Origin of the sequence: Candidatus Hydrogenedens sp., assembly GCA_035361075.1 — a bacterium.
Classification (GTDB): Bacteria; Hydrogenedentota; Hydrogenedentia; order Hydrogenedentales; family Hydrogenedentaceae; genus Hydrogenedens.
In genome coordinates this window covers 62,424-118,938 of record DAOSBX010000005.1, presented here as the reverse complement: position 1 = coordinate 118,938, position 56,515 = coordinate 62,424, and the positions used below count along the sequence as shown (strand labels likewise).

Annotated in this window: 52 protein-coding genes and 3 tRNA genes (1 of these 55 running past the window's edge); 36 read left to right on the top strand and 19 right to left on the bottom strand. The window is 35.6% G+C overall.

What is annotated here, in order from left to right; translation table 11 throughout:
• On the bottom strand, positions 1-1,290 hold a 1,290-nt coding region (locus PLJ10_02900), incomplete at its 3' end, for a PASTA domain-containing protein (protein ID HOK08589.1).
• A gap of 377 nt (positions 1,291-1,667) precedes the next feature.
• Here PLJ10_02900 and PLJ10_02895 point away from each other — a divergent pair.
• Both PLJ10_02895 and PLJ10_02890 read left to right on the top strand, forming a co-directional pair.
• Entirely contained in the window at positions 1,668-2,621 is a 954-nt protein-coding gene (locus tag PLJ10_02895) for a site-specific DNA-methyltransferase (protein HOK08588.1), read from the top strand.
• Between the two features lie 117 nt (positions 2,622-2,738).
• Positions 2,739-3,416 carry a peroxiredoxin gene (locus tag PLJ10_02890; GenBank protein ID HOK08587.1) on the top strand — a complete coding sequence of 226 codons (678 nt, stop codon included), beginning with the start codon at positions 2,739-2,741 and terminating at the stop codon, positions 3,414-3,416.
• 84 nt (positions 3,417-3,500) lie between these two features.
• Here the strand turns inward: PLJ10_02890 and PLJ10_02885 are convergent, their stop codons facing one another.
• Positions 3,501-4,601: a saccharopine dehydrogenase NADP-binding domain-containing protein gene (locus PLJ10_02885; GenBank protein HOK08586.1), complete on the bottom strand. Its 1,101-nt coding sequence runs from the start codon at positions 4,599-4,601 to the stop codon at positions 3,501-3,503.
• A 279-nt stretch (positions 4,602-4,880) separates the two neighbouring features.
• Between PLJ10_02885 and PLJ10_02880 the strand changes: the two genes are divergently transcribed.
• Positions 4,881-5,057, top strand: a complete 177-nt coding sequence (locus PLJ10_02880; GenBank protein ID HOK08585.1) for a hypothetical protein — start codon at positions 4,881-4,883, stop codon at positions 5,055-5,057.
• Positions 5,058-5,117: 60 nt separating this feature from the next.
• Here the strand turns inward: PLJ10_02880 and clpA are convergent, their stop codons facing one another.
• Both clpA and PLJ10_02870 read right to left on the bottom strand, forming a co-directional pair.
• Entirely contained in the window at positions 5,118-7,397 is a 2,280-nt protein-coding gene (gene clpA / locus PLJ10_02875; protein ID HOK08584.1) for an ATP-dependent Clp protease ATP-binding subunit ClpA, read from the bottom strand.
• Between the two features lie 65 nt (positions 7,398-7,462).
• A complete protein-coding gene (locus tag PLJ10_02870) occupies positions 7,463-7,771 on the bottom strand; it encodes an ATP-dependent Clp protease adaptor ClpS (protein ID HOK08583.1) in 309 nt (102 codons plus the stop codon).
• A gap of 137 nt (positions 7,772-7,908) precedes the next feature.
• Here PLJ10_02870 and PLJ10_02865 point away from each other — a divergent pair, with 137 nt between their 5' ends.
• Entirely contained in the window at positions 7,909-8,211 is a 303-nt protein-coding gene (locus PLJ10_02865; protein HOK08582.1) for a hypothetical protein, read from the top strand.
• Positions 8,212-8,307: 96 nt separating this feature from the next.
• Positions 8,308-9,666, top strand: a complete 1,359-nt coding sequence (locus PLJ10_02860; GenBank protein HOK08581.1) for a sigma-54 dependent transcriptional regulator — start codon at positions 8,308-8,310, stop codon at positions 9,664-9,666.
• A 56-nt stretch (positions 9,667-9,722) separates the two neighbouring features.
• On the opposite strand, the gene purD is transcribed toward PLJ10_02860, so the two are convergent.
• The 3 genes from purD to PLJ10_02845 form a co-directional block, all read right to left on the bottom strand.
• Entirely contained in the window at positions 9,723-11,012 is a 1,290-nt protein-coding gene (gene purD, locus PLJ10_02855; GenBank protein ID HOK08580.1) for a phosphoribosylamine--glycine ligase, read from the bottom strand.
• Positions 11,013-11,072: 60 nt separating this feature from the next.
• Positions 11,073-11,714 (bottom strand): IMP cyclohydrolase, encoded by a 642-nt coding sequence (locus tag PLJ10_02850; GenBank protein HOK08579.1) that lies wholly within the window; start codon positions 11,712-11,714, stop codon positions 11,073-11,075.
• 101 nt (positions 11,715-11,815) lie between these two features.
• Positions 11,816-12,688: a uracil-DNA glycosylase gene (locus tag PLJ10_02845; GenBank protein HOK08578.1), complete on the bottom strand. Its 873-nt coding sequence runs from the start codon at positions 12,686-12,688 to the stop codon at positions 11,816-11,818.
• A 128-nt stretch (positions 12,689-12,816) separates the two neighbouring features.
• Between PLJ10_02845 and PLJ10_02840 the strand changes: the two genes are divergently transcribed.
• Both PLJ10_02840 and dnaE read left to right on the top strand, forming a co-directional pair.
• Positions 12,817-13,302: a CinA family protein gene (locus PLJ10_02840; GenBank protein HOK08577.1), complete on the top strand. Its 486-nt coding sequence runs from the start codon at positions 12,817-12,819 to the stop codon at positions 13,300-13,302.
• Between the two features lie 11 nt (positions 13,303-13,313).
• Positions 13,314-16,862 carry a DNA polymerase III subunit alpha gene (gene dnaE / locus PLJ10_02835; GenBank protein ID HOK08576.1) on the top strand — a complete coding sequence of 1,183 codons (3,549 nt, stop codon included), beginning with the start codon at positions 13,314-13,316 and terminating at the stop codon, positions 16,860-16,862.
• A gap of 147 nt (positions 16,863-17,009) precedes the next feature.
• On the opposite strand, the gene PLJ10_02830 is transcribed toward dnaE, so the two are convergent.
• Complete coding sequence (locus PLJ10_02830) at positions 17,010-18,278, bottom strand: PAS domain-containing protein (GenBank protein ID HOK08575.1); 1,269 nt, start codon at positions 18,276-18,278, stop codon at positions 17,010-17,012.
• A 168-nt stretch (positions 18,279-18,446) separates the two neighbouring features.
• On the opposite strand from PLJ10_02830, the gene melA reads away from it, so the two are divergent.
• From melA to PLJ10_02800, 6 genes are all read left to right on the top strand, one after another.
• Positions 18,447-19,880 (top strand): alpha-galactosidase, encoded by a 1,434-nt coding sequence (gene melA / locus PLJ10_02825; GenBank protein HOK08574.1) that lies wholly within the window; start codon positions 18,447-18,449, stop codon positions 19,878-19,880.
• A 30-nt stretch (positions 19,881-19,910) separates the two neighbouring features.
• Entirely contained in the window at positions 19,911-21,218 is a 1,308-nt protein-coding gene (locus PLJ10_02820) for a Gfo/Idh/MocA family oxidoreductase (GenBank protein ID HOK08573.1), read from the top strand.
• A gap of 23 nt (positions 21,219-21,241) precedes the next feature.
• On the top strand, positions 21,242-23,359 hold the full coding sequence (locus PLJ10_02815; GenBank protein HOK08572.1) for a hypothetical protein: 2,118 nt from the start codon (positions 21,242-21,244) through the stop codon (positions 23,357-23,359).
• Between the two features lie 17 nt (positions 23,360-23,376).
• Complete coding sequence (locus tag PLJ10_02810; GenBank protein HOK08571.1) at positions 23,377-24,534, top strand: VCBS repeat-containing protein; 1,158 nt, start codon at positions 23,377-23,379, stop codon at positions 24,532-24,534.
• Positions 24,531-24,965, top strand: coding sequence for a hypothetical protein (locus tag PLJ10_02805; GenBank protein HOK08570.1), 435 nt, complete (start codon positions 24,531-24,533; stop codon positions 24,963-24,965). Before PLJ10_02810 ends, PLJ10_02805 begins: the two co-directional genes overlap by 4 nt.
• 211 nt (positions 24,966-25,176) lie before the next feature.
• On the top strand, positions 25,177-26,739 hold the full coding sequence (locus tag PLJ10_02800) for an alginate export family protein (protein ID HOK08569.1): 1,563 nt from the start codon (positions 25,177-25,179) through the stop codon (positions 26,737-26,739).
• On the opposite strand, the gene PLJ10_02795 is transcribed toward PLJ10_02800, so the two are convergent.
• From PLJ10_02795 to PLJ10_02780, 4 genes are all read right to left on the bottom strand, one after another.
• Positions 26,740-27,348: a nitroreductase family protein gene (locus tag PLJ10_02795; GenBank protein HOK08568.1), complete on the bottom strand. Its 609-nt coding sequence runs from the start codon at positions 27,346-27,348 to the stop codon at positions 26,740-26,742.
• Between the two features lie 189 nt (positions 27,349-27,537).
• Positions 27,538-27,621, bottom strand: a tRNA-Leu gene (locus PLJ10_02790).
• 100 nt (positions 27,622-27,721) lie between these two features.
• Positions 27,722-27,973: a C2H2-type zinc finger protein gene (locus tag PLJ10_02785; GenBank protein ID HOK08567.1), complete on the bottom strand. Its 252-nt coding sequence runs from the start codon at positions 27,971-27,973 to the stop codon at positions 27,722-27,724.
• Positions 27,974-27,999: 26 nt separating this feature from the next.
• A complete protein-coding gene (locus PLJ10_02780; protein HOK08566.1) occupies positions 28,000-28,728 on the bottom strand; it encodes a sugar phosphate nucleotidyltransferase in 729 nt (242 codons plus the stop codon).
• Between the two features lie 136 nt (positions 28,729-28,864).
• Here PLJ10_02780 and PLJ10_02775 point away from each other — a divergent pair, with 136 nt between their 5' ends.
• The 5 genes from PLJ10_02775 to PLJ10_02755 are packed head-to-tail and all read left to right on the top strand — an operon-like array spanning position 28,865 to position 33,714.
• Positions 28,865-29,611, top strand: coding sequence for a DUF1080 domain-containing protein (locus PLJ10_02775; GenBank protein ID HOK08565.1), 747 nt, complete (start codon positions 28,865-28,867; stop codon positions 29,609-29,611).
• A gap of 14 nt (positions 29,612-29,625) precedes the next feature.
• Positions 29,626-30,837: a DNA-processing protein DprA gene (gene dprA / locus PLJ10_02770; GenBank protein HOK08564.1), complete on the top strand. Its 1,212-nt coding sequence runs from the start codon at positions 29,626-29,628 to the stop codon at positions 30,835-30,837.
• 15 nt (positions 30,838-30,852) lie between these two features.
• Positions 30,853-31,587, top strand: coding sequence for an ABC transporter ATP-binding protein (locus PLJ10_02765; protein ID HOK08563.1), 735 nt, complete (start codon positions 30,853-30,855; stop codon positions 31,585-31,587).
• 23 nt (positions 31,588-31,610) lie between these two features.
• Positions 31,611-33,305, top strand: coding sequence for a hypothetical protein (locus tag PLJ10_02760; GenBank protein ID HOK08562.1), 1,695 nt, complete (start codon positions 31,611-31,613; stop codon positions 33,303-33,305).
• Between the two features lie 4 nt (positions 33,306-33,309).
• Positions 33,310-33,714: a secondary thiamine-phosphate synthase enzyme YjbQ gene (locus tag PLJ10_02755; protein HOK08561.1), complete on the top strand. Its 405-nt coding sequence runs from the start codon at positions 33,310-33,312 to the stop codon at positions 33,712-33,714.
• 2 nt (positions 33,715-33,716) lie between these two features.
• On the opposite strand, the gene PLJ10_02750 is transcribed toward PLJ10_02755, so the two are convergent.
• Positions 33,717-34,262, bottom strand: a complete 546-nt coding sequence (locus PLJ10_02750; GenBank protein HOK08560.1) for a hypothetical protein — start codon at positions 34,260-34,262, stop codon at positions 33,717-33,719.
• 109 nt (positions 34,263-34,371) lie between these two features.
• Between PLJ10_02750 and PLJ10_02745 the strand changes: the two genes are divergently transcribed.
• From PLJ10_02745 to PLJ10_02720, 6 genes are all read left to right on the top strand, one after another.
• Positions 34,372-34,446: transfer RNA gene (locus PLJ10_02745), tRNA-Cys, on the top strand.
• 13 nt (positions 34,447-34,459) lie between these two features.
• Positions 34,460-34,543, top strand: a tRNA-Leu gene (locus PLJ10_02740).
• 251 nt (positions 34,544-34,794) lie between these two features.
• Positions 34,795-36,195: a cysteine--tRNA ligase gene (cysS, locus tag PLJ10_02735; protein ID HOK08559.1), complete on the top strand. Its 1,401-nt coding sequence runs from the start codon at positions 34,795-34,797 to the stop codon at positions 36,193-36,195.
• A 74-nt stretch (positions 36,196-36,269) separates the two neighbouring features.
• Complete coding sequence (locus PLJ10_02730) at positions 36,270-36,845, top strand: sigma-70 family RNA polymerase sigma factor (GenBank protein HOK08558.1); 576 nt, start codon at positions 36,270-36,272, stop codon at positions 36,843-36,845.
• Positions 36,842-37,426, top strand: a complete 585-nt coding sequence (locus PLJ10_02725) for a hypothetical protein (protein ID HOK08557.1) — start codon at positions 36,842-36,844, stop codon at positions 37,424-37,426. Before PLJ10_02730 ends, PLJ10_02725 begins: the two co-directional genes overlap by 4 nt.
• 34 nt (positions 37,427-37,460) lie before the next feature.
• A complete protein-coding gene (locus tag PLJ10_02720; protein HOK08556.1) occupies positions 37,461-38,111 on the top strand; it encodes a hypothetical protein in 651 nt (216 codons plus the stop codon).
• A gap of 21 nt (positions 38,112-38,132) precedes the next feature.
• On the opposite strand, the gene purF is transcribed toward PLJ10_02720, so the two are convergent.
• Genes purF through PLJ10_02705 form a run of 3 tightly spaced genes read right to left on the bottom strand, consistent with a single transcriptional unit; the run spans position 38,133 to position 41,826 of the window.
• A complete protein-coding gene (purF, locus tag PLJ10_02715) occupies positions 38,133-39,596 on the bottom strand; it encodes an amidophosphoribosyltransferase (GenBank protein ID HOK08555.1) in 1,464 nt (487 codons plus the stop codon).
• A gap of 30 nt (positions 39,597-39,626) precedes the next feature.
• Positions 39,627-40,514 carry a phosphoribosylaminoimidazolesuccinocarboxamide synthase gene (locus PLJ10_02710; protein ID HOK08554.1) on the bottom strand — a complete coding sequence of 296 codons (888 nt, stop codon included), beginning with the start codon at positions 40,512-40,514 and terminating at the stop codon, positions 39,627-39,629.
• A 25-nt stretch (positions 40,515-40,539) separates the two neighbouring features.
• On the bottom strand, positions 40,540-41,826 hold the full coding sequence (locus PLJ10_02705; GenBank protein HOK08553.1) for a 6-phospho-beta-glucosidase: 1,287 nt from the start codon (positions 41,824-41,826) through the stop codon (positions 40,540-40,542).
• Positions 41,827-41,979: 153 nt separating this feature from the next.
• Here PLJ10_02705 and PLJ10_02700 point away from each other — a divergent pair, with 153 nt between their 5' ends.
• Positions 41,980-42,915, top strand: coding sequence for a hypothetical protein (locus PLJ10_02700; GenBank protein HOK08552.1), 936 nt, complete (start codon positions 41,980-41,982; stop codon positions 42,913-42,915).
• 32 nt (positions 42,916-42,947) lie between these two features.
• Here PLJ10_02700 and PLJ10_02695 read toward each other — a convergent pair whose 3' ends face one another.
• The gene (locus PLJ10_02695) at positions 42,948-43,409 is read right to left on the bottom strand and encodes a biopolymer transporter ExbD (protein HOK08551.1); all 462 of its coding nucleotides are present in this window, start codon (positions 43,407-43,409) and stop codon (positions 42,948-42,950) included.
• 190 nt (positions 43,410-43,599) lie between these two features.
• Between PLJ10_02695 and PLJ10_02690 the strand changes: the two genes are divergently transcribed.
• Both PLJ10_02690 and PLJ10_02685 read left to right on the top strand, forming a co-directional pair.
• Positions 43,600-44,547 (top strand): response regulator, encoded by a 948-nt coding sequence (locus PLJ10_02690; GenBank protein HOK08550.1) that lies wholly within the window; start codon positions 43,600-43,602, stop codon positions 44,545-44,547.
• 199 nt (positions 44,548-44,746) lie between these two features.
• Complete coding sequence (locus PLJ10_02685; GenBank protein ID HOK08549.1) at positions 44,747-45,592, top strand: SGNH/GDSL hydrolase family protein; 846 nt, start codon at positions 44,747-44,749, stop codon at positions 45,590-45,592.
• A 104-nt stretch (positions 45,593-45,696) separates the two neighbouring features.
• Here PLJ10_02685 and PLJ10_02680 read toward each other — a convergent pair whose 3' ends face one another.
• On the bottom strand, positions 45,697-46,473 hold the full coding sequence (locus PLJ10_02680; protein ID HOK08548.1) for a cohesin domain-containing protein: 777 nt from the start codon (positions 46,471-46,473) through the stop codon (positions 45,697-45,699).
• A gap of 94 nt (positions 46,474-46,567) precedes the next feature.
• Between PLJ10_02680 and PLJ10_02675 the strand changes: the two genes are divergently transcribed.
• The 8 genes from PLJ10_02675 (at position 46,568) to PLJ10_02640 (ending at position 54,998) form a co-directional block, all read left to right on the top strand.
• Positions 46,568-47,320 (top strand): TlyA family RNA methyltransferase, encoded by a 753-nt coding sequence (locus PLJ10_02675; protein ID HOK08547.1) that lies wholly within the window; start codon positions 46,568-46,570, stop codon positions 47,318-47,320.
• A gap of 3 nt (positions 47,321-47,323) precedes the next feature.
• Positions 47,324-49,009 (top strand): DNA repair protein RecN, encoded by a 1,686-nt coding sequence (gene recN, locus PLJ10_02670; GenBank protein ID HOK08546.1) that lies wholly within the window; start codon positions 47,324-47,326, stop codon positions 49,007-49,009.
• Positions 49,002-49,580 carry a hypothetical protein gene (locus tag PLJ10_02665; protein ID HOK08545.1) on the top strand — a complete coding sequence of 193 codons (579 nt, stop codon included), beginning with the start codon at positions 49,002-49,004 and terminating at the stop codon, positions 49,578-49,580. The genes recN and PLJ10_02665 overlap by 8 nt, the downstream gene beginning before the upstream one ends.
• Positions 49,577-50,956, top strand: coding sequence for an MBL fold metallo-hydrolase (locus tag PLJ10_02660; GenBank protein ID HOK08544.1), 1,380 nt, complete (start codon positions 49,577-49,579; stop codon positions 50,954-50,956). The genes PLJ10_02665 and PLJ10_02660 overlap by 4 nt, the downstream gene beginning before the upstream one ends.
• 346 nt (positions 50,957-51,302) lie before the next feature.
• Complete coding sequence (locus PLJ10_02655; protein ID HOK08543.1) at positions 51,303-52,529, top strand: 6-phosphofructokinase; 1,227 nt, start codon at positions 51,303-51,305, stop codon at positions 52,527-52,529.
• Between the two features lie 101 nt (positions 52,530-52,630).
• On the top strand, positions 52,631-53,101 hold the full coding sequence (locus PLJ10_02650; protein ID HOK08542.1) for a hotdog fold domain-containing protein: 471 nt from the start codon (positions 52,631-52,633) through the stop codon (positions 53,099-53,101).
• A 33-nt stretch (positions 53,102-53,134) separates the two neighbouring features.
• Positions 53,135-53,947, top strand: coding sequence for a phosphatidylinositol-specific phospholipase C/glycerophosphodiester phosphodiesterase family protein (locus PLJ10_02645; protein ID HOK08541.1), 813 nt, complete (start codon positions 53,135-53,137; stop codon positions 53,945-53,947).
• Between the two features lie 22 nt (positions 53,948-53,969).
• Positions 53,970-54,998 (top strand): Gfo/Idh/MocA family oxidoreductase, encoded by a 1,029-nt coding sequence (locus PLJ10_02640; GenBank protein ID HOK08540.1) that lies wholly within the window; start codon positions 53,970-53,972, stop codon positions 54,996-54,998.
• 11 nt (positions 54,999-55,009) lie between these two features.
• Here the strand turns inward: PLJ10_02640 and PLJ10_02635 are convergent, their stop codons facing one another.
• Entirely contained in the window at positions 55,010-55,993 is a 984-nt protein-coding gene (locus PLJ10_02635) for a hypothetical protein (protein ID HOK08539.1), read from the bottom strand.
• Between the two features lie 168 nt (positions 55,994-56,161).
• Here PLJ10_02635 and galK point away from each other — a divergent pair, with 168 nt between their 5' ends.
• A protein-coding gene (gene galK, locus PLJ10_02630; GenBank protein HOK08538.1) for a galactokinase crosses the window boundary here: on the top strand, positions 56,162-56,515 show its 5' end (the start). Its footprint extends 1,005 nt past the window's final position; only the first 354 of its 1,359 coding nucleotides appear in the window; the start codon lies at positions 56,162-56,164; its stop codon lies off the right edge, out of view.

The window sequence follows — 56,515 nt, the reverse complement described above, 5'->3', positions numbered from 1 at the left end:
AAACAACCCTTCTCCTTCTATTACCCCCTCGCCTTCCAATATTCCCTCTGTCGTTCCTTCTGTTATTCCTTCACCTTCTTGGGCACCTTCTCCCTCCGATATGCCCTCTAGAACGCCTTCCAGCACTCCCTCGCCTTCCGATGTGCCTTCTAAAACCCCTTCCAATACTCCTTCACCTTCTATTATACCCTCACCTTCCGAACATGGACCCGTAGATACTAAAAGTGACACGGTATTTCCCTGAAATATTACCTCACCAAATCCAGGGGAACTACTAATTACTTTATTTTGAGGAATATCGTTACTACATTGTTGAGTAATCTCTGCTATGACTAAATATTGATTGTTCAGCAGAGTTATTGATTCATCTTTATCTTTTTGTTCTAAATTTGGGATGAATACGTTCTGGTTTACGAAATATGGATATGTTACATTTTCCTTTATCTGCCAGCAATTCACAAAATCCCAATCTACAAAAGTAGACATCTTCCTCATCTCGCTTGAATTTTTTCCTATACCATGGGCGGAAGTGGTTTGTCCTGATACATCTATATCCCAATAACTTGTATTTTCCATTGTTCTATTACCATTTGCTCCGATTAAACCACCTATATACGTGCCAGAAGCGTTTATGTATCCAGCCGAATAGCAGTATACAATACTCCCCATCTGATTATTGTAACCAATTAATCCGCCAATGTTACTACTATTGTTTTTTGAACCTATAATTTTTACTATTGAATAGCATTCATAAACTTGTCCATAATTATCTCCAACAATACCACCTACACTTGATTCTCCAGAAATAGAACCACCTACAACAAAACAATTTTCAATTTTTCCTCCATAATTTTGAGCGGTAATACCTCCTACATAATATCTACCTGATATATTAACATCTTGTAATCCTAAATTACTTATAACTGCAGTGTTACCGATACTGCCGAACAAACCCTTATAATTAAGTTTTGGTGAATTTATATATAAACCCCAAATAACATGGTTATTACCATTCAACTTACCCATAAAACGATTATTTTCACTTCCAATAGATTCAAATCCTGTATTAAGATTCCAAGTTAATGTTTCTCTCGCATCAATGTCTTGAGTAATTTCGTACTCCCCATCCATGGGGTAGTCAGGGTCTTTACCAATCTTGCTTAACTTTTCGATTGTATCAATTGATATAACACTAAAAGCGTTGTTCATTAAAAAGACAAGTGATAACAAGACATAGCAGTAAATAATATTTGACTTTTTTGTTTTTACTTGAAGTAATACTTTTTTCATATCCTTTTGCCTCACTAAATTTTTGATATTTATTTTTTATAGTTTGTAGAAATTATACCATATAAAGGTTAAAAATGAATATCGTATTTATTGTTTTTGATACTCTTTATAAGGTTTAAACGATTATTATTCTCTCTATAACAATCAATTCCTCTTATTAAATACGATAAGTTATAATAAAGCAGTATTTAGATTATTTTTACAGTCAGTCTTTTTATTCTGTTATTAATAACACTTAAAGTATATTGATTAAAAAAGTAGCTAATTTATTTGTAAGGTGTTGAAATCAAGATAGGAAAGAGATTCTTTATTTTATAATGCAATTACATTTTCAATACTATGTCTAAACTAAAAGAATAAAGTAACGAGATGGAAATATGTCTGTAAAAAGTAATCGTAGAGCAGAACGAAATAGAACAATAACGCTAACAAAACGGGAGATACAAAATTATAAAAAACGGTTTTTATATATTAGCCATCCTGTCTCGGTAGGTAAGATAACAAACAAAATAATTCATCAAGACCTATTTAAAATTATCGATTTTTTACCAACATTATTTGTAGATTTGTTGTTTATAGATCCACCATATAATTTACGTAAGCAGTTTAATGCCAATCAATTCCGTGAAATGTCTGAAGAAGCGTATGAGGACTGGATAGAATCATGGTTAAATCCATTAAGAAGAATACTAAAACCAACTGCTTCCATTTATATTTGCGGTGATTGGAAATCTTCCTCAGCAATTTATCGTGTGATGTCTAAATACTTTAAGGTTCAAAACCGAATTACATGGGAACGGGAAAAAGGTCGAGGTGCTCTAAGTAACTGGAAAAACTGCTCAGAGGATATCTGGTTCGGTACTGTGTCCAATAAGTTCTATTTCAATAGTAAAGCAGTTATGCTGAAACGGAAAGTAGTTGCACCTTACAGGGACGAGGCAGGTAAACCTAAAGATTGGAAAAGTGAACAAGATGGCAATTATCGGCTAACATATCCATCGAATCTATGGACAGATATAACTGTTCCATTTTGGTCTATGCCTGAGAATACTGACCATCCGACACAGAAACCAGAAAAACTTGTGGCTAAAATTATCCTTGCCAGTTCTAAAGAAGGGGATTTTGTTTTTGACCCGTTTTCGGGTGTAGGGACTACTTGTGTTGTAGCAAAGAAATTAGGTCGACACTACTGCGGTGTCGAAATAGATGAGACTTATTGCTGTTTAGCAGAAAAACGTTTAGAATTAGCAGAGGAAGACAAAACAATCCAAGGTTATGTTGGTGGAGTATTTTGGGAACGGAATACAATGAAAGACCAGAAAAGAATTTAAAATGTAAGAGGAGCAGTATTAATTACTTGTAATTTATACGTTTTATATTTTGAATATTTTTATGTTAACATAAACTATATAACATAACCGTCTAACCAGAAAGAAAGGAGAGTGTTTATGAGTAATCCAGACGTTTCAAAACAAGGGATTCCGCTATTAGGAGATGATTTTCCTACAATGAATGTAATGACGACACATGGCAAGATAGAATTACCTAAAGTGTTTGCAGGAAAATGGTTTGTCTTGTTCAGCCATCCAGCGGATTTTACACCTGTATGCACTACAGAGTTTGTAGCATTTCAAAATCGGTATGAAAAGTTTAAGGCGTTGAATTGTGAGTTGATAGGTCTTAGTATGGACCAGGTGTTCTCGCATATAAAGTGGGAAGAATGGATACGGGAAAAGTTAGGAATTGATATTCAATTTCCCATTATAGCGGACAATGGTGCAGTAGCAAATACTCTGGGGCTGGTCCATCCGGGAAAAGGAACAAATACAGTTCGGGCAGTATTTGTCGTTGATGACAAGTCAAAAATACGGTTGATTATTTATTATCCTCAAGAGGTAGGTAGAAACATTGACGAAGTCGTTCGAATTGTAGAGGCGTTACAAATTGCCGATAAATATAAGGTTGCAATGCCTGAGAATTGGCCTCATAATGAATTAATTAAGGACCGTGTAATTATACCACCACCTACTGATACGAATAGTGCCAGAGAACGTTTGGCTAAAGCTAAAGAAGGTGGTTATGAATGCTATGATTGGTGGTTTTCTCACAAAAAATTAGAAAAATAAAAATATTCGGTGAATAATTTCAGATTTTCAGACATGTCAGACTTTTCAGATAATTAGGACAAGTTGGACATATAAACTTGTATATTATTCCTCATAGTAGAAGAGCTTTACATTGCGATTTTTCAAACGATTTAGGAATGCATCAACATCGTCGATAGCGGATTCGGCGGAGTGTACCCCAGGTTTATTTAATTCGCCACGCGCTATCATTAGTGCCCCTTCAACTGCGGGGATACTCGTTATCTCAGCGATGTGCCCTACACCAGAATAATAATGATGTGTTGGTTTTCCATTCTTCTCACCATACACATCTATACGGAATACGGACTGGTCGATACCTCCTTTTGAGAAGATGCCCATATTAACCAGTGGCAAAAGAATTTTGGTTAATATTTCCCGTTTTCGCGAGGTATTCGTTAATCCGAGGGAGCCTAAAAATGTGGCTAAACGTGCAATATATGGTGGGTGAATACCCCCATGTAGTGATACATACGTCAAACCTGGCAAATTGCGTGGGACAGACACGGATTCCGCATGACCCGTAATATAGACAGGTAATTTGCCCATAGGTTCAGGAAACTCCACTATTTTTCGTTCTGTACCAGTTTTAATTTTTACTTCTTTTCCATCTCGCCACTGCAGGGTATAACCGCTAAAAATATGCAATACGTGTTTTACATTTGCTGGTCCGATATCTTCATCTGAACCCCCAGCCCAATTGATTTCTATTCGTTCTGGTTTGTCTAAGGATACATAACCTTTCTTTGCTAATAAATTAGTTATTCCTGGTGAGTTTCCCAATCCTGCAATTACTGTAATTCCTGCATCTTTTGCCTTTTCATTTAGAGTTATCGCAGAGAGATAGGCATCATAATCATCGCAAATACTCACATAAGGCACTTTTGCATCGAGACATGCATCAATAATGTCATGTTCAAACATATAAAATGGACCGATAAACCCCAATGCTACATTATGCCCTCTAACAGCGTCAATTAGAGATGCTCTATCTTTTGCATTGACAAATTTAGCTGAAAACTTAAAACCGAGATTTTTTGCAATTTGTTGCGCCTTATCTACATTAATATCGGCAATGGTAATGGAAGTTACATCATCTTCCTTTGCAAGTAATTCGAGCGCAACTTTTGCCATATCCCCACATCCACCTAAAACACATATTTGCATAACGGTCTCCTTTCCTTTTAATCATACATAATCTTACATATTCTTAATGGTATGACGCACACTTATTTTTAGTCAAACACACAGTAAGAGACATTTTTAATAACGAATTTGTGTCGTTTTGTAATGGTAAAGTAAAAAAAGGTGAAGAGAAATCATAGTGTTCAAATATATTGTTCATTACAGATTTAAGGAATTACACATTTAATAGTGATTGTGGTAAAATAATATTGTAGTAATCAAGGGTAAAAGATAACTAAAAAACAATTTGAGGAGAATACTATGACAGAAAATAAAGATTTTGCTCTTGCTCTAATGGTTCCCGCAATTTGGATTGGTAATATACTGTTTCTAGTACTTTATACAATTGCATCACCTGTTTTATTTTTCTGGGCATTGTTTAAACCAGAGTCACCACAGGAGTTTATAGTTAATTTGTTTGGCGGTAGTGAGAGATGAAAAGAACAATTAGGACGAGTAGAAAAGGTCGGACACGTCAAAAAGTATAAGACATGGTTTTTAAGAGGTAGATAATGTTGAGACGTTTGTTTCGCGATTTTTTTGGTTAAAGTCGAAGTTTATAGTATCGTCTTTAGATACGTCAATATAGACATATCCACCATTTTCAAGTTTGCCGAAAAGTATTTCATCTGCTAAGGGTGTTTCTATCTCTGTCTGTATCAGACGGGCTAAGGGTCTTGCACCTAATCGTGTATCATAACCTTTCTCTGCAAGGTAGATGCGTGCGGATGGGCTTAATTCGATTGCCACTTCTTTTTCTATAAGTTGTGCCTTTATTCTATTTATAAACTTATCAACGATTAGCTTCATTATTTCTATGTTAAGCGGATTAAATGAGACGATAGCATCTAATCGGTTTCGGAATTCTGGGGACATGGTTTGTTCAATGGCTTTTATACTTTTTCGTTCAGCATCGTTTTGAGACATGGTAAATCCAATAGATTGGGAATACAGTTCTCTTGCACCTGCGTTAGAAGTCATAATGAGTATAACATTACGGAAATCTGCCTTTTTGCCCATATTATCAGTCAATGTTGCTTCATCCATCACCTGAAGCAGGATATTAAACAGGTCGGGATGTGCCTTTTCTATTTCATCGAGTAAAAGGACTGTATATGGATAACGACGTATTTCGTCTACAAGAATTCCACCTTGCTCAAAACCTACATACCCTGGCGGGGCACCAATAAGTCTTGCGACTGCATGTTTTTCCATATATTCACTCATATCATATCTTGCGAAATGATTCCCGAGAATGGTGGCGAGTTGTCTTGCCACTTCTGTTTTACCAACACCAGTAGGTCCAGTAAATAAGAAACAACCAATAGGTCGGTTAGGTTTTCCCAATCCTGCTCGTGAACGACGGATAGCTTTGACTACTGTATCAATTGCTTCATCCTGTCCGAAAACGACGGACTTTAGTTCTTTTTCGAGATTTTTTAATTTCTCTTTATCAGCGGAATTAACCGTTCTGAGTGGAATTTGTGCCATATCTGCAATTGTGCGTTCAATATCTTTCACATCAACTGTAATTTGTTCTTGATTGGATTCGATACGTACCATTGCGGCGGATTCATCTAAAACATCAATTGCTTTGTCAGGTAAAAATCTGTCGTTTAGGTATTTTGCGGACAAATCAACAGAGGCAATAAGTGCCTCTTCTGTAAAGGTAACATTATGATGTTTCTCATAACTCTCTTTTAATCCACGAACAATCTCTATACATTCGTCAATAGATGGCTCATGCACATCTATCTTTTGAAACCTTCTTGAAAGGGCTCTATCTTTTTCGAAATGATTTTTAAATTCTTCGTATGTTGTAGCACCGATACAGTGAATCTCTCCACTTGCTAAAAATGGTTTAAGTATTGAGGCGGCATCAATACTTGATTCCGTAGTGCTACCTGCTCCTACAAGGGTATGAATTTCGTCAAAATATAGAATTACATTTTTTTTCTTTAATACTTCCTGAATAAGGGATTTGATTCTTTGTTCAAAATCACCCCGATATTTAGTTCCAGCAATCATTCCAGGCAGGTCAACCATTAGTATTTCCACTTTTTTAAGGGCTTCAGGTACTTTAGCATCGGCTATTCTCTGAGCTAATCCTTCTACAATGGCTGTTTTCCCGACACCAGGTTCACCCACAAAAATAGGATTATTTTTTCTTCTACGGCAGAGAACACGGATTGCTCGTTGAATCTCGAGTTCACGTCCAATAACGGGGTCTATCTTACCTTTACGTGCTTTTTGGACTAAATTGATAGTGAAATTTTCCAAAACAAGAGATGTTTTTTTGGTACGTGCTTGTTGTTCTTCTTCTATGTTCAACTCTTGTTCATCAGAAGGATAAGCTTCATTTTTTGTAATATATTCCAGTATTTCCAGTCTGGTAATGCCTTCTTGATAAAGGAAATAAGCAGCATGGGAGTCTTCTTCTTCGAAAAATGCTGCGAGGATGTCACCCGCATCGACTTCGGACTTGCTTGAGTTTTGAACATGATATACTGCACGTTGAATTAACCTGTCAAACGCTGGCGTTTGTTGTAAGTTTAAATCAACACTTCTTGGAACCTTTGCAATATACTCATCAAAGAAGTTGTTTAATTTTTTGCGAAGTCTCTCTATATCACACCCACAATTTGTAAGGATTTCTTTTCCATAAGGGTCATCTAATAAGACATAAAGCAAATGTTCAGGACATAGATACTCATGTCTCCGTTTTCTTGCTTCTTTTAGGGCATTACCTATGGCACGTTGTATTTGTTTACTTAACATAATTTATATCACCTTGTATGTTTGATTCTCTATAATAAACATTATAAATAACAAAAATATTCATTTTATTCAGGCTTAATTGAACACCGCAAAGGAAAGCCATTTTGTCGTGCTAATTTATGGACTGTTTCTACTTTTGCCTCGGCAACAGAACGAATATATATACCTGCAACACCGATACCTTCACGGTGAACTTTTAACATAATACGCATGGCATCCTCATAAGGTTTATTAAAAATCTTTTGAAGAATAAACACAACAAACTCCATCGTCGTGTAATGGTCGTTATGAAGTAGGACTTGATACAACTTAGGGAGGTTTACTATATTCTTATCTTTTACATGACTCTCGTATTGTGTCCCTGTCGATGACATATATGTTCCCTCATTTAACTCTACAATATATTATACTAAATTTCTACTTTAATTTTTTATCTATTGATTTATCAGAGTTGACAATATATGCTAAAAGTTATTATTGTAATATAAAGTACTAACACAAAGGTGTGATTATGAAAAGTTGTTATCGTTGTGGAACACCGTGGGAAAGTTTTACCAAAAAACAGCCTGGTGTGAAAGAGACGTGTACCAAATGTAATGCTTATCTTCATTGTTGCATGAATTGTCGTTGGTACCTACCCGGGAAACCCAACGACTGTTTAATACCGAATACAGATAAAGTGGCAAACAGAGAAGGACCCAATTTTTGTGATTTCTTTGAGATAAAGGATAGGGTTGAAAATCTTGACTCTTCATGGGAACAGCAGAAGGAAAAAGCTAAGAAGGATTTTGAACAACTATTTGGAACTCCATAATAAAATTGTTTGGAATACATAAGTCAAATTTTTTGTTATTTATACAATTTTTAAATTTGGCAGAGGAAAAGGAATAGAATTACGACACACTTATTAATTGTAGATGATAAAGAAAGCATGTTAAACCTGCTATCGCAGGCTTTTAAAGATTTGGGATTTCATGTAACTATTGCATCATCTGGAGAATCGGCGATAGATTTACTGAGTAAGCACTCTTTCGATATAGTCCTTTCAGATTTGAGCATGCCTGGCAAATCGGGGTTGGATGTATTAAGGTTTGCAAAAAGTATATCCCCTGAGATAGAGGTTATTATCATAACCGCCTATGGAACAATAGACACAGCTGTTGAAGCGATGCGATTGGGAGCCCATGATTATATTACAAAACCGTTTCAATTGGCAGTATTGAAAAATAAGGTTACAAAATTAGCCAAACAAATAGAAATGAAGAGTAGCAATCGAGTGCGAACATGGATACATCCTTCTGTCCAACATCTCATAGGTGAAAGTTCACAAACACGTCAATTACGACAAATGATTGCACGAATTGCACCCACCAGAAGTTCTGTTTTAATTACAGGACCCAGTGGTGTAGGGAAGGAATTGGTCGCACGGGCTTTACATGAAGCGAGTCCACGTAGGGATGAGCCTTTCATTGCTTTAAATTGTGCTGCTTTAGCACCTACACTTTTAGAAAGTGAGTTGTTTGGACATGAGAAAGGTGCATTTACTGGAGCAACATCACGATATATAGGGCGATTTGAACGGGCACATAAAGGAACGTTGTTTTTAGATGAAGTAGGTGATATAGACCCAGGCGTACAGGTGAAACTGTTGAGGGTTTTACAGGATGGTGAATTTGAAAGGGTTGGAGGGACAGAAACAATAAAAGTAGATGTGCGAATTTTAGCAGCAACAAATCATGATTTACGTAAATCTATTACTCAAGGAAAATTTCGGGAGGATTTCTATTATCGTCTTAATGTCTTTTCAATATATGTACCCCCACTGAGAGAGCGTCCTGAAGATATCCCCTATTTAGTTGACCATTTTCTAAATCGTTTTAGCATGGAATTTGGCAAGGAATTATATGAGGTTGACGATGAAGTTATTAAAATATTTTTGCGGTATCCATGGCCTGGAAACATTCGGGAATTAGAAAATGTAATGGAACGAGCCGTTGTCTTAGCTACAGGACCTCAAATAACCATAAATGAATTACCTTACGAAATTCTAAGTTATGCTGACATAAAAGGTATTCCAGAACAAGGGGTAGAAGAGAAGGAAACACGAATCGACATGTTTTCCTTAGACCAATATACAGACCAAATTGAAAAAGAACTCATTCTCAAAACGCTTGAGGAATTTCACTGGAATAAGACCAAAACTGCAAAAAAATTAGGTATTAAAAGGACAACGCTTCAATATAAAATAAAAAAATTGGGACTCGAATAATTGCCTACCTCTTTGTCAATGCCAATAGTAACAACAAAATATTTTTACTGGTTGAATTAACTTTGTTGTAATCTTATTATGCCTTTTTTGGCAATATCTTTACGGTAGTGCATTCCCTCAAAGTGTATTTTATCCACTGCATTATAGGCCTTTTTGACAGCAGATGGTAAATCTTTGTCCCAAGCAGTAACATTAAGCACCCGTCCACCATTTGTATAAAATTTTCCATCTTCTTCAGCCGTTCCTGCATGGAAAACCACCACATTAGGGTCCTTTTCCGCTTCGTCAATTCCAGTGATTAATTTTCCTTTTTCGTAAGTTCCTGGATATCCCTTGCTGGTAAGTGCAACAGTCACACAGGCATAGGGATTATATTTGATAGAAAGTTTATCTAATGTTCCTTCAATAGTTGCCCAGAAGAAAGGCACGATATCTGATTCCATTCGCGGTAGAATTGCTTGCGTCTCAGGGTCACCAAAACGGACATTAAACTCCACGACATAGGGTCCCTGTTCGTTAATCATTAAACCTGCATATAGAATTCCCTTGAAGGGCATCCCTTTTTGGGACATGGTTTCTATTGTGGGTTGTAGTATCCTTTCAAATATTTGTTTTTCAACATGATTAGTTACAATAGGGGCTGGTGAATAAGCACCCATTCCACCTGTATTAGGACCTTTATCATCGTCGAACACAGGTTTATGGTCTTGACTACTGGTTAATGGAATAATGTGTCTGCCATCTGAAAAAGCGAGAATACTGGCTTCTTCCCCTGTTAAGTATTGCTCAATCACAATTGTTTCACCAGCAGAACCAAACGTTTTTTTCTGCATTGCGTCATTAATTGCATTTATTGCGTTATTTTCATCAAAAGCAACTGTTACCCCTTTACCTGCGGCTAATCCATCAGCCTTGATAACGATAGGGGTGCCATGTTTTCTAACATATTCAATTGCCGAGTCCGAATCTTTGAAGATAGCATAATGGGCTGTGGGTATTCCCGCTTCTTTCATTATGTTTTTAGCGAAGGATTTGCTGGCTTCCAATTGTGCGGACTGTGTTGTCGGACCGAAAACAGGGATATCATACTGAGATAAAAAATCGGTTATACCTAAAGCAAGGGGTTCTTCAGGACCGACAACAACAATTTGTATTTTTTCGTTCTGAATAAATTCTTTAATTGCTCCAAAATCTTTTATATTTAGAGGAGCACAAGAAGACTTTTCCATTTTTTTAATTCCGGGATTACCGGGGATAGCATAAACTTTTTCCACTTCTGGGCTTTGCTGAATTTTCCAACAAAGGGCATGTTCTCTGCCACCACTTCCGAGAACTAATATTCTCATAAATAACCTCCTTATAACCATGAAGTTTATATAGGTTTACTAATTTTTTACATAGAGGAATTAAAGATGTTCCTCTTGAGAACATAAAGGGGCAGATTCCGATGGAGGTGATGCATGATGGTCTAAAAATTCAGCAATATTCTTATCATAACGGGAGGTACAGAAGAAAGCCTCCTGAGCTAAACGGTACCTTGTAATAAAGGATACTGCTCCTTCATGGGCTCGCATTTCATGCATCACTAAAGGATAATAAATTCTGTCAACAACTACAGTTACATATCTAAAGTTTTTAGCGGCTGAGCGTATCATTGTAATACCGCCAATATCAATTTGATTAAATAATTCATCTACGGAACCACCCGACTGCTCAATGATTCGCGATACTGGTTTGGGGTTTGCCACTACAAGGTCGATTTGTGGAAAATTATATTGTTGCATTTGTTCTATATGTAATTTATTATCCCGTAAAGCAAGTAATCCCGCATGAATTTTTGGATGAAGTGTTTTTAACCTTCCTCCGAGAATTTCAGGAATGCCTGTAAATTCGCCGATATATATTGAAGGAATGCCATTGGCTCGAAGATAATCATTTGTTCCGACGGTTGCGATAATTTCGACATGATATTCATGTAGAAATTGTGCGAATTCAACTAAACCACTTTTATCATAGCAACTAATAACTGCCCTTTTAATTCTTTCCATGAGATTCTCCTGAATTATTATTTTTTTTGATTTGATATATTATATTAATATACATTATTGATATAGAAAAATTCTCAAAATGGAACCAAAACATGTACAATTTATAAGAGGTCTTTTTGTCCTTCATCAAGTTCAATCACGATTTCGTCATTGAGGAGTTTAATAATTTCCTGTATATCTGCCCATGTCTTAACTTTATCCTTAGGGTTACGTAATAAATAAGCAGGGTGATAAGTCACCCTCAATGGTATTCCATGATAATTATGCCATTTACCCCTTAACTCATTTGTCGGTGCATCGGTTTTTAATAGTGTTTGTGCAGCAATCCTACCTAAAGCACAAATAACCTTAGGCTTTATAAGACGCAATTGTTCAAGCAAATAAGGTTCGCAGTGGAACACTTCCATAGGATTAGGATCTCGATTTTCAGGTGGTCGGCATTTCAGCACATTACAGATATATACATCCTCGCGTCTCATCTTCATACCTTTGACGATAATATCCGTAAGTAATTGTCCTGCCCTCCCCACAAATGGCAATCCTTGTCGGTCTTCTTCTGCCCCAGGGGCTTCTCCGACAAAAACCAATTTAGCTTGTGGGTTACCTGTACCGAAAACCGTCTGAGTTCGTTCTGTATGAAGTGGACATTTAACACATTTTTTTACTTCTTCTTTTAGTAAATTTAGTTGATGCTGAATATGTTCCAATGAATTTTCTTCTTCTCTCTGCTCTAACTCTTGTTGTTCGGTTTCACTTTGGTGGTCACTGTTTTCATTACTGATTTCCGATTTCCCTTTATCGGCAAAAGCAAGGCTGTAACGTTTTATATGTTTAGCAAAAGAATGAGGGTCGAGAGCATCCCATCTCTGGGCACACTCTTGAGAAATATTTACTGTTTTTTTAGAGGTATATTCCTGATTTATAAAGGCAATGAGGTCTTCTAATAGGCTCTGCAACTCTTCATTTACATTCATTTCAATATTTCCTATGTCATCAAAGAAAATTCATATATTTTTTTTGTATATAATATATAACAATTTGTTTTTTAAGTAAACAAATTGAATAATTTTATAGGCTGGGAAAATAGCTAATAAGGTAGCAAATGACAACTGAGGAATTAATAATACATCAACTTACAGAAAGAAATATAAGCCTTGCAACAGCCGAATCTTGCACAGGTGGTCTTATTGCTCACCGTCTTACAAATGTACCAGGCTCCTCTGCTGTTTTTTTAGGGGGTATTGTAGCATATAGTAATGAATTAAAAAAGAAATTATTAGGTGTTCCTGAGCATTTGTTAGTGGAATATGGTGCAGTAAGTGAGCCTGTTGCAAAAGAAATGGCTTTGGGAGTTTGCAAACATTTAGGAAGTATGCTTGGAATTGGTGTTACAGGTATTGCAGGACCTGGTGGAGGCACTTTGACAAAACCAGTGGGATTGGTTTATATAGGGATTGCGTCTTACGAGTTAGGACAGTGTCATGTTTATGAATTCCGATTTTCTGGTAGCCGATTGGAAATCAAACAACAAACAGCGGATAATGCCCTAAACCTGATTATTAACACTTTAAAACTTTTGAAAAAATGAGGATTCATTCCATGGTGAATAAAGATTTTGTACACTTACATACCCATTCTGAATACAGTATCTTAGATGGTATGTCACGGATTAAAGATTTGGTTGAACTCTGTCATAAATATAAAATGCCAGCTTTAGCATTAACAGAACATGGTAATTTGTTTAGTGCGGTTCCTTTTTACCGTGCTGTAAATAATTATAATGAGAAAAATGGGACTCAAATAAAGCCGATTCTTGGTGCTGAAGTTTATGTTGCACCGAAGGAAAGAACAAATAAAAATGAAAAGGAATTTGACCGAAGTTATTATCATCTACTACTACTATGTGAAAATGAAACAGGTTACAATAATTTGTGTAAATTAATATCGGCAGGGTATCTCGAAGGATATTATAAGAAACCTCGAATTGATATGAAACTTTTAGCAAATCACCATGAAGGGCTTATTGCTGGTAGTGGATGTATTAGTGGGCGAATTCCGAAAGCATTATCATATGATAAAGTTGAGATTGCAGAGAATACAATTGGTACCCTTGTTGATATTTTTGGTAAGGAACGATTTTTTCTGGAAATAATGTATCACTCGCTTCCTGAAGAAGATAAAGTGAATCCGAAGATTGTGGAATTATCAAAAAAATATAAGATTTCGCTCATCGCAACTCAAGATTCGCACTATACTTATCCAGACGACGCAGACGCCCATGAAATTCTGTTGTGTATCCAGTCGCAGGATACCTTATTAAATGAGAAACATTGGAAATTTGGTAGCAATGAATTTTACTTCCGCAGTCCGGATGAAATGTATCGAATTTTTAAAGATTTTCCGGAGGCATGTAGAAACACACTACGAATTGCAGAGATGTGTAGTGGTGATATTATCAAAAAGCGTAAGCTCATACCAAAATATATTCCAGAAGACCATTCAGACCCAAAAACCTACTTAAGGAAATTAGTCAATGAAGGTTTAAAAAAGAAATTTGAAGGGAATGTTCCTGACATTTACAAGGAAAGAGCAGAATATGAATTAAGGATTATAGAAAAACTCAATTTTGTAGATTATTTCCTTGTTGTCTGGGATATCGTACATTATGCAAAGACACACAGCATTCCTGTAGGGCCTGGTAGAGGTTCTGCGGCGGGGAGTATTGTAGCATATGTATTAGGTATAACTGACGTAGACCCGATACGTTATCAGTTATTGTTTGAACGTTTTTTAAATCCTGAACGAGTAAGCGACCCCGATATTGATATTGATTTTGCAGATACACAACGTTCTGAAATTATCCGCTATGCGATTTCAAAATATGGAGCGGAGAATGTAGCACAAATAGCCACATTTCAACGTTCACTTGCCCGCAACGTCGTTAGGGATGTAGGTCGTGTTCTTGGGATGGAATACAATGAAGTAGACCAAATTGCTAAGATGATACCCGCAGGGAAAATAACTTTAAACGAAGCATTGGAAAAAGAACCTGACTTGAAACAACTGGTCGAAACAGACTCAAATGTAAAAAAGTTATGGAACTTTGCTATTAAGTTAGAGGGGATTATAAGGAATTGTGGAACTCATGCTGCGGGGATAGTTATCTGTGACAAACCAATCGTTAATTTCGTAGCCCTGTTCAGGGAACAAAATTCAGAATTTGTTGCAACACAAGCGGAAAAAGAATGTGTTGAATATCTCGGTTTATTAAAGATGGATATACTTGGACTAAAGACCTTAACAGTTATTGACAACACGTTAAAATTAATTAAAAAACATAAAGGCATAACTATTAATCTGGGAAACATTCCATTAGATGACAAGAAGACATTTAAGATATTACGGGAAGGGAAGACATTAGGGGTTTTTCAATTAGAAAGTTCTGGGATGCGTGACGTTGCAATTCGACTTAAGGTAAGCACTTTCGAGGAAATTTCTGCTCTGGTTGCGTTATATCGCCCAGGACCCATGAAATTTATTGATACATTCATCCAAAACAAATTTAATCCTGAAAAAATTCAATATTGGCATCCATCCTTAGAACCGATAGTAAAAGAGACCTATGGAATTCCAATTTACCAAGAACAAGTCATGCAGATAGCTCAAACATGTGCAGGATTTTCCCTACCCCAATCAGATACGTTACGTTCAGGAATGGCAAAGAAAAAAATAGAAATTGTTAAGAAAATGGAAGAACCATTCATCAATGGATGTAAAAAAAATGGAATTGATGGGCAACTGGCATCTCAAATTTACTCAAATATTCAGGAATTTTCTAATTATGGATTCAATAAATCCCATTCTGTGGCATATGCACTTTTGTCGTATCAAACAGCATACTTAAAGGCAAATTTTCCTGAAGAGTATATGTGTGCTTTGCTAACAAGTGAAACCGATAATCTGGACAAAATCTCTTTATATGTTCAGGAAGCAAAACGTATGGGAATCTCAATATTTCCACCTGATATTAATAAAAGTGATGTTGGCTTTACTATTGAGGACAAATCAATTCGGTTTGGTCTTGGCGTCATAAAAAATGTGGGAATCGGTGTTTGTCAATCTATTGTAGAAGAGCGAGAACTCAATGGACCATATAAGAATATTTTCGATTTTTGTCAACGGTTAAATCCACGTCAAATTAATAAACGTGTTTTAGAGAATTTAATAAAGGCAGGGGCATTTGATAGCTTTGGTGTGAAACGTAAAGAAATGTTTGATTTGATTGATATATCTCTGGCGGAAGGGCAACGAGCCATACGTGACCGTGAATTAGGACAAATCAGTTTATTTGATGAATCAGAAGGAGTAACAACGAGAGCGACCTCTCGGGATAAAACCCAAAAAGATGATTGGGCGTTGTTAGAAAAGTTAACATATGAAAAAGAGGTGGTTGGTTTATACCTTACTGGACATCCATTAGAACAGTATAAGGACTTACTTTCTATATGGGTAGCTCCACATTATATGATTGAAGAGGGCAAGGAAGGTGACGAAGTTATTGTTGGTGGAATTGTTTCTTCTATAAAATATCACACAAATGAAAAAGGGAAAATGGCATTTGTCAGTTTGGAAGGCATTGGGAAACAATACGAAGTTACTTTTTTTTCAGATGTTTATGAGGAATCAAAAGATATTCTCTCCAAAGGAAGTGTTATTTTTGTTCTCAGTAAAATAAATTTCCGCAAAGGACAACTTGGTTTGATTGCTCGCACAGCGGTCAAACCCACAGAATTATTTACACTTGCAAAGGCTCTTCATATTCGTGTGAATTCGTTCCAATTAAAAGAAGATTACGATAAATTTTCTGATATTATTGTTCATCATACTGGAGAATGTGATGTATTTTTTCATTTTGAGGATATAATAAACCAACTTACGGATTCCGAGAATGATGATGATAAAGTTGAGTTAGTGGATACTGTACCGAAGAAAGTGGAAATAATTATTCAGGCTCATCCAGACTATAATGTTACCCCTACACCTCAGCTATTAATGGAACTTGAAAACATATTCGGTGAAGGAAATGCCTGGTTTAGTCCAGGCTATGCTCTACCATTACACATTAATGGTAAAATCAAAATTTTCTAATTTAGATTAGATGTTTGTGTAGTTTCACTGCCTTGTAGTCTGAATATATAAATCACTCTACTTTACATATAACGACTACAATTACAATATGTTCTTATACGGAAGTTACATAAAACAATCAAAAAGAAGGAAAGCAAATTAAGTTGTTTACTGTTCAGTTGATGAATAAGGTTGTTCCATCGAGCCTTTACTTACCAGTTCCATTTCTTTGTTTATTTCTCTTTCTAATTCATCAATTGCTCGATATGCAATTTCGAGGGCATTTTTCTGTCGCTCAGAGAGCGAGCCAAGTTGTTCTTTTGTAGCAAGATATAGAATGTTTTTAATTATAGTTAAATAGTTATAAATTTTTGACACAATATGATTTGATAATCCTACCTGAATTTCTTTTAGTAGATTTAATTTATTTTCAATTTCTTCTTTTTGTTTTCGTAAAACAAATGATATTTCTTGGAGTCGTTGTTGTTCACGCTTATCAATAAGAATTCCAAGAAAATGTCGTCTACGATTTTGATAAAACGCCTGAACGATAAAGTCTACAGGTATTTCTTCTCCTGTCGAGGTAAGTGCTATCGCATTGATATTCATATTTTCTCTTGATTTCAGAGAGAGTAAATGTTCTCCTATTAAAGTATCATCAAAAAAGAAACTACGAATTCGTTCACCTATGATACCTTCAGATTTAAGTTGGAAAAAATCATACGCATTGGCATTCGCATCAACAATAATTTCACGTTCGTCAAAAATAATAATAGGAGTTCCAATGCTATCGATAATTGATTTGATAATCCCTTGCGTGTAAAGAAGTTCTTGTTCCTTTTGCAAAAGGTCTTTCCGCGTTTCGTTTATATAAAAAAGAAAAAAGTAAGCAAAAGGAGCCGAGAAAAAGATTGTGAAACTACGCCAAAATAGATAATAAGAAGAATAGGATATTCCTTCCCATAGCCATGCCCCAATAATAGAAAAACACATGAAGATGATAACAATTAAGGTCACTATAAGAGGATAGGGTTTCTTTTCTACATATAGAAGATAAGAAAATATAAAAAAGGGATAAAACATTACTATTGGACTATACTCTTTTTCTGTAACAAGGACAGCCAATGTAATAGAGGATAGGTGAAGAAAAAAATTCAGTGGTGTCGTAAAAAGATGATACTTTCCAAAGAAAAACGTGAAATGCACAAACACATTATGTGCAACAATGAATACAATGAACAGTGGAAGTAAATACTGTTGATGAAAAGCCTCAATAATATATCCGACAACGACAATAATTAACGTAAGATACCTCAAAAACAAAGCGAGACTTTCGATTGAATTGATAACCTTTGTATGTATTTCAAGTTGGATAGGTGTTTGTTCTGGGTCTTTAGTCCAAAAAAGGAAAAGTCGCTTTAAGTTTGATGGAAACATAAATAAACTCTCTTTACTTTAAATAAATTTATCATTATCTTATTATAATTTCCTAACTTTTGGAAAATCCTACTTCTTATTTTACTATGATATACAAGGAAGTATAATATTAAACTATCGGGTAAAGTATTGAAATTGTAACATTAAAATAATTATAGGAGAATAATTATGGCAAAAATAGCGATGATAGGTGCTGGAAGTGTCGTGTTTTGCAAGACATTATTTATGGACCTCGTATCTATTCCTGCATTCCAAGATGCAGAGTTCTGGTTTATGAGTCCTACACTCAAAAAAATAGAACGAATGAAAAATTTTGCAGACCGTGTAGGCAAGGAAAATGGTTTAAAGATTAAAAATTATATTACTCAAGACAGACGTGAAGCCTTAAATCAAGCAGATTACGTAATTGCAATGTTGCAAATTGGAGGGGTAAATGCTTTTAAGTATGATTATGAGATACCATTAAAGCATGGGGTTGACCAATGTATTGGGGATACCATGGGACCGGGAGGAATATTTAGGGCACTTCGTACTATTCCTGTCATGTTAGAATTAGCAAATGATATGCAGGAACTTTGTCCAAACGCATATTTGTTGAATTATGTTAATCCCATGGCAATGGTATGTTGGGCATTAGGGAAAGTCCCTGGACTTAAGTTTGTGGGGCTATGTCATGGTGTTCAAACAACATTAGATTTAATTTCCGGTTATGTAGAAGTTCCAAAGGATGAGATTGACTACTTAGTTGCTGGGATAAATCATATGGCTTGGTTCTTAAGAATTGAGCACAAAGGAAAAGATTTATATCCCTTATTCAAACTCCGTTGTGAGCAACCTGAATATTATGTAAACGAAAAAGTGCGTATTGAGGTTATGAGGCATTTTGGATATTTTATGACTGAAAGCACAGGACATCTTTCCGAATATATTCCATGGTTTCGTAGTCATGAGAGGACACTAAAAATGTATTGTGACGAACCATCTTTTGGTGGAGAATCAGGTGCTTATTATAAATGGTGCAAGCTAATTGCAGAAAAATTAGAGAATGAGGACTTGCTGGCGAATGAACCGACAAAAATTAAAGGAAGAAGTGTTGAATATTGCTCTTATATCCTTGAAGCATTAGAAACAGGCAAAACATTTAAATTTCAAGGGAATGTTCGAAACGACCATTATATTACAAATCTTCCAGACGGCTGTTGTGTTGAAATTCCAGTGTTTGCAGATAAAATAGGATTACATCCAACACATATAGGGGCATTGCCATCTCAATGTGCTGGGTTAAATCTTACCAATGTAAATGTTCAGGGGTTAGCAGTAGAGGCAAGTATCCAGGGAGACCCAGAATTGGTTGTTTCAGCATGTGCATTAGACCCGCTTACCTCTGCATGTCTGTCCTTAAAAGAGATACGCGATATGGTAGCGGAAATGTTGGAAGCCGAACAAACATGGCTACCTCAATTTGCAGGAAAATCATTAAGACCGACACCGATTATTTCGGTTCCAAAAGATGTTCAGCGAGCTAAAGTGCCGTTAGACCCAGCATTAGCAGTTGTTCATCGTTTTGGTGAATTAGCAGAAAAAGCAAGCAAAACTACATAAGTCAATATATAATATATAAGGTTTTAGGTTATGTCAAAAAATAAAAAAGAAGATAACAAAATAAACCGACGAAGGTTTATAAAAAAGATTAGTTCAGGCTTGATATTGCTCAACAGTTCATCATGGTTCGCTCATGCTTTTGCAGAGGGAATTAGTCTCTCAGATGTAATTCGTCTGGCAGTTATTGGCAACGGTGGGATGGGTTCAAGACATATAGAGGCTCTGGCTGTTAATCCTAATTGCCAGATTGTAGCAGTATGTGATGTTGCAAAAAGTCGATACTATCAGGCGATGGATACAGTTGAAAAACTTAGTAAAAAGCGACCAGAAGGTTTTCAAGATTTTCGTTATTTGCTTGACCGCTCAGACATCGATGCTGTCTTTGTTGCAACTCCTGACCATTGGCATGCCCTTTTAACAATTATGTTTTGCAAAGCTGGAAAAGACGTCTATGTAGAAAAGCCTGTTTGCGTTACGATTCAGGAAGGTCGTGCTATGGTTGACACTGCCCGAAGATACGGTCGTGTTGTTCAGGTAGGAACACAACAGAGGTCTATGCCTGTATTTCAAAGGGCAATGCACATTATCCACTCGGGACATTTAGGGACAATTACATCTGCTCGGGCCTGGGTCGGTGTTAACGAATGGAAACCAGGTGAGAAGATTGAACCCATACCTAAAGGGTTAGACTGGGATTTGTGGCTTGGTCCCGCACCCTATGTACCTTTTTCTCGGGAGCGATTTGGCGGTTTTATGGGATTTTTTGATTATGCCCGTGGTGGACAGCTAACAAATTGGGGAATTCATTTGATTGATGTGGTTCATTGGGGAATACAACAAGACGCTCCTTTGTCTATTCAGGCTGTCGGCGGAAGTTATCGTGAGGGTCCAGGGGCTGATAATTATGAAACGATAGAAGCGTTGATGGAATACCCTGGATGTTTTGTAACATGGGAACAAAGACACGCAAATTTTCATGCAAATAAAGGGTACGGCATAGCGTTCCACGGGACAAAAGGTTCTTTATTTGTAGATAGGGGTTCTTTTATTATTAGATATGCAGATGGGTCGCAAGCACCTGAATTTGTAGGGGAACCAGAACGCAGTTGGGCTAATACAGACCACCATAATAACTTTTTTGATTGCGTTCGAACACGAAAAAAGCCTTCCGCAGATATAGAACAAGGATTTCGTTCAACATCGGCTGTTTTACTTGCAGGTATTGCATTGCGAACCAGTAGAAAATTGTTATGGGACTCCGCAAATGAACAATTTGTAAACGATAGAGAGGCAAATTGTTATCTTACTCGAACATATCGTGCACCTTGGCATTTGTAATAAGACAGAAAAAGGAATAGAACATGATAACAACTATACTAACTATTTTTTTTATGGTATCAATGTTGACCGCTCCATCTGATTTCGACAGGAGTATGTCACTTGAACTTCTCATTGGGAAACTTAATTCTGAAAACCCATCAGACCACGCAATAGCAAGGCAATTGCTACCTCTAAAACCACCTATGGATGTTTTACCTAAAATTATTCCTTGTTTGCAATCGACAAACCCGGATATTTCTGGAACAGCACGAAATATCTTGTTTGATATTACAAACCGCTTAATAAAGACAGAGATGGAAAATAAACAGATATTTTACAATAAATTAATCAATTATTTTGAGGATACATCTTTAAGTGATTCTGCTCGTGACGTAATATTAAAAACATTAATACTTATGATAGATGAGCAAACAGACCTTAGTGTATTAAGAGAATATCTTTTAGACCCACAATGGAGGGAAAAAGTTCGTGTGGCATTCGTTGAAAATGGGACAAGGAATTCTGCCCAACTTCTTTGTGACACATTAGACCAAATTGATACCGAAGGGAAAATCTCTATCCTTCTTGGTTTATATCAAATGGGTGAAGTGCCATGCACAGATAAAATTTATTCACTCTTAAATGATAATAATCTAAGCATAAAATCAGCATCGGCTATGGTTCTTTCAAACACAGGTGTACCAATATATGCCCCAAGATTATTAGAGATATGCACATCGGTGAATACTATCGAACCTGTATATAAAGAATTGTGGGATGCTTATATTCGTTTAGCTGAAAATGTTGTACTTAAAGGCGGAAATTGGGATTATGCGATGGAAATGTATCGGAGTACCCTTCAATTTTGTAAAGACTCAGCAATTCTACAATCTGCAATTACAGGGTTAGGACGTTTCGGGGATGCTTCGGTTCTTCCTACCCTCATTGATATTTTATCTGATACCGATAAAAGACATCTTTATCGTTCAGTTTTCCATGCTATAACCTTGCTTTATCCTAAAGAGGTAGAAAAACAAATATTACAATTATGTTCGAAAATTTCGACAGAGCAGCAGGTATTACTTATTCCTTTATTAGTGCAATATGACAATAATGAAGAAGCAAAAAAACTTGTAATAGACTTATTAAACAAACCTCATACAGATGTAAAACGAGTATTTTTGAATGCATTCTATGAAGAGCCTTCATTAAAATACGTAGATTATGTCCCTCTTATAATGCCATCTCTCGATGATTCGGAAAAACAAAAACTTGGAGAGTGTTTATGGCGAACAGTCTCAACATATAAACAAGTAGAAGAAAATGAAAAACAATTCATAGGAAAGGCTTATTTATATCTCTTTAAGTTATGCCCACCAGAGGAACAAGAAATAGTATTGGAGGGGATAAAAAAATTTCCTACGTTAGAGGCAATAAATGTATTATTGCCAGAATTAGAGAAAGAAGACCCTAAAAAATTACCATTTCCACTTCTGTTTGAGCTTTGGTGTGCTATCCCTGAAGAAGATAAAGAACAAAAAGAAAAAATAAAAAATATTCTTATAGAGCAATTGGCAAATGTGAGTTCTATCGACGTTATTATTTCTACTTTATCGAACTCAAAAAATTTGTCTCTCTTCTCTTCTTTGGTAGGTTTTGTTGAAAATTGGAACTTAATAGGTCCATTTCCCTGGAGTATTGACAATCCATTTCGAGAAAGTTATGGTTTTCCCCAAGCAGTAGTAGATTTAAACTCACCATTGGAGTTCCAACAACAAAAGTATTCATGGAAGAAAAATGTAAAAGCAGAAGGTTGGGGCTATATAGGTCTGATTTCACTGTGTGAACAAAACGCTTCTGAATGCTCGTACCTTTCCGCTTTTGCCTATACAGAAATAGAATTACCTGAAGAAACAGACGCTTTTGTTAATATCGGTTCGGATGATGGCTTCCGCTTATGGGTTAATCAACAAGAAGTGGCTAAGAAACATGTAGACAGGGGAATGAAGGTAGACGATGATAAAATACAGGTGCATTTTAATAACGGAGTAAACAAAATCTTGCTCCAAATCACCCAAATTAAAGGAGGCTGGAACTTTTGTCTTCGTTTAACTGACCTTTCAGGAAAACCATTGCCATTCAACGTAAAAACATTTTAACTAAAAAGGAACTTATAATGTTACCAATAATTATTTTTTGTGTTTCACAAATAATATCAGGAGCGGAAACAGAAAATTATCTTCTGTTTCAAAGAGAGCGGATAGGACAGGGCATTTATGAATCTGCATCATCTTTTGATGTTAACAATGATGGAATTATAGATATATTTTCAGGCGAATACTGGTATGAAGGACCCGATTATAAAAAGTCGCACCGAGTATGCGTTCTTCAACCAATGGACGATTATTATGATGATTTTTCTAACTTCCCTATGGATGTAAATGGAGATGGATATTTAGATGTTATTACAGGCGGATGGTGGGGTAAAACCTTACGTTGGCGTGAAAATCCAAAAGGTAACGACGGGTTATGGAATACTCACAATATTGCAGAAGTTGGAAATATTGAACGGGCTGTGTTCTATGATTTAGATAAAGATGGTATACCTGAAGTAATACCTGTAACGAAACCTGTTTTTATCTTTAAGTTGAAAATGGGAGAAGATGGGAAACCAACTGGTTCATTTGATAAATATGAGGTTAAAACTGATGGAGCGGGGGGACATGGTTTCGGTTGTGGCGATGTTGATGGAGATGGAGCAATTGATTTCCTATTTTCTGGTGGTTGGCTTAAATCACCAATAAATCCATTTGATACTGAGAATTGGCAGTGGTTTCCAGAGTGGAATTTGGGTTCTGCCAGTGTGCCTATTCTGGTTTTTGATGTAAATAAAAATGGTAAGAACGATATTATTGTTGGTTCTGCTCATGATTACGGTTTATTCTGGTATGAACAAAAAATATTAGATGATGGGAAAAGGTCATGGGAAAAACATGTTATTGATGAAAATCGCTCTCAATACCATGATATACAACTCCATGATATAGACAATGATGGTGAATTAGAATTAATTACAGGGAAACGTTATCGTGCACATGCATTTCATGACCCTGGCTCAAAAGACCCATTAGGGGTGTACTACTTCAAAATAAATAAAGGTGACTTTGTTAGGTATACTTTAGACTATGGACCTGCAGGTCAAGCAAGTGGTGTTGGTATTTATTTTTGGGTAGATGATATAGATAAAAATAGTTGGAAAGATATTATTGCTCCAGGTAAAGAAGGTCTATTTTTATTCAAGAATTTCGGTCCTATAAAGTCAAATCTTAAATGACCAATAAATGGTATAGATTGTGTGGAAACTGGGAATTGAAAAGTTGGGGGCAATCAAGATATTTAAAGTTTACTTTAGCATTTATAGTTGCTATTTGTCTGGGCTTGCTTGAATCTGCATGGACGACACCTCAAGCACCAGGGGCAGTAAAGGCTGGTTTAGGAAATGTTGCTATCGGTATTATACTGATTATTGTATGCCTCCCATGGATTTGGTGGGTTCCTGGATTAAGTATGCTGGAAGAATTCATTCAGGTTTGGATTGGAAATGAAGGGCGATGGTCACCGAACTGGGATTGGGTATTTCATCACTGGTCAGCAGGATACTTTGGAATTAATCTGTATCCAGTTTTATCTTTTCCTATTATCACAATACTTTGTGAAATAGTTTATTTATATCTGCTATTCAGGGGAAAGGGGTCTGATACTTAAAAAAATAGACAAAAATGTCATTTTAAATAGTGAATGATACTTTATGGAAGTATTCTTGTGAAAATAATTTGAACAAAAAATGAATAGATAAAGAGATTTTACCAATTTACAATAATTTAATGAATAAATTATATATTTTGGCATGAATATTGATATTAAACTTCAGATACATGTTATATATTAATAAAACTACCCAAGAAGGAATATATATATGTGTAACAGAACAACTCTTCTATGCCTTATTTTTACTATTCCATTTACTTCTATTGTTAATGCTGAACTTACATCTGTTGAAATTGGTGGTAAAATAGAAATTTATGGATTATATTACCGCCAATGGATTGAACCTTCGGACCAAGTGCGAATTCCTTCATGTGCTTTATTTGGTAGGAGTATTGGACCTGAGGGTACCTATTCAGCATATCGATCAGGTGAAGGCTCTACTGGTACTTCTTATGTTGAACAGAGAACACGATTACATACAAAGGCAACAATGACCGATAATATATCTGTGTTTTTTGAAGTAGACTCTATTGATACATGGGGGGAAGACTTTCGGTCCCAACAATATCTAACAGGTAAAGATAATAGAGCGGATTCATCTGATGATATAGAGCTGTTTCAAGCCTACATACAAGCTAAGGATTTTGGAATTAATGATTTAACATTTACAGTAGGCAGACAAGCAATTGACCTGGGTTCTGGTTGGCTTGTGGGTTCAGACCCTGGACCTAATGTCTTTACAGGGTTAAGTTTTGATGCTATCCGTCTACAATATGAAAAAGAATCTTGGATGCTGGATGTATTTTATGGAAAACTTTTTGAAAGCATGAGTTCATTTAATCATGATGATATTGATTTTTGGTCAACTTATTTTACATGGAAAAATATTTGGGAAGGAACAAATATTGATTTTTATTACTTCTTGTTGAGAGATAATACAAATAGTGAAGTTACAAGAGATGACTTTATCTTAGAAGCAATAGAGGGGGTTCTTGGACGAGATAACTCTGATACGACATATATTCACACTATTGGCTTACGGTTTTATGGCAGTCATGAAGATTGGGACTATGAAATGGAAACAGCATATCAATGGGGTGAGGGTTCTGCTTTTGGGAATTTATTTGTTCCGATTGGAGGAATCTATGGTGACGATGATATTTCCTGGTCTTTACCTGCGGGGCACTTCGAAGTAGGTTATACACTATCAAAAATAAAATGGTCCCCAAGAGTTTATCTGGGTGGGTGCTATTATGATGCTGATGATAATCGTGATGTTTCGTTTATGGATTGGTTCTTAAATTTAGATGCTAGTTCCGCAAGTCCTTCCTTTAATCGGTTGTTTTCAGCATATAGAGAAGAGAATTTTATAGATATATCTGGCATGACAAATTTCTGGCAGGTATATTCTGGTGTTTCTGTAAATCCGACCGAGAAAGTCGAAGTAAGTTTTGAACTGAGTTACCTACAAACAATTTCTTCCTTTGATAGTCCTTACTCGTTCTCACTGGGTAGTTATGAATTTTATCCCTTAGGCTATCTGTCATTTTTTACTCAAGAAAATCCGAAGGACTTAGGCTGGCAAACATTATTAACTCTCTCCTACGCTTATAATGAAGACCTAAATTTTGAAACAGGATGGTCTCATTTCTTTGTTGGCGACGGAATTGTTAAAGGTGCTTTCCTCGATAATTATGGAACTTCATTTATATCGACTATGAACGACAATGATTCTGACTTTTTCTATATCGCATCAACAATAGAGTTTTGATTAATCACTAAACTTATCAATTATAACAACTTCTTCATACGGAAGTTGCCCTGCACGAGGCCAGGCAGGTTTTGTAGCCTTACCCACTGCGACCATCATAGCAACTACGTGGTCTTGTGGGAGATTAATTAACTTGGCAACTGCATCAAAGTCAAAACCAACCATTGGGCATGTATCGTAGCCCATTGCCTTGGCTGCCAACATTAAGGTTTGTACAGCAATACCACATGAACGCATGGCTTCATCCCTCTGTACTTGTTCCCTTCCACGATAATACTGGTCAATAGCGGGCACGACAAAATTTTTAATATCTTCTGGAGCATTTCGCCAGTAACGTTCGGGTTGTTTTTCCCATGCTTTTATATCAGCACATAAAACAACTAATAATGAGGCATTAATAACTTGTGGCTGATTCCATGCCACTTGATAAATTTTTTTCCGTAATTCTGGATCCCTAACAAGCACAAAACGCCAATTCTGAATGTTAAATGAAGTTGGCGAAAGTAACACAAGAGACATTAACTTTTGTATTTCTTCTTCTGTTATTTTGTGATTTGGGTCAAATTGTTTGACTGCTCTTCTTAATTCAATTGCTTCAAAAACATCCATATTTCGCTCCTTTCATGAACATGTTGTGCTAATTTTTTTCTACCCAATAATCATAATCTTATTTATGAAAATGTATGATTTAGAAATATAATTATATCGAACTTTATTCCCCAATAATAACAAAATATTTAAAAGGGAGGGATAATGTGGGTGTTTTTTGGGTATATAAATAGAAGAGAAACTATATAGTGCCCGGGAGGAGAATTGAACTCCTACCCCATTTCTGGGACCAGATCCTTAGTCTGGCGCGTCTGCCATTTCCGCCACCCGGGCGAATATTTATTAATTGTTTGTATAGGTTTAAATTTTATAACAAATGTCTCAAAAATTTAAAATCAGTAGAAATATACTCTCCTAAAACATACATTTCGTTTTATAACATAGGCTCATGTCTTCCCTTGCCAGAGCCATTTGGATGTCGCAGACAGAAATTAGCTGACATCGATTGGATGGATGAAAATTTACGACCACAAAACTTACAAACATATTCTGTTTTTTCATCTCCCTCATAAACAGCATGTCTGCCTTTGCCTGGACCGTTAGGATGTCTTGTACAAAAAGAGGACGCTAATGATTGAACACTTGTGGCTTTTTTCCCACAATATTTACAGATGTATACTGTCATAAAACCTCCTTCTATGTCTCTCCCTGTTATATATTAATACCTTTTTCTCTTGCAACTAATATATTTGAACGAAGTAAGGCTTCGAAACTTCCGCAATCCGCCCACCAACCTTCCAAAAATTCATATGTCATAGTGCCCCGAAGGATATATTCATTGTTGACATCTGTAATCTCTAATTCGCCCCTTGCACTTGGTTTTAGGGTACGACAAATATCAAATACATCAGAGTCATACATATAAATTCCGACAACTGCGTAATTTGTAGGTGGTTCTTTAGGCTTTTCAATAACCTCCTTGACCTTTCCATGTTCTATTACAGCAACCCCAAATTCTTGGGGATTAGATACTTCCTTTAAAAAGATTTTTGCCCCTGCAGGTTGTTTTTCAAAATCATTTACTGCTTTTTTAATACTTCCTTGTATAAAATTATCACCTAATATGACGACCATTTTATCTTTTCCAACAAAAGGCTCCGCTAATGCAAGTGCATGGGCAATACCCCCTTCTATCTTTTGGTAGGTGTAATGAAGTTGATTTAGCCCGAAGTCTTCTCCGTTACCTAAAAGACGTAGGAAATCTCCTGCATTGTTTCCTCCTGTGACAATCATAATATCCTTAATTCCCGCATCTACCAAAGTTTGAATAGGATAAAAAATCATAGGCTTATCGTAAACTGGGAGCAAATGTTTATTTGTAACACGCGTTAAAGGTAATAGTCGTGTTCCTAAACCGCCTGCTAATACAACTCCTTTCATCTTAATTTTTCCTTTCCTTTTGCTATTTTTTCAATTGAAATAGGGTTGTTTTATCATTATACAATCTTTTGTTTTGGAATTGATTAATGGTATTATCTCTCAATATCAAAATTTATTTTTATAAAGGAGAATGACTATGATAAATACAAAATCGATTTGTTCAGCGAAAATTATACAACATATCTTAACTCCTTTTATCATTGTGACACTGATACCATTTTTTTCATGTTCAACAAAGGGTACCGATATAATCCAGAAGCGATTACCCATAGGTAAATGTACACCTATTCCTCAAGGAGATGGGTGGATAAACCTATTTTCTAAAGAAAATCAGACTAAATGGCAAAATGTAACAAATAAAGATAAAAAATATGGATTTGAATTTTCATCTGATGACATTCTCCATATCTTTGGCTCAAAAGGTGGAGGTTATATCGCCTATCTTGATAATGAAGTAACAGATTTCGAATTCCATATTGAGTTTAAATTAACACCACAAGCCAATAGTGGTGTGTTTTTCCGTTCTGACTTAAAAGATCCCGTTCAAAAAGGGTTTGAGATTCAGGTATTCGAAGATTATGGTCAGCCACCAAACAAGAATTCATGTGGTTCATTATATGACGTTGCAACCCCAATGTTTAATATGAATTTTCAGCCTGGTGAATGGAATTCCTATGATATAACATGTCGGGGTAGTAATCTTATTGTTTCTATGAACGGATGGAAAGTCTTAGATGTGGACATTTCATTAATGACCATGCCTATCGGAAAATTCGATACACCACTTGCTCAGCTTCCACAAAAAGGTTATTTATTATTGCAAGACCATGGTGGAGAGGTGTGGTATCGAAACGCCTATATTAAGAACATCAATAGCAATTAAGTTGGAAAGCCATTATGCAGAATGACCAAATAAAGCAATGGCTAAATCTTTATCTAATACCAGGAATTGGCTCGGCAACCTTTTTAAAGTTAATTGCTCGATTTGGGGCACCTTCTGAGGTACTATCTGCATCTGAGAAGGCTCTTGCTGAAGTTGTCGGGAAAACAATATCTCATCGAATTGCTCAATATCGTGAAGTTGTAGATTTAGATAATGAGTTACGTCTTATAGACAAACACAATGTAACAATAATTACATTAGACGACCCAGAATATCCTTTATCACTTGCTGAAATTTATGAACCGCCATTAGTGTTATATTGCAAAGGAAAATTATTAGAAAAGGATTTACGTTCTATTGCGATTGTAGGGACTCGAAAGATTTCACCTTATGGCACAAAGGTCACTGAAATTTTTGCAAGAGGTTTATCTCAGGCTGGTTTTACCATTGTAAGTGGATTTGCTTTAGGTGTAGATGGCATTGCCCATAAAACTGCTATAGCAAATGGTGGACGAACTGTAGCGTTTTTAGGATGTGGAATTGATATTATTTATCCTGCTCAACATCAAGAACTGTGGCAACAAATCCAAAGTCAAGGGGCTATTATTTCCACATTCCCTATGGGGACAAAACCGACGGGAAATAATTTTCCTGTCCGTAATCGATTTATAAGTGGTTTTTCATTAGGGACATTAGTTACCGAGGCACCTTTAAATAGCGGTGCCATGATTACAGCACAGTATGCAGTAGACCAAGGAAAGACGGTTTTTGCTGTTCCTGGTCCTATAGGATACGCAAACAGTCAAGGTTCACATAGTCTTATTCGACAGGGGGCAAAACTTGTGGAACATATTTCAGATATTCTTGAAGAAATTCCACAACTATGGAAACCTGAAACATTATCAGAGCCACTTCAGATGCCTCTTGCATCCGCAATTGATATAGATAAACCAGATACAACAAAGTCAAACGATGAGATTCAGCAAAAGGAGACGAAACAAGTCATAAAAAATAAAAACGAACAGCCTGCAGGAAGGTCGTACCCCTCACCAATGAATGAAAAAGAAAAAGCAATCATAGACATTCTTAACCCACAAGGTTCTTATGTAGATGAAGTTGCATTGGCTTGTCACATTCCTGTGTCTGAAGCGTTATCTATGTTGACGATTATGGAAATGAAAGGATTGGTAAAACAATTTCCTGGAAAAAAATTTGCAAAAGCATAGAATTTTGGAGTACCTATGATAAAAACAGAAGGTTTGACGAAAAAATTTGGTGAAAAAATTGCAGTCAATAAATTGGATTTAGAGATATCAAAAGGGACTTTTTTCTGTTTTTTAGGGCCTAATGGTGCAGGAAAAACGACCACAATAAAAATGTTAACAGGGTTAATGAAACCTACAGAAGGACGAGCTCTCATTGCAGGGATTGACATACAACAAGACCCTGTAAAAGCGAAAAAGTATATTGGTTTTGTACCTGACCACCCTTTCCTTTACGATAAACTTACAGGTAGAGAGTTTCTTAGATTTATTGCAGGGTTATATCAAATTTCCGAGAAAGAATTTATGGTTCGGACGGAAGAATTAATATCTCTGTTCGGGCTTACCACAGTTATAGACCAGTTAATTGAAGACTATAGCCATGGGATGCGACAAAAACTCTCATTTACTGCTTGTTTTTTACACAACCCAGAGATAGTTATTGTTGATGAGCCGTGGGTAGGACTTGACCCAAAGAATATTCGTTTCGTCAAGGATTACTTAAAAGAGAAAACTCAAAAAGAAGGACTAACCGTCTTTATGTCGACCCATACGTTAAGTATTGCAGAGGAGATAGCGGATATTATAGGCATCATTCATCAAGGGCGTCTCTGTGCATTCGGCTCTGTAGATAAAATAAAATCCCTCTCAAATACACCAGGAAACTTAGAGGATGTATTTTTAGAGTTAACAAAGGAAACAGACGAAGTATAAGTAATATTCAGAAGAATTCTATTATGGAACAGATTTTAGCAATATTAGAAGCAAAACGAAATATCTTGAAACATCAAATATTGAGTATCCGCAAAGAATCAAAGTTGAAGATTTCTGTTATTACTTTCTCTGCAATTGCAATATGGTTAGGTATTTTCTTCGGGCTTTATGAAGGATTCGACTGGTTATTAAAATTCGGGTCAAGAGCTGGAATTGAAGTGAATTTTGGTGAGTTGTTGATGGCTCGGATGTTCATGATTTTAATGAGTGCTGTTTTCTTATTTTTGATTTTTTCCAATATTTTAATTGCTTTTTTCACCTTGTATAAGGCTGAAGAGATTCATTTTTTAGTACAGACACCTATCCCATTTAACCGACTATTCTTTGTCCGCTTTATTGAATGTATAGCATTTAGTTCTTGGTCAGTGGCATTTTTGGGTGTTCCATTAATACTTGCTTATGGACTGAGTACAAAAGCAACTATTTTCTTTTATATAGCATCAATTATTTTCTTTGCTCCATTTGTAATTATTCCAGCAGGACTTGGAAATATCATTACACAATTTTTAGTCTTGATTTTTCCTAAATTGAAACTCCGTTTCATGATTTTATTTGGTGTATTAGGTGTCATTTTTTTATTTTGGTATATAAATACCATGCTTCGGGGAACAAAAATAAGTGAAGACACGATCTTACCTGTGTTTCTGAGTGCCACTTCACATGTGCAATCACCTTTGTTTCCACCTTATTGGTTTACAGAGGGGGTGTTGAAGTCGAAGGAGAGACAGTTTTTCGACGTCATATTCTGGTTTATGCTTATGATAGCTAATGCCTTATTCATCACACTCGTAGCCTCTTTTCTATCTCGACTTATATTTTACCCTGGTTTTTCTGGCTTACAAGGGATGGGAAATAAACGGATTAAATTACCTAATCGAGGGATTTTGGGGCGTCTTGAAAAAATATTAAGGATTATTCCTGAGCCTTATCAGCCTTTAGTCGTAAAAGATATACGTTTATTCTGGAGAGACGCTACGCAGTGGTCTCAGTTTATAATCTTTTTTGGTATCATGGCGATTTATATTGCCAATTTGAGGAACACCACAAAATATTTTGAACAAGAGATGTGGCGAAGTTTCATCGCGTGTATGAATATAGCATCCTTAAGTTTAATTCTTGCTACCTTAACAAGTCGTTTTATTTTTCCATTGATAAGCTTGGAGGGACATCGATTCTGGGTAATTGGCTTGGCTCCTATTACCTTAAAACAGTTGGTATGGCAAAAATTTTGGCTTAGTGTTATGACTTCCGCCCCATTTACGGTAACTTTAGCGATCCTGTCTGGTTATATGCTTCAATTAACGCCTTTATATTTTACTTTGACTGTATTTAGTATTATATTGATGAATTTGGGGTTATCAGGTCTTGCTGTCGGGTTAGGTGCTTTATACCCCAGTTTTGAAGAAGATAATCCTGCTCGAATTGTCTCGGGATTAGGAGGGACGCTAAATTTGTTATTAAGCATTTTCTATATTGCCCTTGTTGTCACAGCCCAAACAGTGATACTACAGTGGAACGTACTTGCACAGTTTACTCGTCCAGAAGACTTCTATATAGCATTAACATCTGTAATTATCTTTATTGTTCTTTTAACGATAGTTGCTGTATTCTTACCTATGACTCTTGGACTACGAAATCTTAAAACATTGGAGTATTAGTTCAATGAAAAAAATTCAGATAAAGACAGCCCGTAGAACCCAATTTATCAATTTGGATTCGTATGTAGCCAGAGCGGTTCAAGAATCGAATGTTCAAAATGGTATTGTTATTGTTTATGTTCCACACACTACCGCTGGAATTACTATTAATGAAAATGCTGACCCTGATGTGCTTTTTGATATCGAGCATGTACTTGATAAGGTTGTTCCATGGCATGGTGATTACCATCATTCAGAGGGAAATACATCTGCCCATGTAAAAGCGTCTTTAATGGGTTCTTCCGTGCAAGTTATTATCAACGAAGGTAAACTTGTTTTAGGAACATGGCAATCTATATTCCTCTGTGAATTTGATGGACCACGAACACGAGAAATTTTTATCAAAGTTATTTCTACTAACCCGTCATAGAACTACCTAAAAGATTGCTGTTCCTTTACCAAAGATTTGAGACAATTATCACAAATAGTATGAGTAATCATTGGTGCCTTCTCGCTATCAAAAATTTTGGCTTTGTTAATAACTTCATCTAATTCAAGCCATTGAGAATCAAATTCTACCTTCTTACACCATGAACACATCCGTATCACCTTTCGAACTCTTAATACTTTAGAATCAAGAATGCTCTTATAATTTTGGGGTTCTTTTCGGATTAAATGTGTAATAAAGGTAATTGTATTCGGCTCATTACATTGAATACTCATTGTCAAATATCTTTTGTATGTAGGTGAGTCACAACGAAAATCAATTTTTATTTTTTTATTGTTACGAGCCTGTTCCATCAAGTCTAAATATATTTGTTTTACCGTTATATCACTTATAAAATCAAAAAGATTCCTGCCTATAATCCGTTTAGATACTATTTCATCACCATTGTTCTCTCTTGCAAAAACATCCCATGCCTCATTAACAAATGTAATTCTATTGTTTTCATCAATTTTATAAACAATATCTTCCATACCTAAACATCCTTAAATACATTGATTTTTAGGCATAACGAGCAAAATTTTATTTAATAGTTGCATTATAGCACTTTTTCTTTGTAAAATTTAACTACAAAATTAAAAAGGCGGCATGGCCAAGTGGTAAGGCAGAAGCCTGCAAAGCTTCCATTCCCCGGTTCGAATCCGGGTGCCGCCTCCAAAATTTCCACTGTGGGCGAGTGGTGGAATAGGAATACACGACGGACTTAAAATCCGTTGGCCGTAAGGCCATGCGGGTTCGATTCCCGCCTCGCCCACTTTTACCTCCCTCAGAAATAACCAAAGCACTATAAATTGCCTATAGAAAATAAAGGAACGCATTAGATTTACATGTAAGTTAATGGATATTTTGTTTTTGTCTTGTACTATTCTTAATCGTTTTTGCATGTTAGTATCCCTAAAAAATAGAATAGAATTTCTAATAGTGATAGCTAAGTTTTTATAATCAAATGTGTTAGTTCATCTAAATATTGCTTTATCCGATATTTTATTGTAAAGAAAGGGTCAGTTGATGGCAGTATGTTTTTATAATACGTTAACAAGAACAGTCGAGCCTTTTGAACCTATAGAACCTCAAAAAGTGAAACTGTATACTTGTGGGCCCACAGTTTATAACTACGCACACATTGGCAATTTCCGTGCATACATATTTGAGGATTTACTGAAAAGATACCTCACGTTTCGGGGATACGATGTTTTCCATGTTATGAATATTACTGACGTCGAGGATAAACTTATTCGAACCTGTCGTGAAACGGGAAAATCCTTAAAAGAAATTACTGATTTTTATATTGAAGCCTTCTTTAAGGATTTAGAGACACTTCAGATTGAGAAAGCAGATGTTTATCCGAGAGCAACAGACCATATCCCAGAGATGGTTGAGATTATTAAAAAATTGAGAGAGAACGGACATACCTACGAGCATAATGGAAGTATCTATTTCCGTTTAAGTACATTTCCAGAATATGGCAAGTTAAGCCACATGAACATCGATGACTTAAAAGTAGGAGCAAGTGGTAGGGTTGATACTGATGAATATGAAATGGAAGACGCCCGTGATTTTGCCCTTTGGAAAGCCTGGGATGAAGATGATGGAGATGTCTATTGGGAAACGGAGTTAGGTAAAGGCAGGCCTGGATGGCATATCGAATGTTCTGCAATGAGCATGAAATATTTAGGAGAGAGTTTTGATATTCACTGTGGTGGTATAGATAATATGTTTCCACATCATGAAAATGAAATAGCCCAGTCTGAGTGTGCCACAGGTAAACCGTTCGTTAAATATTGGTTACACTGTGCCCATCTGGTTGTAGATGGTAAAAAAATGTCAAAATCGTTAGGCAACTTTTTTACATTAAGAGACCTGTTAGAACGAGGCTTAGACCCCATAGCCATACGTTGGGTATTACTTGCCACACATTATAGACAGCCTAATAACTTTACCTTCGAAACTGTGGAGTCTGCTGAAAATAGTCTCCGTCGCATTCGTGATTTTCGACTACGTCTAAATGAAATTCAGGGTGAAGGAGATGATTTATCTGAAGAATGTTCACAATGTGAAAAAATGTTTATAGAATCTCTTGATGATGATTTAAATATTTCGTCTGCCATTGCTTCTATTTTCGATTTTATCCGTGATGTTAATAAAAAAATAGATTTGAAGGAAGTCGGGGAACAAGGGGTTAAGAATGCAATTAGCCTATTAAATAGGCTAAATCAAGTGGTCGGTATTTTGAATCCAGAATTCGAAGAGGAAACTCCCCAGGAAATAATGGAAAAAGTATTACAACGTCAGCAGGCTCGTCGTGAAAAAAACTTTGCTCTGGCTGATACAATACGCAACCAACTATTAGAGCAGGGATGGGTTGTTGAAGATACACCCCATGGACCTCGCGTAAAACGAAAATAATGCTCCATTTAAAAAAGTTATTGGGAACTTTCATCTATTTTAAGTGTTTAATATTATAAAAGGTAAATAATAAAATGCGTTCCTTAGAGGATTGGGAATTGGTTGCGTTAGCAAAACAAGGAAATAATGAAGCATTTGATAATTTGATTCAGAGGTATAAAAATCAAATTTATACCCTTTGTTTCTATCTCACCCGAGATACTCACAATGCCGAAGATTTAGTGCAGGAAACATTTATTCGTATTTATAAAAACATAAATAGAATTGACCCCAAAGCACAATTTAAAACTTTTATTTTTACAATTGCCCGAAATCTTGCATTAAATCAATTAAGAAATGACCAGAGGAAAAAGAATTTCTTAGTACGGCTTTTTGAACGTTGGAACTATAACCATAAAGAAAAAAATAATTCTCCTTCATCACTAACATATAGTGAAAGTAAAGAATTGATAGACATAGTTCAGGAATGTATGTTGGAGTTATCACCAGAATATAAAGAAATATTATTACTTCGTGAAACACAGGGATTAGATTATGAAAGTATTGCAGAAGTGCTTGGTTGTAGGATAGGCACTGTACGAAGTCGTTTGGCTCGTGCAAGAGCAGAATTAAGAAAAAAAATAAAAGAAAAAGGTGTATTGATAAAATGAGACATTTTACAGACGAAGAAATTTCTGAATTAATTGATGGCCTTATTGTCTTAAATGATAATCAAAGGGAACATTTACATCAATGCGGTGAATGTTCGGAAAAATTAGCTGAGTATCGTAAAATATCGACTACACTTCAAGATCTTCCTATTGTTCCAATTTCTGATGAGGTTTCAAAAAAGATTAGCCAAGAGGTTAAGACATTAACTAAATTTTCACAAACTAATTTCATTCCCGTGTTAACATTAAATTACAAGCCAATCCTTTTGTATACGGTAACCATTTCTCTATTTATTATCGGCGTTATAATTGGCTATCAATACAATACCATTTTTAACAAGACAGATGTATTAAAAACAGATAAAGTAACACAGGTAGCCGACAATAGTGAATTAAGTTCACCACAAATAGAAATGATAAAGGCAGAAGAAATTCCTATTAATGAAGAGGACGTATTGACATCTCTGAGCGATGAATACATACAAACTGAGTATGTTGGAGAAGAACTACATTCAGTTACAATTTCGGATTTGGTATTATCGCTCGCAGATGCGACGGGTGAATTTGATATATCTATGTAAGATAAAAAAACTATAACTATACGGAGAATAACGTATGAAAAAGTATATGATTACCTTAACCTTTATTGCGATACTTTTCTTTTTAAATCAAACACTAACCGCACAGCCAGGGCCTATGGAACCTGCTCCCCAAGGTCCACCGCCTAATTTTCCACCTGATGAAAGAGGTCATTTCCCCGGACCGGGATATATAAACCCGCCTCCACTTGGAGAGGATGTCCCTGCTAAAGAAATGTTAGAACAAATAGTTCTTGCCAAAATTGCTAAGCAATTAAGACTTAATAATGAGCAAACGGTCATTTTAGTAAGAAAGTATGAAGAGCAACGGGATATTTTAGCGGAGATGACTAAAAAAAGAAATGACCTTGCAAATGAGATTAGAAAATCTATACGAGAAAAATCGGGAAATTTGGAAGAAAAATTTAATACATTAGTAAAGTTAGACAAAGAAATTCAAGAGCAGAAATACAAGTTGGTGGAAAATTTATCATTAGATTTACCTCTGGAATCAAAGATACAGCTATACCTTCTTTTCTCTGACTTCGAAAATGAAATAAAACGGTTTTTGAAAAAGGCATACGAATGGAAACAAGAGCGTATGCCCTATGATAATCAAAGGCCTGCCCAATTAAGAAGAGGTAGAGAACAACCTCCTCCATCACCTAAGATGCCAGAATCACAATAAAATAATAGGAACGATATACTACTATCGGCCGTGACGAACTTCATCAAGATTGGTATCTTTTATTACATTATGGTTTCTCGGAGGTAAGTAAAAATCGTGAGGAGTTGGTGTAGGATAATTATTATCGAAACAAGCAGTACAAAAACGCTCTTTATCACTAAATGTTGCTTCAAGCATTGCGGGTATTGTTAAATACGCTAACGTATCAACCCCTAAATACTGCCTTATTTTTTCAACGTCTATTTCTTGATCCTTCTTGATCATTTTATATGCAATTAGTTTTTCCCTAACAGGTGTGTCAATTCCATAATAACATGAGTTGATAATAGGCGGTGATGCCACACGGTAGTGAATCTCTTTTACTTTACAACGTCGCAACATTTTTATTATCTTTCGTGCCGTTGTCCCACGGACAATACTATCATCTACAAGGACTATTCTTTTCCCTTTGACAGTATCCCGAGATGGATTTAATTTTATTTTTACTCCGAAATCACGCATTTTTTGGTCTGGCTCAATAAACGTGCGCCCTACATAATGGTTACGAATAAATCCCATATCAAAAGGTAAACCAGATTCATGTGCATAACCCAGCGCTGCAGGGTTCGACGAATCTGGAACTGCCATAACAAAATCCGCTTCAACAGGAGCAATTCGGGCAAGTGCTCTCCCAAATTCTTTTCGAATTAAATCAACACTTTTTCCAAAAATAAAACTATCTGGTCTTGCCACATAAATATATTCAAAAATACATTGTTTGGGGACTACTTTTTTGAAGGGGAAAACACTTTTTATCTCTTTATCTTTTATATGTACCACTTCGCCTGGTTCTATCTCACGTAACCATTTCGCTCCAACCAAATCCAAAGCACATGTTTCACTGGCAAAAACATATCCCCTTCCTTTTTTACCCAGCCATAATGGACGAAAACCAAATGGGTCACGAGCTGCTATCATTTCGTTGTGGTTCATAATAAGGACAGAAAATGCTCCTTTTACCTTTTTTAAGGCATCAATAACTGCATCTAAGAAAGTATCTGCATTGGAACGGGCTATTAAATGAATTATTACTTCTGTATCCGACGTAGATTGAAAAATAGCACCTTTCTGTTCTAAGTCGTGACGCAAGTATGCACCATTGACAAGATTTCCGTTATGACATACTGCGACAGAACCGTGAATATAATTCACTAAAAAGGGCTGGACATTCCGTAAATTACTTGTGCCAAAAGTAGAATATCTAACGTGACCTATACCCATAAAACCCTGGACACGAGCAAGCTTATGTGCGGGAAATACATCATTTACCAGACCTACTCCACGATGTGCTGTTAATGTTGTCCCATCAGAACAAACAATACCTGCACCCTCTTGTCCACGATGTTGTAAGGCGTATAAACCTAAATAAATCCAATTGGGTGCAGATTTATGATTATAAATTCCAAAAACACCACATTCTTCGCGAATTTTATCAAGTTCGAGCATACGTCCCTTTTCTACTGTTTTATGTTAATTTTAATCTAAAGACTTACCTGTTAATCGTGTGAATGCTTCAAGATATTTCTCCCTGGTTTTTGCCACAATATCTGGTGGCAACGGTGGTGGAGGAGAATTCTTATCCCAATTCACCGATTCCAAGTAGTCCCTAATAAACTGTTTATCGAAACTGGGTTGACTTTTCCCAGGTTCATACTGGTCTGCTGGCCAAAATCTCGATGAGTCTGGTGTCAAAATTTCATCTGCTAACACTAATTTTCCGTCTAATAGTCCAAATTCAAATTTGGTATCACACAAAATAATACCTTTTGTAATTGCATATTCATTGGCTCTTTTATAAATTTGAATTGCTACTTTCTCCGCTTTTCGATTCAGTTCCTCTCCAATCATTTTTCCTGCCTCTTGAGGTGATATATTAATATCATGTCCTTCTTCTGCTTTTGTACTCGGTGTATAAATAGGTTCTGGCAATTTACTCGCTTCTACAAGCCCTGATGGTAAGGGAATTCCACAAACGGTTCCTTTTGCTTTATATTCTTTTAATCCACTTCCTGCTAAATATCCGCGAACGATAAACTCCACAGGGAGCATTTGGCATTTTCGTACATACATAGAACGGTCTTTAAATATCTCTGGATATTTTTGAAATTCTGGTGGAAAATCTTCTAATCGCGATGAAATTAGGTGGTTGGACACAATATCTTTCATCATTTCAAACCAGAATAATGATAACTGCGTCAAAATTTTTCCTTTATCAGGTATTGGTGTAGGATTAACCCAGTCAAACGCTGAAATTCTATCTGTTGCAACAAGAAGAAGTTTGTCCCCTAAATCGTAAATATCCCTAACTTTTCCTCTTCTTGTGGGTGGCTGTCCATTTAAGTTTGTTTCTGATAATGCTGTCATTGGTATTCCTCTTATTATTAAGATGTTATTTATTAAAAAAATGGATTAGATAAGGTTTATTTATTTCTAATACCTCATTTAAAAGATTTCTACAACCAACGGCGTCTGGCATAAGAGGATGACTTAGTAGTGCCTGGAATGCTAATTCCTTATCACCTTTTACTGCGGAATGTACTGTTAAGGTTTCGTAAGCCTTGATTAATTGCATAAGACCACGAATAGAAGGTTCTGGAGCAGGTTGTGGAATAGGATGTGCTCCATCTTTATCAATAATTGCAGATACTTCGACGGATACATCATCATCAAAAGTAGGAATTGCTCCATTATTCTTACAACAAACGATTTGACGAGATTTTGAATCCGTTTCAATTGCATCCATTACCATGAGTGCCGCAGTTGAATAATGTGCACCACCTCGTTTACTTAATTCTTCTGGCTTTTCTTTCAAGTTGGGATTGGAATATTTTTCAAAAAGCTTCTGCTCAATCTCTAAAACTTCCTCTCCTCTCGTTTTTTCTTTACTCTTTAATTTATTCAACACAGATTCTGTTGAATAATAATATTGTAAGTAATAATTGCAAAACATATTCAGACTTCTCATAGCTTCTAACATATTGTTTCGTGTTGGCTCATCTTCCCACTCTTCTTCGGCATGCTCCCAAAATGTTCGGAGGACTTCATCAGTAATATCAATTCCTTGTTTCTTAAATTTACGAACCCATGAGAGATGATTTAATCCCACATAATCTAATTCTATATCTTCAGGACTCCCTCCTAAATGTTTAACAATTTGCATAATTATTCCAATAGGCACATTGCAAAGTCCTATTGTCCGTATCTTACTGTATTTAATAACAGCCTCTGTATTAATTCCAGCAGGGTTTGTAAAATTGATTAAAAAAGCATTCGGACATAACACTTCCATTTTATGTGCAATTTCAAGGATCACAGGGATGGTTCTTAATGCACATGCAAATCCACCTATGCCCGTTGTTTCCTGCCCAATAATTCCATATTTCAGCCCCAATCGTTCATCATTTATTCGTGCCTGCATTTGTCCAACACGGATTTGGGTTAGCACATAGCGAGCATCTTTTATAGCCTCGTCTATTTCTAATGTCTTATACAATCTACACTTCGTTCCGTATTTTTTTGCCATTCGCTCTGAAAAAAAATGGTTTATACTTAACCTCTCTTCATTTTGGTCCATCAACCATATTTCGTCAAATAATAGTTTTTCTTTTCTTGCAAAAATTCCATCAACTAATTCTGGAGTGTATGAACTACCACCACCTATTACTGCTAATTTCATTATAATGTCCTTTATGAAATTATATTTACATTTGTGGAAATATAATTGCCCAATTTAGATAGAAATTTAAGATTTAGCATATAATATCTAATATGATAGTTCATTTTAAAATATCGTCATACAACATAAAAAGATATGGAAGATAGTAGGTGAATGACTAAACCAGATATTTTCCCTGTATTTCAATGGGAACCTTCGGATATTATTAGCGTGCTATTATTAGGGTTTCTGTTCTTTTGGGGGTTATATATGTTATATCAAAAATGGGCACGGAAAGTGGAGGTTCCCTTATGGATCGATTTGATTTCTTTAATAATAATGTTTGTAATTCTTGGTATTGAAATACTTCAATTTAGGGATTGGATGAAAGAATATACTCTTCTATATATTCTTTCCTCTTTAGGATTATTTGTATCTGCCACTGCTTTATATGCCCAGAGTTTTATCTCATTGGTGACGACAATCTTTTTAAGCATTATTCAGCCAGGGGAAGAAGCTTCTCCAGACATACCACGATTTGGTCCTGCTGAAATATTAGAGCACGAAAAAGACTATGAAGGGGCACTAAATGAGTATTTAGTATTAGCGAGAATTTATCCCTATCATCCATCCGTTCATATAAGAATTGCTAACATGTATCTTAAACTAAATCAACCAAGAGAATCTATGGATTGGTTAAAAAAATCATTAAAATATTTGAAAAAAGATGAGGATGTATATTTAATTGTTGCTCGATATTGTGACATCGCCCATGATTTAGGCGAATTATCATTAGAAAGTGAGATGATTGACTACTACCTTTCTAAATATCTAAATTCCGTATATTCTAAATCCTTAACTGCACGGAAAAAGCAGATAAAAGAAAAGAGAACCAGAGAAAAAGATTCTCTCCTTATTTCGCTGGAAAAAGAACCATTAGATATAACCCAAGATGATATAAATCAAAAAGGATTAGACCTAAAAAAAGGTATACAATTAGAAAAAACTATTGAGGACAGCAGTAGTAATAATCTAAATAATGAGTCTCACAATGAACCACAAAAATCAGCACAAAAGAGATCTTCCTTCTCTGAATTAGAGCCGTTGTAAATTTTTATAGCGTGCAGTATTCCCAACGTTTTTTAATTGGTTAATGATGAACTCTCATTGTTTTTTGGAATCGTTGCTATCGTTAACCCACTATAACCCAATTGTAAAGCAAGGTCAAATATTTTTACTGTGGTTCGAAATGGGACTTCTGCATCTGATTCTAAAACTAATGAAGGAGGGGGATTTTTTGCTTTTAATTCCTTCAAACGTGATTCCAATTCTTCAAGTGTTACAGATTTAGGCTCTTTTGTTTCCCCCTCGGATATATATATAACTCCTTTTGAATCTACAATAATTCGACATAATTGGACATCCTCCACAGCATTACTTGACTTTGCTTCTGGTAATTGAAGAGAAATGCCTAAATGTGGATTAAACGTAGTTGTGATAATAAGAAATATTAGCAGAAGAAACATCACATCTATGAGAGAAGTGATATTAATTAGGGGGAAGTCTTTCTTTATAGGTTTACCAAATGGACCATCATGTATCACTGGCTGGATTCCTTACGAATGAAAACAAATATAACAAATAAGCCGAATGAAAATCAATAATAAATATTTATTTAATAAAAAATAAATTTTTTTGTTTTTATTTAAAATTTTTGGCAAAAAATATACATTTTGAGGTAAAATATAATTGAAAGATGATAAAGGAAAAAAATAAAACAACGAAGAGGTAAAAATGAAGACAGTAAGAGTTTGTGTAGCAGATGACAATAAAGATGAAGTAACAATCCTTTGTGAAAGTCTAAAACTAAACAATTATGAAGCGATTCCAGCCTTTTGTGGTATGGAGGCACTGGAATTATGTAGAAGTGGCAAGGTTGATTTGCTCCTTCTTGACATAGGACTTCCTGATATTGATGGAATTGAGGTGTGCAAACGATTAAAAGAAGATCCGACAACGAAAAATATTCCTATTATATTTATCACTGCAAAAGGCTCTATACAGGATGTAGCGTTAGGGCATGAGTTAGGGGCAGTTGATTATATTGCTAAGCCATATAACTTACCTATGGTGCTTGTTGCGGTAGAAATGGCTTTGCGAACGACACATATATCAGCATATATCAATAGCCCATCAGAATTTTGGATTGACCCCGTTTATACTGACCCCATTACAGGACTTAAAAATTACCGTTATCTTGCAGAACGGTTGGAGGAAGAAATAGCACGAATTGACAGACACAAGCTCCCATTAAGCTGTCTAATGATGGATTTCATTGATTATAATCTAAATGGAGAAGAATCAAATAAGATAGATATAACAGAACAAGAATCATTTCTAATGGATGTCGCTTTAACCCTAAAACAAAATTCCCGAACTTCCGATATTCTATCTCGATACGAAGGTTCAAAATTCGTTATTGTATTACCACATCAACCCCTTGATAATGCGATAAAATATGCGTTAAAAATCTCAAAAAAACTTGAAGAAAACTTATTTGAAGAAGAAGATAGAGTTTCATTACAACCTAAATTTGGTATTGTTAGTTGCCACGAAAAATTAGTTTCATCTGGAGAAGAACTGTTGGGCATCGCTGTAAAAAATCTGTTACGTGCGTTTACAAGACCTAATGTCAGTATTGTAGGTAAAGACCTATCTGATAAAAAAGAAGTATATTACTAAGAAAGCCTGTACTTACCTATTCTTGTTCTATTTTTATTTTTTACCTTCTCTATTTTCACCAAAACTTAATTGTTAGCTATCTTACAATTGAAATTTCATTTCTATTTAATCTAAATTATTTTTCCAAAAAAATAAAACCAATTAAAACAAATAAAAGTCTTTCTAATATATATCATAATCAAAGGAAGGGTTAATTTAAATGAAAAAAAATTACCATCTTTTTACTAAGACTCTTTTATTAATTTTATTTTTCTGTATTTTGTTTCATTTTTCAGTAGAGGCTAAAACTCCACGTATTTTAATGGTAGGTGATAGTTGGGCATGGTTTATGTATTTGAACCGTTCATTAAGAGATGCCTTACAGGATTCGGGTTTAGGTGAATATGAAGAGATAGGACTATATACAACAGTTCCTGGTAGTGAAGTATCACAGTGGACAAATCCGAAGTGGCTTGACCAAGTTCGTAGAGAATTGGAACATTATCCTACTATTGACATTATTCATCTAAGCATTGGTGGCAATGATTTTCTGAACAATTGGCGAATAGATATGCCACCCGAGGCAAAAGAATCTCTTTTTCAACAAATTGTAAAGGATACGGAGACTGTTATCAGGGCATTATTAGATATGAAACCAAACCTTCGAGTAGCTCTGGTTGAATATGATTACATTAATAAAGGTAGAGGTAAAGCTCGGTGTCAAGAACTAAACATGGCTGGTGCTGAGTTGTCGCGGAGGCGGATGGAACTCTGTAAGAAAATAGAGAGATGCCGTCATATTCAGACATACGGATTAATGCAGTATTATTTTGGGGTAGAAGATGATATTCTTCCTAAAACAGTTCCTCTTCCGGGTCAATACCCGGACTACCAACCATTCCCTGGCGGAAATCCGGATTTTTGCAATGACAAGGATGCTATGATGGACAATGTTCATTTAAGTGGAGAGGGGTATTATTATTTGGCAAAGTACTGCGTTGATGTTGTCTACAAAGATTGGCTATTAAATCCTCTTCCCTCACAAAATAATATTGGAAAAAAGTAATATTAAAGAGTTCAATTAAAATATTATTATAAAATTATCTTAATTTCTTTCAATTTTATACGTTAGAAAATTGTTCAGTCGTTTAAAAAGGTGATTAGTTTGCGTTATTTTGAGAATGGTCCTGGTGCATATTTATCCTCACCGTTTGTGTCTGGATGATAACTACCACCAGGATGATTGAAAAATTGTATAGCCCGTAATAATTCGTCCAGTTGAATCTTCCAATTTTGAGGATTGTAATCCGATTTATGTGGTGGGCAATTTCTACTCCCTCCGTAGGGTCCATACCCATCCTCTGTCCCTTGTTCACAATGATATTCACGAGCATTAAATAATTGCACAACTCTCAGCAATTCTGACATGTTAATAGTCCAATCTTTGCTTGTATCAGCGGTATGGTAATTAGAATTATTTTTTATGGTTATTTTTCCAGAAGATATACTTACATCTTGTGGTAGTGCTTTCCCATCTGCCCCACTTGCGGTAATAGTCGCAATAGAAATCTGATTATTTTCCTGTAAAGGTTCTGTTATTTGTAAAACAACATGTGCAAGTACACCGTCGGGAATAGATTCCGTCCCTCCAAAAACTGCAAAGTTAAGTTGCTGTCCTGTTTTTTGAATCATTATTTTTTTACCTTTATTTGTAACCTCTGTGGAGGGTTCAGCTTCCAAAAAATATAAATTTGGATTATCAATATTCCACTGTATAACAAGTGTACTTATATTTGATGAATTATTATTCCATTGAATGGGTATCTTAAATACACATGGGCTTGGAACTTGAATATCAGAAATGGTTAAGATTCCTTCCGCAAACGAACAATTTAAAATAAACATAAATATTGAAAATACTAACCATATACATAATTTTTTTTGCATGTCATTTTCCTTTTTCTATCCTTTTTGTATAAGATAATAATACCCTAAAAAAACTTAATAAAATCAAATAGGAAACAGAAATTTTATTCTGATTATGCGTGAGCGATTAGATGTTCTTTTGCAAAAGCGGTTAAATCTAACACGAGCACAAATTCAATCCCTAATTCGTTCTGGTAAAGTCTTTGACAAGAATGGCACCTGTTTAGATAAACCAGGCACGAAAGTTCCAGAAAACATTGAACTTAAAGTTATTCAAGATAATCGTTTTGTAAGTCGAGGGGGTGTTAAATTAGAGCATGCATTAAAACATTTTAATATAAATGTTGACTCTGTTGTAGCCATTGACATCGGTGCATCAACAGGTGGATTTACAGATTGTTTATTACAGTATGGAGCAAAAAAAGTTTATGCGGTCGATGTGGGATATGGTCAATTAGCATGGGCTATAAGAAATAATCCCCGTGTTGTGGTTATGGAGCGTTGTAATATACGATTATTAAAACCTGAACAATTACCAGAAAAACCCAACTTTTTCACCATTGATTGCTCTTTTATCTCATTATCATTGATTCTTCCCAAAGTTATTTTATTAGTAGATAGACCATCAAAAGGGGTAATATTAATTAAACCTCAGTTTGAGGTTGGTCGTGAATATGTTGAAAAAGGTGGAGTGGTTAAAAACACCGAGATTATAATGAAAGCGGTAGATAAAGTATTATTAGAAGCTAAAACTTTAGGATTTGAAGTTCTTGGTTTAGTTCCTTCACCAATAAAAGGACCTGCAGGGAATCAAGAGTTTCTTGCATACCTTGCCTTGAACAAGGATAAAACATTAGAAAAAGGGTAAGTAATGTTAGAATCGCTTTATATTAAAGATTTTGCTTTAATTGACAAGCTGGAAATACAGTTTTCCGATGGATTAAATATCCTTACAGGTGAGACGGGTGCAGGAAAATCTATTATTGTAGAGGCTCTTCAAATGGCATTGGGAGAACGGGCTTCTATAGATGTAATTCGGTCTGGGGCTGATAAAGCCAGAGTGGATGCGGTGTTCCATATATCAACGGTTCCTAATTCTGTGAAAGTTATTTTAGAGGAATATGAAATTGAGTTAGATGATGACCGACTTATCCTCTCCCGTGTTATTTCATCTGATGGTAGAAGCAAAGCATGGCTTTCAGGACGTCCTGTGCCAGTAAATGTTCTTTTAAATTTGGGCAATGAGCTTGTTGATTTTCATGGGCAACATGAGCACCAGTCTGTGTTAAAACCCATCTGCCAATTAGAACTTCTTGATTCGTATGCGGACGCACTTACCATTTCTGAATCGGTAAAAAAGAAATACAATCAAATTAAAAAAATAGAGGATGAGATAAGAACAATAGAAGAACTCCAAAAAAGGCAGAACCGTGAAATCGAATTGTTAAAACATGAATTAAATGAAATTGAACAAGTAAATCCGACAATAGGAGAGGACGAGGAACTAAAGGACCGACTTGCCTATGTTACAAATTTGGAAAATATACGGAAAAGTGCAAGGGAAGTTGTAGAACTCTTAACTGGCTCTGAAATAAGTATTTTAACCTTTCTGAATAGAGTCCAAATGATGGTAGGAGAATTAAAGAAACATGACTCCTCTTTCGAATCGTATTTCAACCAATTGGAAGAAATTCAATGTGAATTAAATGAATTAAACCGTGAATGTGAACGATGCACTAACCTTGTGGAAATCAGTGACGAAGAGATAGAACAACTAAACCAACGATTAAATCAAATAAACCGATTAAAACGAAAATATGGGAATAGTATAGAAGAAGTGCTTGAATATGCAAAAAAAGCACGTTCAACTCTCGAAGCCGTATTGAATAGTGAAGAAAAATTAGAAGAATTAAAACAAACAACCAACGTGCTTTATGAGGATATTACCCGTGAAGCAGAAATACTATCAAAGCGTAGGCGCGAAGGAGCAGAAATCTTATCTACAGAAGTAACACGTTTACTAAAAGATTTAGGAATGAAGGAGGCGGTATTTCGGGTAAAAATAGAGCCTTGTCCCCTAAATCAACATGGCATTGAACAAATTGAGTTTTTATTAACGCCGAATTTAGGTGAGAATGAGAAAGTCCTAAGACAAATTGCCTCTGGCGGTGAAATATCACGAATAATGCTTGCATTAAAAACAGTATTAACAAATGTTGACCAGGTCCCAACGTTAATTTTTGATGAAATAGATGCTGGGGTTGGAGGCATTGTCGCACGAAGTGTAGCACATCAACTTGCAGAATTAGCGAAATATCACCAAGTTATCGTTATTACACATCTACCACAAATAGCGGTAATGGGAAAAACACATTTCCAAATATTAAAAGAGATAGAAAATGAAAGAACAGTTACGAAAATGAAATTACTGCAAAAAGAAGATAGAATTAAAGAAATTGCGAGAATGTTAGATGGTTCTGTCTCGGAAATAAGTTTGAAACATGCAAATGAACTCTTAAAAGAAATGCAAAAGAAAGGAGTAAAATCGAATGGATAGACCCAAGATAAAGATAGGCGTTATGGGCTCAGCTGGGGGTGTTATTTCCCCAGAAATAGCTCAAAAATGTAGAATTTTAGGTGAGACTATTGCAGAGCTGGACTGTGTTATTCTTACAGGTGGTTGTCCTGGATTACCTCACGAAGCAGTTAAAGGATGTAAATCAAAAGGAGGCTTAACCATTGGTGTATCTCCTGCCCTTAGTGAATATGAACATATCCATGTCTATGGTAGTCCATTAGATAATATTGACGTTATGATTTACACAGGTTCTGGTTTGATGGGGCGTGAGGTTATAGGTGTTCGTAGTTGCGATATTATTATTATCGTAGGAGGCCGTTCTGGAACGTTGGGCGAATTTGCTATTGCTTATGATGAGGGACGTCCTATTGGGGTTTTGATGGGGACTGGAGGTGTAGCAGACCATATTGATGATATACTTCCAATCATCGAAAAAAAGACAGGGGCAAATATAATATTTGATAGCAATCCCAAACACCTGGTTCAACGATGTGTTGAATGGTTTAAATCTCATCCACCCATAATTCGAAATAGGGAGGCAACTTCATGAAAATAACCTCATACGGAGCAGCAGAAGAAGTTACAGGAAGTAAACATCTCCTTGAAATTGATGGGACAAAAATTTTATTAGACTGCGGTTTATTTCAAGGAAGACGGATGGAAGCAGACCAAAAGAACCGACAGAATTCATTAGATATTAATAAAATAAATTGTATTGTTTTAAGTCATGCTCATATCGACCATAGTGGGTTACTGCCTTATTTTGGGAAAAAGAACTATAAGGGACCCATTTATTCTACCCCTGCAACCCGAGATTTATGTTCAATCATGCTTATGGATAGTGCTCATATACAACAAAAAGATGCCCAGTGGTTATCGAAGAAAAATATGACTTTTATACCACCGTTGTATAGCTCTGATGACGTTCACGAAATTATGAGACGTTTTGTATCCATCCCTTATGAAATGCGTCTTCAGATTGCAAACGATATATTTTTAACATTCCATGATGCTGGGCATGTACTTGGCTCTGCTATGGTCGAGCTGGAATATCGTGAATTTGGAAAGTGGAAACGGCTTATCTTTTCAGGGGACATAGGACGTAAAAATATGCCGATTCTTGCAGACCCTTGGGAACCTAAGCCTTGTGATACCCTGATTATGGAATCCACGTATGGTGACCGAGACCATGGTAATATGGAACAGATGGACGCTAAATTAGAAGAGATTATTAAAGAAACAGTCCATCAAGGAGGAAAAATAATTGTCCCCAGCTTTGCATTAGAACGAACTCAAGAATTTATCTATGCATTACATCGATTAGAAACTCAAAATAGAATCCCAGATATACCCGTGTTTGTGGATAGTCCACTTGCGGTAGATATTACAGAAGTGTTTCGCCTTCACATGGAATCATTTGACGAAGACTTCAAACAACAATTGCGAAATGCAGGGAATCCATTTGATTTGAAACGGATACGATATATTCGTTCACAAACAGAATCAATGGAACTAAACACTCTGAAAGGTCCTGCCATTATTATATCTGCCTCTGGTATGTGTGAATATGGCCGTATTCTACACCACTTGCGAAACAATATATCTGACCCTAAAAATACAATTTTAATTATTGGTTTTCAAGCAGAATATACCTTAGGACGAAAAATCGTGGAAAAAGAACCACGAGTTCGAATTTTAGGCGTAATGGTGGAACTTAAAGCACAGGTTAAAATAATGAATGAATTTAGTGCACACGCTGGTAGGTCGGAACTTATTGATTTCGGTGCACACTATGCAAATACGGATACAAACATATTTTTAGTACATGGTGAACCGAAGGCAATACAAGCTCTTTATTCTGCTTTGAAAGAAAAAGGCGTTAACAATCTTTCTATATTAAAATACCGTCAACCCGTTGACATTTAACAACTCTATCCAAACAGTCTATCTATTATAGCCACTATGTCTTGTAATATAAATAGAGCTGAGGAAAACTTATTTGCATCTTGGGTCTTAACCCCCTTCTCTCGATAAGGTATTATTGTAGTTAATCCATGCTTTAGGAGAATTAGAAATAGCGTTTGGACTGTTGTTACTTTCTTATAGATATAGCTACTTAATTCTTTTTAGAGATTTTATGTTTCGTTTAGATTTATGAGTAGGCAAATTGTCTTTTGTATTTTAGAATAAAAAAGTGGCATAATATTGCCAATTTTATTCTGTTTTATTTATTAACTTACTAAAAAGAACCCTATCAAGAAGGAGAGAATCCATGTCAACGATAAAAGGAAATTTACTTGTAGCCCAAGGAGGCGGACCAACTGCGGTTATTAATCAAAGTTTAGTTGGGATTATCACAGAAGCAAGAAAATATCCACAAATTACTCGCATTTTTGGTGCAAAGCATGGGGTAAAAGGGATTGTTAAAGAAAATTTATTGGACTTGACAGAAATTTCCTCCCATCATTTAGAAGCGATTGCTCAAACTCCATCTTCAGCACTCTTATCAACACGGGATAAACCTGATAAAGAGTACTGTAAAAAAATATTTGAAGTTTTCAAAAAATATAACATCCGTTATTTCTGTTATATTGGGGGAAATGATAGTTCTGAAGCATGTCGAATTATTAACGAATCAGCATCTGAAGAAAATTATCAGCTACGATTAATCCATGTTCCTAAAACAATAGATAATGATTTAGTAGAAAATGACCATTGCCCTGGATTTCCCTCCGCAGCGAAATATGTGGCACAAGCATTTGCAGGCATTAATTTAGATAACAAAGCTTTGCCAGGGATTCATATTGTCATTGTTATGGGGCGTCATTCAGGCTTCCTGACAGCCTCTTCTGTTTATGCAAAGAAATACGCTGATGATGGACCCCATCTAATTTATTTACCAGAACGGGTATTTGACCTGAAAAAGTTATTTGAAGATGTAAAAGAAGTATATAACCGCTTAGGCCGTTGTATCATTGCTATGTCAGAAGGGGTTCGTGATAAAGATGGAAAAACATTTACTGAAAAATTTACAAAAGGTGAAGTGGATGATTTTGGGCATAAACAACTATCTGGAACAGGTGCATTGGGTGATAGCGTTGTTGTATACCTTCAAGAAAGATTTGCTGAATTAGGAATTAAAAAGTTGAGAGCACGTGCAGATACGTTAGGTTATCCACAGCGGAGTTTCTTAGGGTGTGTCAGCGAGGTTGACCAAAAAGAAGCCCGCGAAGTTGGTGAAAAAGCAGTTCAATTTTCAGCGGGACAAAATTTAACAGGTTCTATCTCTATACAACGTATAGCTGATTATGCGGTTTGTTATGAATTAAAGCCATTAGAAGCCATTGCAAATAAAACAAAGTATATGAGCGATGAGTATATCAATGAAAAGGGCAATGGAATAACACGTGCATATATTGACTATCTTCGTCCCCTTATTGGACCGTTACCAGTATGTGAACAGTTAAATGCTCCTGAGGTGGATATTAATAAATTATAATAATATATTTGAAAAACTTCACAATATTGGCTATAATTAATAGCATTCTATAGATGTAATAGTGTGTTATTTTTCCGAAACTCCAAATGGGAGAATTGAAGGTGGACAATTTAACGGAACAGTTTTTTAGTTCATTCTCACAATATAACCTTGAAAGTAATGAGATATTCCTAAAATGGCCATCCCCAACCTTTACAGAATTAAAGATGAGTGTGGCGGGTGTTCAAGTAGGCAAAAGTATAGTTTTCATTTTACCAGTAAATCCAAAATTTCAAGATAACCTTGGCTTTTTTCACCCAGGGTATATATCTGAGGCATTAAATGAAGCATTTTACTGTTTTGCTTACTCTGTTGCAAAAAGGCCATGTATTCCAATTCACACTGAATTTTCATTAATTAATCCTGTACCTGCAAATTCACCAGCACTTACTATTGAAATATCGGTATCGGGTAAAAGTCGGAAAGTATTATTTTTAAGTGGCAAAGTTTATAATTACAGGGAGAAGGTTCACGCCATTGCCTCAGCAATGATAACACCCTATTCTCCACCTTCCACACAAAATGTTGAATAAAGAAAAACGAAAAACATAAATAAATAATAAGTCATGAAATCACCTTTTAATAAAATAATATTATTACTTTTCATCGTATCAGTCAATGTTATCTCAGCTTTTACTGATGATAAAATAACACCTCTGAATCGGGCTCATTCCCACAATGATTACCTTCGAAAACAACCACTATTCGAAGCATTAAATAACGGATTCTGTAGTGTAGAGGCAGATATACATTTAGTCAATGGTGACCTGTTAGTTGCTCATGACTTGGACAAATGCACTGCTGAACGTAACTTACAAGACATGTACTTAAAACCATTATTTGAACTCGTGGAAAAGAATCAAGGATATGTGTATTCAACGGCTTCAGATTTCTGGTTGCTTATTGATTTTAAAGGTCAGCCTGACGAAACATATTTAGTGTTAAAAGAACAATTAAAGCCATATAAATCTTACTTAACAAGGATAGAGAATGGTAAAAAAATAAAGGGTGCGGTGACAATTGTTATTTCTGGTGCTGTTCCACGCGAAGCAATCATAAAAGACGAAAATAGATACGTATTTATTGATGGTAGAGTTGGAGATTTAGAAAAGAACCCATCTGTTGATATTATTCCATGGATTAGTCATTCATGGTTTGAAATATTTAGCTGGTTAGGTATCGGTGAAATGCCTGAAAAAGAACGGGCAAAACTTAAAGAGATCGTTTCTAAAGCACACCAACAAGGCAGAAAAATTCGTTTTTGGGGAGCACCTCAAACTGAAGCATGTTGGGACATTTTATATAATGAAGGTGTTGACTTTCTAAATACAGATTTTCCAAATAGGTTATCTGAGTTCCTAAAAAATAAGATGAAATAAAAATAAATGAAAGGCTCGACATATGCCGGAACTAAAAGTGGCTTTCGTCGGCTTGGGGAATATTTGTAGGGAACGGCATATCCCCGGATTAAGGCAAATCCCTGATATAACATTTATGGGTGTTGTCAATCGAACAGAACAATCTACAAAACGTGTAGCAAAGGAATTCAACATCCCCAAAACGTATTCTTGCTGGGAAGAATTAGTTCAAGATAAAGAGGTAGATATTGTTTGGATTGGGACCTGGCCCTATTTACATGCCCCAGTTAGTATATCTGCATTAAAGGCAGGGAAACATGTGTTTTGTCAAGCACGGATGGCTATGAATTTATTTGAAGCAAAACAGATGTACGAAACAGCATGTAGAACTGGGAAAGTTGCTGGGCTTTGTCCTGTCCCATTTGGTTTATCTTATGACAAAACAATTGCGCGACTCAGAAGAGAAGGCACGTTAGGCGATATTCATTTAATCCGTATTACCAGCCTTTGTGATTTCAATCTTGACCCAAATAAACCTGTTCATTGGCGGAAAGATCATCGATTATCAGGGCAAAATGTACTTACTTTAGGAATGTATATTGAATTAATTCACCGATGGTTTGGCTGGACAAAAAGTGTTTTTGGAACATATCAAATTTTCACGCCTACTCGTAAAACAGAAACTGGAGAACTTCTTGAAATCCAGATCCCTGACCAAGTGACAGCATGTCTGGAACTTGACTGTGGAGCGACAGCGCAATTAACAATTTCAGGGATGTCCACAATTCCTACGGAAACGGTTGAAATAATCACACAAAATAAAACCCTCTTTTATGATGTTTTAGAGGATGTCCTTTACGAATACAAAAAAACTGGGGATAAAATTCCTATTCAACGTCGTGAAGATGAATACTACGACTTAAAAAATTGGAGTGTGGAGAAAGATTTCATTGATGCGGTTCTTTTTGGGAAATCATACCATCCCAATTTTGAAGATGGGCTACACTATATGGAAGTATTGGATGCTATCTATCAATCCGCACAAATAAATCAAAAAGTTATACTACATTAAGAACGCTCCCATTACGTTTTCACAGTTTCGGCTACTATTTCTTCAACTTTTGCAACTGCCTGTTTCCAAGGTGCCAAATCTATTATAGGCTTAACAATAGCCTCCTTTCTTCCCTTAACTTCATTTACAATAGATGGGATCTCTGAAAAACTATTATAATAGATGATATTTATATCTATTTTGTTATCAATAAAATAACGTTCTTTGGGCATTATTACAATTCCACCATTGGCTGAAAGTTCTAATGCCAAATGGAACAAGCCATTACCGAGAACTACTATTATTTCCTTGTAATTATTTTGAAAGGATGTTAATATTTCACAAAAATTATTATTTTTAAGCATTTTAAAAACTTTTTTTGAAAAATAAACTACACTTTGTCCAGGTATTTGTCTTTTTAACAAACCAAATATTTTTTCTAATTCCCTATTGCTGTCTATAATCAGGATTAAATAATCTTGACAATTTTCATTACTTACATTTTCATAACGATTGTATGCACATGGTATATAATTTAGGTAGGTATGAGGAATCCCTCTTTCTACTAACTCAATAAATGTCTTTTTATCAGGAACAATTACGGGTCCTGGAAACTCATCTGTCGGAATCCATTTTCGACCTAAAGAGAAAATAATGGGAATTACAAAATAATCCTGGTCAATATTTATAGGTAAGGGGTTCTTATCAATAATTTCAAAAAGAATAAACGGTCGAACATCTTTACTAACCTTTTTCAATCGTGATAAGAAAAAAGGCATATACCAACGATAGGTATAATAATTTCCAATATTAATGACAAAAAAATCTCTCCATCGTGAAAGAGATGGAAACAAATTCAATGAAAAAATATCTTTAGATGGTTGAAGCCATGTTACTATATATCCTCTCTTCGCTAATTCTGAAAACAACTCTACACAATAATATGCTTTCCACGAAAGCGGATAATCAGTAATATTAAAGGGTGTTACAAAATATATTTTTTTTCTAATAGACATATTCTTGATATAAACTAATAAAAGTATCTAATTTGTTTATCCATATTTTAACCTTGCTGAACATTATATTGATAATTTGATGATATAAAATTTGTATAATTAAATACTTTTTGGAAATCCTTAATTAGATAAATAAATGTTTCTGAAGTAAAAAATAGAGAGATATGTATGATTAAAAATGCAGATATAAGAAAGATATTAGAAAAATTTCCGGGTCAAAATGTTAATCCCAAACAAATAGGATTATGTCGTGTTCCAGGCAGGGTAAACTTGATTGGTGAACATACAGATTATAATGGTTTTTCAGTATTACCCATCACGTTAAACAAAGAAGTCCATGCTATATTTACTCCACGCAACGATAATCAAATTTATCTTGTAAACGAAGATAGCCGATTCCCATCAATGTGCATATCAAATGCACCATTCATACCTCCCTCGCCTACAGGCTCGTGGGATAATTATATTAAGGCGGCGATTATTGCATTAAATCAAAAATACAAAATTAAACATTACCCAGGT

Excerpts from the sequence above, each read along its gene's own strand:
- PLJ10_02895 (HOK08588.1), top strand. The coding sequence starts at position 1,668 with ATGTCTGTAAAAAGTAATCGTAGAGCAGAACGAAATAGAACAATAACG.
- PLJ10_02890 (HOK08587.1), top strand. The coding sequence starts at position 2,739 with ATGAGTAATCCAGACGTTTCAAAACAAGGGATTCCGCTATTAGGAGAT.
- PLJ10_02885 (HOK08586.1), bottom strand. The coding sequence starts at position 4,601 with ATGCAAATATGTGTTTTAGGTGGATGTGGGGATATGGCAAAAGTTGCG.
- PLJ10_02880 (HOK08585.1), top strand. The coding sequence starts at position 4,881 with ATGACAGAAAATAAAGATTTTGCTCTTGCTCTAATGGTTCCCGCAATT.
- clpA (HOK08584.1), bottom strand. The coding sequence starts at position 7,397 with ATGTTAAGTAAACAAATACAACGTGCCATAGGTAATGCCCTAAAAGAA.
- PLJ10_02870 (HOK08583.1), bottom strand. The coding sequence starts at position 7,771 with ATGTCATCGACAGGGACACAATACGAGAGTCATGTAAAAGATAAGAAT.
- PLJ10_02865 (HOK08582.1), top strand. The coding sequence starts at position 7,909 with ATGAAAAGTTGTTATCGTTGTGGAACACCGTGGGAAAGTTTTACCAAA.
- purD (HOK08580.1), bottom strand. The coding sequence starts at position 11,012 with ATGAGAATATTAGTTCTCGGAAGTGGTGGCAGAGAACATGCCCTTTGT.
- PLJ10_02850 (HOK08579.1), bottom strand. The coding sequence starts at position 11,714 with ATGGAAAGAATTAAAAGGGCAGTTATTAGTTGCTATGATAAAAGTGGT.
- PLJ10_02845 (HOK08578.1), bottom strand. The coding sequence starts at position 12,688 with ATGAATGTAAATGAAGAGTTGCAGAGCCTATTAGAAGACCTCATTGCC.
- PLJ10_02840 (HOK08577.1), top strand. The coding sequence starts at position 12,817 with ATGACAACTGAGGAATTAATAATACATCAACTTACAGAAAGAAATATA.
- dnaE (HOK08576.1), top strand. The coding sequence starts at position 13,314 with ATGGTGAATAAAGATTTTGTACACTTACATACCCATTCTGAATACAGT.
- PLJ10_02830 (HOK08575.1), bottom strand. The coding sequence starts at position 18,278 with ATGTTTCCATCAAACTTAAAGCGACTTTTCCTTTTTTGGACTAAAGAC.
- melA (HOK08574.1), top strand. The coding sequence starts at position 18,447 with ATGGCAAAAATAGCGATGATAGGTGCTGGAAGTGTCGTGTTTTGCAAG.
- PLJ10_02820 (HOK08573.1), top strand. The coding sequence starts at position 19,911 with ATGTCAAAAAATAAAAAAGAAGATAACAAAATAAACCGACGAAGGTTT.
- PLJ10_02815 (HOK08572.1), top strand. The coding sequence starts at position 21,242 with ATGATAACAACTATACTAACTATTTTTTTTATGGTATCAATGTTGACC.
- PLJ10_02810 (HOK08571.1), top strand. The coding sequence starts at position 23,377 with ATGTTACCAATAATTATTTTTTGTGTTTCACAAATAATATCAGGAGCG.
- PLJ10_02805 (HOK08570.1), top strand. The coding sequence starts at position 24,531 with ATGACCAATAAATGGTATAGATTGTGTGGAAACTGGGAATTGAAAAGT.
- PLJ10_02800 (HOK08569.1), top strand. The coding sequence starts at position 25,177 with ATGTGTAACAGAACAACTCTTCTATGCCTTATTTTTACTATTCCATTT.
- PLJ10_02795 (HOK08568.1), bottom strand. The coding sequence starts at position 27,348 with ATGGATGTTTTTGAAGCAATTGAATTAAGAAGAGCAGTCAAACAATTT.
- PLJ10_02785 (HOK08567.1), bottom strand. The coding sequence starts at position 27,973 with ATGACAGTATACATCTGTAAATATTGTGGGAAAAAAGCCACAAGTGTT.
- PLJ10_02780 (HOK08566.1), bottom strand. The coding sequence starts at position 28,728 with ATGAAAGGAGTTGTATTAGCAGGCGGTTTAGGAACACGACTATTACCT.
- PLJ10_02775 (HOK08565.1), top strand. The coding sequence starts at position 28,865 with ATGATAAATACAAAATCGATTTGTTCAGCGAAAATTATACAACATATC.
- dprA (HOK08564.1), top strand. The coding sequence starts at position 29,626 with ATGCAGAATGACCAAATAAAGCAATGGCTAAATCTTTATCTAATACCA.
- PLJ10_02765 (HOK08563.1), top strand. The coding sequence starts at position 30,853 with ATGATAAAAACAGAAGGTTTGACGAAAAAATTTGGTGAAAAAATTGCA.
- PLJ10_02760 (HOK08562.1), top strand. The coding sequence starts at position 31,611 with ATGGAACAGATTTTAGCAATATTAGAAGCAAAACGAAATATCTTGAAA.
- PLJ10_02755 (HOK08561.1), top strand. The coding sequence starts at position 33,310 with ATGAAAAAAATTCAGATAAAGACAGCCCGTAGAACCCAATTTATCAAT.
- PLJ10_02750 (HOK08560.1), bottom strand. The coding sequence starts at position 34,262 with ATGGAAGATATTGTTTATAAAATTGATGAAAACAATAGAATTACATTT.
- PLJ10_02730 (HOK08558.1), top strand. The coding sequence starts at position 36,270 with ATGCGTTCCTTAGAGGATTGGGAATTGGTTGCGTTAGCAAAACAAGGA.
- PLJ10_02725 (HOK08557.1), top strand. The coding sequence starts at position 36,842 with ATGAGACATTTTACAGACGAAGAAATTTCTGAATTAATTGATGGCCTT.
- PLJ10_02720 (HOK08556.1), top strand. The coding sequence starts at position 37,461 with ATGAAAAAGTATATGATTACCTTAACCTTTATTGCGATACTTTTCTTT.
- purF (HOK08555.1), bottom strand. The coding sequence starts at position 39,596 with ATGCTCGAACTTGATAAAATTCGCGAAGAATGTGGTGTTTTTGGAATT.
- PLJ10_02710 (HOK08554.1), bottom strand. The coding sequence starts at position 40,514 with ATGACAGCATTATCAGAAACAAACTTAAATGGACAGCCACCCACAAGA.
- PLJ10_02705 (HOK08553.1), bottom strand. The coding sequence starts at position 41,826 with ATGAAATTAGCAGTAATAGGTGGTGGTAGTTCATACACTCCAGAATTA.
- PLJ10_02700 (HOK08552.1), top strand. The coding sequence starts at position 41,980 with ATGACTAAACCAGATATTTTCCCTGTATTTCAATGGGAACCTTCGGAT.
- PLJ10_02690 (HOK08550.1), top strand. The coding sequence starts at position 43,600 with ATGAAGACAGTAAGAGTTTGTGTAGCAGATGACAATAAAGATGAAGTA.
- PLJ10_02685 (HOK08549.1), top strand. The coding sequence starts at position 44,747 with ATGAAAAAAAATTACCATCTTTTTACTAAGACTCTTTTATTAATTTTA.
- PLJ10_02680 (HOK08548.1), bottom strand. The coding sequence starts at position 46,473 with ATGCAAAAAAAATTATGTATATGGTTAGTATTTTCAATATTTATGTTT.
- PLJ10_02675 (HOK08547.1), top strand. The coding sequence starts at position 46,568 with ATGCGTGAGCGATTAGATGTTCTTTTGCAAAAGCGGTTAAATCTAACA.
- recN (HOK08546.1), top strand. The coding sequence starts at position 47,324 with ATGTTAGAATCGCTTTATATTAAAGATTTTGCTTTAATTGACAAGCTG.
- PLJ10_02665 (HOK08545.1), top strand. The coding sequence starts at position 49,002 with ATGGATAGACCCAAGATAAAGATAGGCGTTATGGGCTCAGCTGGGGGT.
- PLJ10_02660 (HOK08544.1), top strand. The coding sequence starts at position 49,577 with ATGAAAATAACCTCATACGGAGCAGCAGAAGAAGTTACAGGAAGTAAA.
- PLJ10_02655 (HOK08543.1), top strand. The coding sequence starts at position 51,303 with ATGTCAACGATAAAAGGAAATTTACTTGTAGCCCAAGGAGGCGGACCA.
- PLJ10_02645 (HOK08541.1), top strand. The coding sequence starts at position 53,135 with ATGAAATCACCTTTTAATAAAATAATATTATTACTTTTCATCGTATCA.
- PLJ10_02640 (HOK08540.1), top strand. The coding sequence starts at position 53,970 with ATGCCGGAACTAAAAGTGGCTTTCGTCGGCTTGGGGAATATTTGTAGG.
- PLJ10_02635 (HOK08539.1), bottom strand. The coding sequence starts at position 55,993 with ATGTCTATTAGAAAAAAAATATATTTTGTAACACCCTTTAATATTACT.